The following is a 55,851-nucleotide window of genomic DNA, read 5'->3' on the forward strand; positions in this document are numbered from 1 at the left end:
CAAAAAACTCATTTTTTATGAAGAAATAATAAAACCCTTGGTCAACAAGGGTTTTTTAAATGGAGCATAGGGGGCTCGAACCCCTGACCTTCGCGCTGCCAGCACGACGCTCTCCCAACTGAGCTAATGCCCCGTTTTTCATTTGTCACAGACAATATTATAGCGTGATGATTTTTCCAATACAAGTATAAATTTATACAAATGACGAAATTTCATAAGAGGTTTTTCTCCTGTAAAAAAGTTGATGCGGTAACGCTCTTTTCAAAGATATATCAGAATTTACATGGACCAATTACTTATCAAAATCATACGATGGCTACAGAGGGGGGAACGATAAATGATTGCAATTCAAAATAGGCCTATTACAGCTAATGAATTAAAAGAATTTTTTTCAGATGCAAAAGATCGGGAAATTATTGATTGGATGGCAAACAGCCACAAAGTTTATCGCTATGAATCCTTAAATGAATTAAAGTTTGAAATTTTATTCAGGAGAAAAACGATCGAAGCTTCGCTCGACCTTTTAAAAAGCAAAGCGCAATTTGCGACATTTGAAAATTCATACTGTCATGATCGCTTCTGGCAGCTGAGCAGTAAAGGGGCGTTTTTGTTAAAAAAAGATGTGACTCCGGCAAAAGGAATAGAGGACATTTTTATAAATGGAAATAAATATGCATTTGAATGTGCAACAGCTATAGTCATTGTGTTCTATAAAGCTGCTCTTGATTCAATAGGAGAAAAAGCTTTTAATTATTTATTTGCAGATCTTGTTTTATATGACTGGCATTACGACAAAGACCTCGGAGTCCGAACGACCGTTACGACTGATTTTGTCCCAGGAGACTGCGTTTATTTCAACAACCCGGATTTTAACCCGGAAACACCACAGTGGCGGGGGGTAAATGCGATTCATCTCGGCAATAATCTGTATTACGGTCACGGAATCGGAATTCGTGATGCAAAAGGCGTCATCGAAACGTTAAATCGATATCGAAAAAGACAAGCGGTTGAATCGGCTTATTTAAAAGATCAAGTTACAAGACCGAATTACAAGTACCTATCAACTTATCAAAACTATATTCGTGAAAATAAAAATAAACGAATTTCGGCTAGAATCGGGCAAACTTTTTATACATTTTAACTAAAACCTATCCTTTTAAAATTTTTGCATAATATGTCCGTTTTCTAGGTCCGTCAAACTCGCAAAAATAAATGCCTTGCCATGTCCCAAGCAGCAAATTTCCTTCCAAGATGATAACGTGCTGGGATGCTCCGACAGTACTTGCTTTCATATGAGCAGCAGTATTCCCTTCAAAATGCCGGTCAAGCGGATTCTCCCATGGGTACAGCTCATCGAAACGGCGAATCATATCCCGCTTTACGTCAGGATCAGCATTTTCATTGATCGTAATGCCTGCTGTCGTGTGCGGACAGTATACCACAACTATCCCTTCTGAAACGGCTGATTCATGTACAAACTGTTGAATTGACATTGTAATGTCAATCATTTCATCACGCCGGCTCGTCTGTAATATAAATTTTTTTAACATGATAAACACCGCCTCTTAGCCTTGCGCTTTTTCTAAAATGACAAGGGGCCTATTATACGAATAAGCCCCTTTTCCAATTTTTATTCTTCTTGAGATTGGAAGAAAATCATCACGAATTTCAGAAGTTCAAATAGAGATATTAAAGCTGCCGCAACATACGTTAAAGCCGCTGCATTTAATACTTTATTGACTCCGTGCTCTTCTTCGTTTCGGATAAAGCCGTCGCTTACTAAAATAGCTTTTGCTCTAGAGCTCGCATTAAACTCAACAGGCAATGTGATCAACTGAAATGCAACTGCAGCGGAGAAAAAGATAATCCCAAGCCCTAACAAGTTTAAGCTTTGTAATAAAAACCCGGCAATAAGCAAAATCGGAGCAATTCCCGATGTAAGATTGACAACTGGAAACATTTTATGTCTTAACACAAGAGCACCATACCGTTCTTTATGTTGAATTGCGTGTCCGCACTCATGCGCCGCGACGGAGACGGCCGCAATCGAATTTCCGTAATAAACCGGCTCTGATAACCGCACAACCCGATGAATTGGATCGTAGTGGTCTGTCAGCTGCCCGTGAACAGGCTCGACTGGAACGTCATAAAGTCCGTTTTGATCCAAAATTCTCCGCGCAACTTCTGCCCCTGTTAAATGACTCGAAGCGATCACATCGGAATACTTAGCAAAATTCCCTTTCACACGGAATTGCGCCCAAATAGATATTCCGAAGGCAATGAACACCAGAATGTCCATCGGATGAAAAAGCATTTTGAAAAACCTCCCGTTCTATTTTTTATAGTTAACAATAATATAACAATTTTTGAAGGAATTTGTACAGAATTTTGTATCAACGTAAAAGAACTGACACATGTCTTTACTATTCTACGATGACATGAACCATTTCATTCAGCTTTACTGTAAAATCACCCCATAATTATGAATTCAGCTGTCCAACATATTCATACGCATTTGTATACGAAAAGTTTCATTTTCAAAAAAGAATTTGCACATACTAATACAGGGGTGTTGAGATGAAACTTAATAATGAAGAGAAAAAACAACTGAGTACCGCAATTGATAACATGAACGATGCGTTAGATGTTTTTATCGAGCTGTACAATGAATCAGAAGAAGATGTAAGCATTATAGAATTTGAAGATCAAACCATCAAGGCGATTAAACGCGCGGTCGATGCATACGGAAAAGAGGCCGTTTCCAAAAAAATCAATACAATTATTACAGAAATTTTCTCTTTTCTTGCCGAAACGAAAGGAAGTAAATCATGAAATCGACAAAGCTTTGGATTCAATATTTAAGGTGGCCGGTTTTTATCCGAATGTCTGTTATTGTGTTAATGATTTTAATTTTGTTTGGCACGATGATTTCTTACATAGAACCGAAGGAGTTTCCTACACCTTTTGAAGGCATATGGTGGGCTCTTGTAACAATGTCTACAACCGGTTATGGCGATTTCGTTCCAAAAACTTTTTTTGGGACGTACATTCGGAATGATACTAATTTTGACCGGAGTAGCATTTTTAACATCCTATTTTACGAATTTATCAGCTGCTGCTGTAAAAAGGCAAAATGCCTATATTGACGGGGAAATTCCTTTCAAAGGGAAAAACCATTTTTTATTAATTGGCTGGAATGAAAAAACAAAGGAGATTATTGAAACACTGCGTATTATAAAATTTTACTGCCCTATTGTTCTTATCGACCAAACATTATCTGAGGCACCTTATATTGATGAAAACATACACTTTATTAAAGGAAATCCTGCCGATGATCAAATTTTAAATAAAGCAAACATTAAAGAGGCAAAAGCTGTCTTCATCACAGCTGATCAACATAGAAACGAATTGGAAGCCGACATGCTCACGATTTTAGTATTAATTACGGTAAAAGCGTCAAATCCGTCCGTGTACACCATTTGCGAAATGATGACAAAAACACAAACATTGAATGCCAAACGGGCGGGAGCTGATGAGATTATTCAATCTTTCCAGGTGGTTGGTCAAGTCTTTTTAAACAGCTTCTTATTTCAGAATGGATTTTCGAATGTTATATTAGAGCTCGGGAAAGCATACGGCGCCCGCTTAACAATTGAATCTCCAACAGACCAGGACATCGGGAAAAATTTTCAGCAATTGCATAATGACCTGTTTTCCAATGGCATCATTCTTTTTGGCATCAAAAGAGGGGAAGAGATTTTTCTAAACCCTCCCCACAATTTTAAAGTCGTTCAACACGATTGTTTAATAGCTTTAAAAAACTAATTTAATCTTCTTTCAAGCTCTTGAATTAGTGTCTCTCCTAATTGAACATAAGGCTCTAAAACATCGGCATCTTTTTCCGCCGGTTCGGAAAACTGATTAAAGGAGGCTTGGAAATTTCCAATTGCCGCATGATCGTCAAGTCCCTCTTTATATTTGTGGGTTAAAATAAAAGGCCGGCCGAGTCTTACCGTTGCATTATGTGCATCCAATTGCCCGTCGACAGCACGAAACGGTATTCTTAAAAAGTGGTATCCGTCGTCATCATCCATCAGATAATCAAAATAACCGTGATCATAATCCCAATTCCCTCCAATTGTGTATCCTAACTGTTTTAATTCCAGTTCTAAATCGTATAAAGGATATTGTTTTCCTTCCAAAGATGAAGAAATTTCAATCATAACTTAAACACCTTCCTGCTCATTTTTTATTATGTTTACCCAATGGTGAAAAAGTAGTCATGAAAGATGCTCTTCAAGCTTTATGGAAAATGGCGATTTTTGCATCCGGCAAATATTCGAGCGAATTTTTCGTTTGATGGAAAGTCATTATTTTAAGTTAAAAAATTGGTTTTTTATTTCGAATTTTGCTCTAACTATGCGGATCCCTCTTCCCAATAATATTCTCTACGCTCTTACAGCGGACAGATAAAAGTTAAAGGGCTTCTGTTAATGGAAGGGATATAACGTGACAGTCAAAAATATTGCGATGAAGAGCAAATTGTGTATTTATTTTTCTAAATAAAGGAATAAAAGAGCAACATTGCATTCCAATTGTCGGAAGCGGGCAGCAGATAAACAAAAATAAAACAGCTGTAGCAAGAAATAGCTACAGCTGCTGCTTAATCAAATTCTGTCTGCTTGGCAAAGGAAAATTCAGCAACAAATTGCCGTTCTTTTTTACATGATTCCCTTTTATTTCAAGCGTTTTTCAAGCTCAGCTTTTTTCTCTTCAAAGCCCGGTTTGCCTAAAAGAGCGAACATGTTGATTTTGTATGCTTCTACGCCTGGCTGGTCAAACGGGTTAACGCCAAGTAAATAACCGCTCATTGCACAAGCTTTTTCAAAGAAATAAACGAGATATCCGAATGTATAAGCGTTTAATTCAGGAATGGAAACAATGAGGTTCGGTACGCCCCCGTCAGTATGAGCTAAGAGAGTCCCTTCAAATGCTTTTTTATTGACAAAATCAACAGATTTTCCGGCTAAATAATTTAATCCGTCTAGGTTGCTTTCATCTTCTTCAATCGTTATGTCATGCCGTACCTTCTCTACATGTAAGATCGTTTCAAATATGTCCCGGCGCCCTTCTTGCACATATTGTCCTAACGAATGCAGATCTGTCGAAAAGTTGGCTGAAGCAGGGAAAATACCTTTCAAATCTTTTCCTTCACTTTCCCCGAAAAGCTGCTTCCACCATTCCGCAAAATATTGAAGAGCCGGCTCATAATTGATGAGCATTTCAATTGTTTTCCCTTTATTATAAAGAATATTGCGCGCAACGGCATACTGGTAAGCTGGATTCTCCATTAGCTCGGAAGAAGAAAAATCTCTTCTTGCATCTTGAGCGCCCTTCATAATCTCTTCAATATCCACTCCGCTTACCGCAATCGGAAGAAGCCCGACAGCAGTTAGAACAGAATATCGTCCGCCGACATCATCCGGGATAATAAATGATTCATATCCTTCTTCATTTGCGAGTGTTTTGAGGGCTCCGCGCGCTTTATCTGTCGTAGCATAAATACGTTTTTTCGCTTCTTCTCTTCCATATTTATCCTCTAATAATTTACGGAAAATTCGGAACGCTATCGCTGGTTCTGTCGTTGTTCCAGATTTAGAAATGACATTAATGGAAAAATCTTTTTCTTTTATAAAATCAATAACATCTTGGATATATGTAGAACTTATATTGTTTCCGACAAAAATAATTTGCGGCGCTTTTCTTTGGCTTTTTGAAAGAGCATTAAAAAATGAATGGTTCAACATTTCAATTGCAGCTCGAGCACCTAAATAAGAACCTCCGATTCCGATGACAAGCAATACATCAGAATCCGAACGGATTTTTTCGGCACATTGTTGAATCCGTGCAAATTCCTCCTTGTCATAATCTTGCGGCAAATCAATCCAGCCTAAAAAATCACTTCCTTGACCTGATTTTTCATGCAAGGAATGATGGGCAACCTTTACAAAATCTTGATAATATGTAAATTCTTGCTCACTAAAAAAAGATAAAGCTTTAGAGTAATCAAAACGTACATGTGCCATAAGCCAATTCCTCCATCTCTAAAAATTTATCTGCCATGTCTTCCACTTTATCGAAAATATTTGTCGAAATCAAGAAAACAATAAACAGAACAGGCTCATTATTCCTGCTATCAGATGTATAAATTTTTCATTTTGATACAAGTTAATAAGGAAAAATTCAACTTAAAGGAGGTAGCAACATGAGCACTTTACAGCGGATTGCACTGCTTTTTACAATAATCGGAGCCCTGAACTGGGGTCTTATCGGATTTTTTCAATTTGATCTTGTGGCAGCTATTTTTGGCGGCCAAAATGCTGCTTTATCTAGAATCATTTATGGTATAGTCGGTATTGCCGGTCTCATTAATCTTGCTCTCTTATTTAAACCTGATGCAGAATTTGCCCGTAATGAGCCTAAGACGGAAACAAGATAAAGACAACAAGCATTTCAATGGGATCAAAATTCGGAGCTTAAAAAATCGACATAATTTTCTGTAAAAAAACCTTCTATAATTTTTTTCTAAAATCGACAGAATCGAAAAGTAGGGTTCAAATAAACCGGCATAATTGCCGGTTTTTTTCATTAGCGCAGCTTGAAGGATTGCCGTTTTCGAACTTCTATAACCGAAATGACATTCGATAAATCTTTAAAAGAATGTCCGGGCAAAGTTCGATAGCAGTCTTTGTAACACGAATAAGTATTATAAAACAAATTCGTGTTCTACAATAACGTTTCCGTAAAATTCCGCCATGACCGTGATGCGTATGTCTTTATTTTTTTATAATATTTTCGTGTTTTGATTGTTCAATCCATTCCTGCAGTTTTTCACGCAATGTGTTAAAGCCTCTTGACGCTTCGTTTTCTGTTTTTTGTTTAGCAATTGGTTTTGATTTTTCTTCCACTGCCTTAATGGATAAGCTGATCTTTCCCGATTCATGATCAACAGAAAGAATTTTTACATTTACTTCATCGCCGATCTTTAAGTAATCCCGGACATCTTTTACATATCCGTGGGCAATTTCCGAAATATGCACTAGACCTTGCGTTTCTTCATCCAATGCTACAAATGCACCGTACGGCTGGATTCCTGTCACTTTACCAACTAAAACAGCCCCGATAGGATATTGATTAGCCATTTAAACACTCCTAATTCATAATTTCTGCTTAAAACGAATATGCGGTGATCAATTATAACACAATGTACTCATTTGAGCAAAAATAAATAAAAAAACCTGGCCTCATATTAGGCCAGGCAATAAAAGCATTATAAAGATTGTACAAATCGTTTGATCCTTTTCATCGCTTCTTGAAGCTGCTCCATAGATGATGCGTATGAACAACGAATATATCCTTCGCCGCTTTGGCCAAAAACATTGCCGGGGACTACTGCTACTTTTTCTTCTAAAAGCAATCTCTCCGCAAATTCCTCGGAAGACAATCCGGTGCTTTTAATGCTTGGAAAAGCATAAAAGGCACCGCCCGGCATATGGCAAAATAAACCGGCTTCATTTAACGACTGAACAATGTAGTTTCTTCTTCTTTGATAGCTTTTCCGCATGTATAAAACATCTTCATCATTTTCCAATGCTTCTAATGCAGCGTATTGGGCCATTGTCGGCGCGCACATGATCGAATATTGATGAACCTTCAACATTGCACGCGCAAAAACTCGGTCAGCAGCTATATACCCAAGCCGCCATCCTGTCATGGCAAAGCCTTTAGAAAAGCCGGAAATAAGAATTGTCCGTTCCTTCATACCTTCAATACTCGGCATGCTTACATATTCATCTTCATAACAGAGCTCAGCATAAATCTCATCAGCCACTACCAGCAAGTCATATCGCTTAGCAATTTGTGCAACTGCTTCCAGCTCTTTCTTCGATAAAACCGTTCCTGTCGGGTTGTTTGGCGTACAAATCATAATGGCTTTTGTCTTACTTGTAATATATTTTTCCAAAATTTCCGGATTGACTTTAAATTCTTCTTCTCCAAAGGTAGATACGCTGACAGGCTTCCCTCCCGCGAGAGTGACCAGAGGCGCATATGAAACAAAGCAAGGTTCTATTATTAATACTTCATCCCCGCTATTAATAATAGACCGGAAAGCTATATCGATCGCTTGACTCGCACCAACTGTTACAATAATTTCTTCAGCCGGATCGTACTGTAAATCAAAACGTTTGAACAAATACTCGCTGATTTTTTCGCGAAGCTCATACAATCCAGCGTTTGCTGTATAAGACGTAAATCCTTGTTCCAAGGAAAGAATGCAGGCTTCGCGTACATTCCATGGAGTGACAAAATCAGGCTCTCCTACACCAAGTGAAATAACGCCTTCCATATTGGCAGCCAGGTCAAAAAACTTGCGGATGCCTGATGGCTTCATATTTATGACAGTTTCTGACAAATATGAATTTAACGTCTTCATTTTCATGGTGACACCACGATTCTTTTATCTTTATCTTCGTGATCAAAAATGATTCCGTCATGTTTATATTTTTTCAAAATAAAATGTGTTGTTGTAGATAAAACGGATTCAAGCGTTGACAGCTTCTCCGATACAAAACGGGCTATATCATTCATTGTTTTTCCTTCAATCACGACAGAAAGATCATAAGCGCCTGACATTAAATAAACCGATTTAACCTCGTTAAATCGATAAATGCGTTCAGCAATTTCATCAAACCCTACGCCTCTTTTTGGAGCCACCTTTACATCGATCATGGCTGTTACGCCTTCATGCCCGTCTACCTTTTTCCAATCAATGGTTGTCGCATAATTCACGATGATTTTTTTCTCTTCTAAACCTGAAATCAATTTCTTTGTCTCTTCCTCAGAAAGTCCAATCATTTTTGCAATTGTTTCAGGTGTTAAGCGGCTGTCTTCCTCCAAAATTTCTAAAATTTCTGTTTCCTTTTCAGTCAATTTCATTTTTGTAAATCCCCCTAAAATGGAATCTTCAGATAATTATATCACGTTCCAGAATTTTTACATCACTATGCCAGAAAATTTTTTAAATTGATGGATAAACTAACGGTACAAAATTACTGAAAGGAGAAATAAGCATTGCTAAAGGAAATCCATCACAAGATGAAAATATTAGGAACAAATATATATTACGAATATTATCATCATCCACAACAAACAGATACGATCGTGCTGATTCATGGATTTTTATCCTCCACCTTCAGCTACAGAAAATTAATCCCTTTATTAAAAAAGCACTTTTCCATTATAGCCATTGATCTTCCCCCATTTGGGAAATCCGAAAAAGCAACAAAGTTTTTCTATTCCTATCACAACATGGCAAAAGCGGTTATAGAGCTTTTAGAACGTCTGCAAATCAAACAGGCTGTAATTGTCGGCCATTCCATGGGCGGACAAATTTCTTTATATGCAGCTAAGCAAAAACCTGATTTGTTTAAAAAAATTGTGCTCATTTGCAGCTCTGGTTATATGCAAAAGATGCCTTCCTCTCTCATATTTTGTTCATATCTCCCGTATTTTTACCTTTACGTTAAAAGACAATTTATCAGGCAAGGCGTATGGAAAAGCTTATGCAGTGTCGTGCACGACCAATCGCTCATTAACGAAGACATGATATACGGATATAGCGAACCGTTTTATGACGATAAAATTTTCAGAGCATTGACCCGAATGATTCGTGAACGTGAAGGAGATCTTTCCTCACAAGACTTAAAAACGATTGAAATTCCATGCTTATTAGTATGGGGGGAAGAAGATAAAATCGTTCCAATCGAAGTCGGATACCAGCTTCAGAAAGATTTGCCCATCTCTCGTTTTGTCTCCTTCAAACAAACAGGCCATTTAGTGCCTGAAGAGCGGCCATATCATGTTAGTAATCACATTTTTGATTTTTGTTTCGGCTAAATAGGCAAGTGTTTTTACAATAATTGGCATGACACATTTTTTTTAATCGCCAATAGTTTTTTGGCGATTTTTTCACATTCCTTTAAAGGTATAACCTCTTCAAAAGAGAATTCGTAAATTGACTGAATCTTCCTAGCCAACTGTAAAGGGTGATCAATTGTATGAACGGCTTGAATGCAATCAACTATTTCCAGTTCGTAAGCATCATTGCCCAGTTGGAGCGGATCCCATTCACTTAACAGTTCAATCATAAATAAATTTGCCTCTTTTTGTTCCATATCGCTTCCCCCAAATTGGTACAAAATGTTTGCAATTGTATTTTAGCACATATACATTGGTATTGAGGTGAGAAGATGAGTGATTTTGATCAAGTAATAAAAAGAAAAGGAACACAATCTTACAAATGGGATTTCACAAAAGAATTGTTCGGACATGAAGATGTTTTGCCAATGTGGGTAGCTGATATGGATTTCAAATCTCCCGATGCGGTCATAGCGGCTTTGAAAGAACGAGTCGAACACGGTGTGTACGGCTATACTGGCGTCGCCTCCAAAACAAAAAAATCGGTTCAAAATTGGCTAAAAACAAGACATGGATGGGAAATTTCAGCCGATTCACTTGATTTTTGTTCAGGCGTAGTGGAAGCAATGAGCATAGCCATCCAAGCATTAACGGAAGAGGGGGATCGGATTGTGATTCAGCCCCCGGTATACAAGCCTTTTTTTGACATGGTGAAGTATAATAAACGCATTGTTGTGGAGAATGAATTAGTTTTAAAAGACGGGCGTTATTCTATCGATTTTGAAGATTTGGCGGAAAAGCTGGCAGATCCATCCGTCAAAATGCTGATTCTTTGCAACCCGCAAAACCCGAGCGGAAGAGTATGGACAAAAGAGGAGCTTGCAAAAATCGGCGAATTGTGCTTAGAAAACGGCGTGTTTGTTTTTTCAGATGAAATTCATTCAGATATTTTGCTGTTCGGCAATAAGCACACTCCTTTTGCTTCCATCAGTGAATCATTTGCTCAAAATTCCATTACAGCTATTGCGCCAAGCAAAACATTTAATCTTGCCGGCCTTCAAGCTTCAGCAGTGATCATTCCTGATAAGAAAATATTAGGTAAATTTAAACAAGTGAAAAGAAAGCAGGGGCATTTTTCTTTAAATATTTTTGGCATTACGGCAATGGAAGCAGCCTACAATAACGGACATGAATGGCTGGATTCACTTCTCCTTTACCTTGAAGAAAACGTAAAACTTGTCGAACAATATATTGGGGAGCATTTAAAAACTATAAACGTAATCCATCCTGATTCTACGTATTTAATTTGGCTTGATTGCCGTTCATTAAATATGACTGAACAACAATTAAAAAAACAGCTGCTTGAAAAAGGAAAATTAGCATTGGAACTGGGCAGTAAATACGGCAAGGCTGGAGAAGGTTTTGTGCGGATGAATATCGGCTGTCCGCGGCAGATGGTCCTAGATGGATTAAAGAGACTAAAAACGGCTCTTTCTTAACATTCGTTGGGAGGCATCGCCTCCCGGTTTCAGCTTCTTTTTTTCTCATTTTCTGAAAGCTTTTTCAGCAGCTCATTCGCTTTTTCTTCTTCCTTGCGGGATATTTTTTTAAAAAAAATGATCGCAACTACAGCTAAAATGATAAACGGAACCATTTGCAAAAAACCATATAAATATTCAATTTTATTTTCCGGAAAATATAGAATAAAATTTAGAAGCCATTCCATGATCATCACGACCTTTCAAATCCATTCTATCTTTCTACTATAGCAAAATTTTGCTTTATCATGCCATCTGCTCTGAAAATAAAAGTGTACAATAGGTGAAAACATTACAATTGCTGGAGGGGAAAACTTTGGACATAAAAGTCGGGGATATCGTTACAGGCATTTATAAAACCGGTAAATATATCGGGGAAGTTACCGAAATTCGGGAGAATCATTATTTAGTAAGAGTAAAAGCGGTTTTAAAACATCCGATGCAAGGGGATTTGCACCAGCCGAAACAAGCAGATGTTCCGTTCTTTCATGAACGCAAAGCACTTTCCTTCAATGAACAAGCAAATATTCCAAAAAAAATGGTTCACCATTATAACGGGGAAATTCCTGATTACGAAACTTCTCTGAAAGAAGCTTCCGCTGCTTTAAAGAAGGAGCTTGAGGAAGATGGAAGCGATTGGGCATTGCGTTCTCTTGAAAACTTGAATCGATTAGAGAGAGAATATTTTAAAGCATTATGAAAAGGCCACTACAAATTGCAGCTGGCCTTTTCATGTCGCTTGCTTTTGCCATAATTTTGTTAAATCTATTCGTTCACCAATTGTCAGCGGCTTTGGTTTCAAAAGATATTGCTTATCTTTTTCAATCAGCTTAAAAATATTAAAAGTTGTTAACGCATCGTCAAGTGCACGATGATGCTTGCCGATTCCTTTTTTGCCGTATTCCTCCACAGCTTTCCACAATCCTGTTTGATTGCGGTCGCCAAAAAATTTTTTATATTCCATTGATAAATCGATCTCCGTACCTGCTATTGGAAATGGCAGTCCATGCTCTTTGCAATTATGGCGAAGAACTTTCATGTCCATGTTGCCCCATGTCACGATCATTGTTTCTTCCCCAAAAGAAAGCTTGCGAAGAAGATGAACCAATTCGGAAAACGATAGACCGTTATCAACTTGTTCTTGGGTAATTTCCAAAAAACGCTTACATCGTTCTGTTAATTTTGGAAAAAATCTAGGTTTTACAAATGTGGAAAACGTCTCTTTAATTTTTCCCCTTTCTACCTTTACGACACCCGCTTCGATAATTTCCGGAAAAAAGCCTTCCGGATTCATTTTGTTCTCAGCCATTGTAAATTCAAAATCAATAAATAACTGCTTCTTGGCCTCCACGTTCATCCTCCCTCCTTATGCAATCACTGCTCCGAAAACACCGTTACTTCATTATATCATTTAACAAGAATAAATATCTTCCATTTCGGAAAATAAAAAATTTTTTATGAATTTTTTCACTAGTGTTGCATTAATTTAATTTTAATATTAAAAAGACTCACAATCTTCACTTATTTTATTTTGTGAAAAGAAAAAGTCCTTTATAATGGATAAGTCAGGTGGTAACCCGTCCAAATCCACTAAAAAGGACCAAACTCATGGACAAGATTACACGAAAAACTTCATTTGGACAATGGTTTTCGCCAATAAATCTTCAATTATTTGAAGAACAGGTGAAAACGATGAAATTAGATTACTATACGAAAAAATTAACGACAGAGTCATTTCTAAAATTACTGCTTTTTGCGCAATTGGAAGAAATCGAAAGTCTCCATGCGCTAAGCGATTGCCTTTTTGATGACCAACTTCAAAAAGGGGTCGACCTTAATTCTATTAGTATTTCACAGTTGTCACGGCGATTAAATGGTATAAACCCAGATCTATTTCAAAAGCTTTTTCTTGATTTAGTCGCAAAAATTCATGCCAAAACACAATACACAAAACGGGTCATGCCTTTAAAAATCATTGATTCAAGCACATTGCCACTTAATTTGACCAATCATAAATGGGCGAAGTTTCGCAAAACAAAGGCTGGTGTAAAGCTGCATTTGCGCCTTGTGTTTATGGAAAAGGGGATATCCTATCCTGAAAAAGCTTTGATGACAACGGCAAGAGAACATGACCGTGGACAGCTTGAAATCATGGTGGATGACAAGGAATGCATGTATGTGTTTGACCGTGGCTATCTAGACTATGAGCGCTTTGATCGTATGACGGATGACGGCTACTTCTTTCTTTCCAGACTACGGAAAAACGCTGTTATACGGGAAGTTTATGATTTTAAACTACCCGAAGATACGAGTGTTTTGTCGGATCAAATGGTATTGATTGGCACAACTCAAAACCGTGCTGAAAATTACTTTCGCCTTCTAAAAGTGATGGATTCAAAAGGAAATGAACTCCATTTAATCACAAATCGTTTTGATTTAAGCGCCGAAGAAATTTCCGAGATGTACAAATCACGATGGGCTATTGAACTGTTTTTTAAATGGGTCAAACAACATCTCAGCATCAAAAAATTCTATGGTCAAAGTGAATGGGCGATTCAAAATCAAGTATTTATCGCACTTATTGTTTTTTGCCTACATGTTCTGGCACAAATCGAAACAAATAGTACGCGAAAAACCTTACAAATTAGCCGTTATTTAAGGGCTGCATTGTGGAAACCAGCGCATATCTGGCTTCGAAAAATTGAAGGAAAAGCCATCCCTTAATAAGTAAATTGTCGTCGTCGCACAGGTCTAATTGTCAATAAATTTCCAAATGGATGGGGTCACCTTTAATTGGGTACTTACCTTTTTGGCTCTAAACAGGAAAAATAATAAAACTGAAAATTACGACAATATTTATGCAACACTAGTGGAATTTTTTATTATAAAATGGAAGAAAGGAGTGAATATCGATGAAGCCAAAAAAAATCATTCTTTTCGACGGCATGTGCAATTTTTGCGATTCGACCGTAAATTTCATCATTTCGCACGATCCAGATGAAATTTTTATATTCGCACCGCTGCAATCAAGCAAGGGAAAGGAATTATTACAGCAATTCGGCCTTTCGACTGAATCTTTTGATTCGCTCGTATTATTGGATGGGAATCGCTGTTATACAAAATCCACTGCTGCTTTACATATCGCCAAACACTTAAACGGGTTTTTGAAAATATTTTACGGATTCATCATCATCCCGAAACCAATTCGCGATTTTTTTTATCAGATCATTGCTAAAAACCGATATAAATGGTTCGGTCAAAAAAACAAATGCATCCTTCCTAGTGAAAACATAAAAAAACGTTTTTTACAATAATCCGAGGAAATTTTAAAACTTCCTGTTCATCTCATAAATTTTTCTTCCTGTAAATAAAGAAAAAAACTGGGCAATCGCCAATTTCCTTTAAAAAACTCGATTTTACTTGTATTTTCTTAAATATTTTTGGCATTTCATTCTAAGTAATTGATGACACGAATGTATTCTCTTGGTGCAAACGTTTCTCCCTTCATATTTTTGGAAAAAGTATTGATTGGCGTCCACTCATATGATGGATGTACATACGTCTGTTTCGTTTGTTCATGCAAATACCATGAAATGCTGAATAATAAGATAAAAATTAAAACGGCTGTCATTACCTTTTTTGCCATCATACCACCTCATTTTCAAGGTGGGAAATTTCACAAAAAAATATACATTTTATGATTTTTTTGATACGATATTTGTGGTCTTATGAACTTGAAATTTAAAATGCTATATATGCAAAAAATATTGAGAACAATAAAATACAGCTAGTCCAAAACATTGGATAAGGAGGGTTTACATGACATTTCTGCATTGGGCTATATTATTTCCATTTCTATTTGCTTTCATGGTACCATTCCTATATAAGACATTTCGGAAAATACATACTGGATGGTTTGTGCTTCCCCTTCCTATATGTTTATTCATATTTTTTCTTCAATTTTTGCCGGGAGTTAAGTATAAAGAAGGTATCGTACAAACTGTTAAATGGATTCCATCATTAGGAATTGATTTTGCTGTTTATGTGGACGGACTCAGCCTTCTGTTTGCTTTGCTCATTACCGGTATCGGATCTCTCGTTGTTCTTTATTCGATTTACTATTTGTCGAAGGAAAAAGAACAGCTGAATGCGTTTTACGTTTATTTGTTGATGTTTATGGGGTCAATGCTTGGAGTAGTCTTAACTGATAATACTATTGTTTTATATACTTTTTGGGAAATTACCAGCTTTTCTTCTTTTCTATTAATTGGCTATTGGCATTATCGGGAAAGATCACGTTACGGGGCGCTAAAATCGATGCTTATTACTGTTTTCGGCGGGTTTTCCATGCTTGGCGGATTTATATTGCTCTACATCATGACTGGAACATTCAGCATTCGTGAAACAATTGCCCAAAGCAGCAGTATCGCCGACAATGGATTATTTATCCCAGCCCTTATTCTGCTCTTATTGGGAGCATTTACAAAATCCGCCCAATTTCCTTTTTACATTTGGCTGCCTGATGCGATGGAAGCGCCAACGCCAGTCAGTGCGTATCTCCACTCAGCAACGATGGTGAAAGCAGGCATTTATTTAGTTGCTCGATTCACACCTGTATTTGCAGGAAGTGCCGAATGGTTTTGGATCGTTTCACTTTTCGGAATTTTCACCTTATTCTGGGGATCCTTCCATGCGGTGAAACAAACAGATTTAAAAGCGATGTTAGCCTTTTCAACTGTCAGCCAGCTCGGCATGATTATGTCCCTTTTAGGTGTCGGCTCCGCCGCCCTCTTGTTTGATCATTTTGAATTTTATTCAGTTGCGATTTTAGCAGCGATTTTCCATTTGATTAACCATGCGACATTTAAAGGCAGCCTATTTATGGTTGCAGGCATTGTTGATCATGAGACAGGTACTCGAGATATTAGAAAGCTTGGCGGACTCATGTCCCTTATGCCCATTACCTTTACGATCGGTTTAATCGGCGCGTTTTCTATGGCAGGTCTTCCACCATTTAATGGATTTTTAAGCAAGGAAATGTTTTTTACCGGTATGATTCGAGTATTGAACATGGATGTATTTCAAACAGAAACATGGGGGTTTTTACTTCCAGTGCTCGCATGGATCGGCAGTATTTTTACATTTATTTACAGCATGATGTTTGTTTTTAAAACATTTGCTGGAAAATTGCAGCTGGAAAATCTGCCTAAAAAACCCCACGAGGCGCCGATCGGAATGCTGATTCCGCCTATTGTGCTGGCATCCCTTGTTGTTATTTTTGGATTTTTTCCAAACTTGCTTGCTTACAGCTTAATCGAACCGGCAATGAAATCTGTCATGCCTAGCGTGTTGAAGGATGGAGAACATTTTCACATTCATATTTCACATTGGCACGGCTTTACTGCGGAATTTTGGATGACAGTTGGCGTAGTGATACTTGGAATATTCCTATACTTGACAGCGTCAAAATGGAAAAGAGTTTACGATCTGCAGCCGAAAAGGATGACGCTCAATCAATTATATGATCATTCTTTAAAAACGACAGGCAAAACTTCCAACCGGCTGACAAGCTTTTATATGACTGGATTTATTCGCGACTATCTCGTCTATATTTTTGCATTTATGATCATGGCAGTTGGAGCGACAATGATCATCAAGCAATCAATCTCTTTTGCTGCGGATGATGCTGCACCTGTCGGAATTTATGAATTGATCCTGTCGATTGTTATGATAGCCGGTTCAATCACAGCTGTTTTGGCAAGATCCAGATTGACAGCCATTATTGCACTTAGCTCCGTCGGGTATTCACTCGCACTGTTTTTCGTTTTATTTAGAGCGCCGGATTTAGCCTTAACGCAGCTAGTTATTGAAACGGTATCAACTGCCTTGTTTTTGCTTGCTTTTTATTTCTTACCTGAGCTGCAGAAAAAAGATAAAACTCGAAGATTCCGCCTAGTGAATTTTATAATTTCAGCAGGCGTCGGGGGGATTGTAACGCTGCTGGCCATTTCCGCAAGCAGCGAACGCACTGGAAAAACGATCGCGGAATACTTTCTGGAAACGAGCTATAGCTTGGGCGGCGGATACAATGTCGTCAACGTTATACTAGTCGATTTCCGCGGCTTTGACACGCTGTTTGAAATAACTGTTTTGGCAATCGCAGCGCTTGCTGTCTACAGTATGATTCGCCTTCGCACAGGAGGGAAAGACGTTGAAGAAAACGGGTTTAAAAACGAATGATCTTATTTTGCAAACAATTACAAAAATCGTACTTTTTATCGTGATCATTTTTTCGTTCCATTTATTTTTCGCTGGCCATAATGCCCCTGGAGGCGGGTTTATCGGCGGGCTCATCACATCAGGAGCAATCGTTTTATTATTGATCGCTTTTGATGTCAAAACCGTGAAAGCGATTTTGCCCATTAATTATGTTAAAGTGGCGGCGTTCGGATTATTGATTGCGATTTTATCGGGGATCGGCTCCTTTCTTTTCGGAGTTCCGTTCCTTTCCCATACACATGGCCACGTTCACATACCGGTTTTAGGCGATACGCATCTTGCGACTGCTGTCATTTTTGATCTCGGTGTATATTTTGTTGTTGTTGGTGTGACAATGACGATTATTCAAACGATTGGAGAGACGGAATAATGGAGATTGTAACTTCCATTGTTGCAGGAATTTTGTTTATGACAGCTACATATTTAATGCTTTCAAAAAGTTTATTGCGGATCATTATTGGAACAGGTCTTTTGAGTCACGGAGCTCATCTCCTCATTTTAACGATGGGGGGACTGAAAAAAGGAACTGTTCCGCTGCTAGATGAACACGCAGCTTCTTATGTAGACCCTTTGCCGCAAGCACTTATATTAACTGCAATTGTCATTAGCTTTGGAGTAACAGCCTTCTTTTTAGTGTTAGCCTACAGATCTTATCAAGAACTTGGAACAGACGATATGGATCAATTGAGGGGAAATGATCAGAAATGAATAACAATATCATTATTTTACCGATTATTATTCCTATGATAACTGCAGTATTGCTTATTTTTTTCAATAAACAAGAAAAAGTGCAAAAATATTTAAGCGCTGTTTCTTCCGTTATAAATATCGGCATTTCCGTTTTCCTTGTTCACTATGTTCATACAAACGGAATCATTTCCCTTGAAGTCGGAGATTGGAAAGCGCCGTTTGGGATTGTTCTTGTAGCCGATATGTACGCGATTCTGCTTGTTTTAACGGCAAACATTATTGTTTTTGCCTGTTTGCTATTTTCCTACAAAATAGTAGATTATAATCGAAGCAAATTTTTCTACTATTCCGGCGTCATGTTTTTATTGACCGGAGTGTCCGGTGCTTTTCTGACAGGAGATCTTTTCAATCTGTTTGTGTTCTATGAAGTTATGCTCATGTCTTCTTATTTTTTAATTGTTCACGGAAATTCAAAGCCGCAATTAAGAGAAACTATTAAATACATTTTAGTAAATGTTATTTCATCGGCTTTATTTGTCATATCCGTTGCATTTCTATATGCTGTAACAGGTACATTAAACATGGCTGACTTGAGCCTGCGAGTCGCAGAATTAGGCTCATCCGGCATCATCGCGGCCATCTCCATCATGTATTTAATTGTATTCGGATTGAAAGGAGCCATTTTCCCGCTTTTTTTCTGGATGCCCGGCTCCTATCAGGCTCCGCCAGCAGCTGTTACGGCTCTATTTGGTGCTCTTTTGACAAAAGTTGGCGTCTATTCGATCACAAGAGTGTTTACGCTTATTTTTTTGCAGGACATTGCATTTACTCATACGTTTATCGCATGGCTAGCGGTGCTTACGATCATATTTGGCGTTATTGGCGCCATTAGCTTCTCGGATATTAAACAGATCGTGATATACAACATTTTGACAGGCGTTGGTGTCATTTTATTCGGAGTGTCCACAATGACCGAATCAGGTTTAGAAGGATCTGTTTATTACATGATCCACGATATGATTATTAAAGGGTTGCTGTTCCTTTTGGTCGGAATCGTCTTTTCGATCACTGGAACAACAAACCTTGATAAATTCAGTGGACTAATAAAAAAATACCCAACACTTGGGTGGATGTTTTTTATCGCCGCATTAGCTTTAGCCGGCATTCCACCATTAAGCGGTTTTATCGGGAAACTGAAAATAGTCCAAGGGGGATTTGAGCAAGGTGAATTTGTATTAGCTTTCGCAGTCTTGCTTTCAAGCCTTTTAGTCCTATATTCTGTGATGAAAATATTTATTAACGGTTTTTGGGGAGAGGAAAAAATTCCGCAAGTTCGGGAAACCAGTCAAGTAAAAAGTCTTTACGTTCCGGCTGCTTTCTTGCTTGCTCTCTCATTATTTTACGGGCTTGGCACAGAATTTATCTCTTCATACATCAAACAGGCAGAACAGGTTCTTCTTTCTCCAGATCTTTATATTGAAGCCGTATTAAAGGAGTAGATCACATGGCCTTTCAAATACTGTTAAATTTTATGATTGCCATTACATGGATGCTTTTGCAGGATGACTACTCATTCATCACATTTTTTATCGGATATCTTTTAGGTATTATCATTCTTTTCGCGCTGCGCCGTTTTTTTCCAAGACGATTTTATCTGTACAATATTGCCGCTGTCATAAAGCTCATATTCATCTTTTTGAAGGAGCTTGTCCTTGCAAATATTGCTGTTTTAAAAATCGTTTTGTCGCCAAAATTGAAAATGGAGCCTGGAATTTTTGCCTTTGAAACAGAATTGGAAAAAGATTGGGAAATTACGATTCTATCCAATCTCATTACTTTAACACCAGGAACATTTGTTATTGATATTTCCGATGATAATAAAACGCTTTATATCCATTCTGTGGATATAGCGAATGTCGAACAAGCAAGAAAAGATATAAAAAGCAGTTTTGAGAAAGCTATTAAGGAGGTGAGCCGTTAATGTTTGAATTTATTATTTGGATTTCTTTGGCTCTTATCGCTGCTTCCTCTCTCTTATTGATGATTCGGCTCATCAAAGGCCCATCCGTTCCAGACCGCGCCATATCATTAGATGCGATCGGCATTAACTTAGTCGGGATCACAGCGATCATGTCGATTGTTTTAGATACAAGCGCTTTTTTGGACATTATTTTATTAATTGGAATTTTAGCTTTTATCGGCACAGTATCGATTGCTAAATTCTTGGAGAAAGGAGAAATTATCGAAAATGATCGAAACAATCAGTAAGTTTGTGATCGGATATCTCATTCTCCAAGGAGCCTTTTTCAGCCTAATTTCCGCCATTGGTGTGTTGAGGCTACCAGATGTATATACGAGAAACCATGCGGCTTCCAAAAGCGCGACATTAGGTGTGCTCTCTATTTTACTAGGGGTGTTCTTATATTTTTGGGTACTTGAAGACCATATGAATGGAAGAGTTTTGCTGGGAATTCTGTTTATATTTTTAACATCGCCTGTAGCAGGACATTTAATCAGCCGCGCAGCTTACCATACAAAAGTGAAACTATGGGAAAACAGCAAAATTGATGAGTTAAAAGAAAAAAAGAAAGCAAAGGATAAGGTTCATTCATGAGCCTTATCTTTTTTAGCAATCAAATTGGACGGGACTCCTTATTTAAAGAATGCCTTCTGACTTCGCAATTAATACGGCTTCTGTCCGAGAGCTGACGTGCAGCTTATTAAAAATGGAAGTCAGACTATATTCAATCGATCTTTTGCTTAAATGCAGCTTATCTGCTATTTCTTGATTTGTTAACCCTCTTTCGACTTCCATTAAAATCATTTTTTCCCTATCTGTTAAAGGCTCATTTGCTTCTTTCATAGATGGCGACTTTAATGTCTGTCGTTCAATCAATTTTTTTACGTAATCAAATGATAGAATAATCTCACCAAGCAACGCATGGCGAATGTGAGATAATATTTTCTCTTTTGACTCCGTCTTGCTGATTACTCCATGAATGCCTAAGGAAATCGCTTCTTCCATATAATCATTGACATCATATCCAGTATAAAGAAGGACTTTGCATTGGTGTTCTTGGGATGTTATTTGCTTTGCCAGTTCAATCCCGTTGACGTCACCTAAATTCATATCCATAAGAACTGCATCATATTGCAAAAAATCGATTTTCTTCATAAGTTCAGCCGTATAAGGAGGCTCCAGACAATCCACTTCAACTTCAGAATCCGTCTCCAATATCGCTTTTGTCCCTTCTCTCACAGCAGGATGATCGTCAATCACTAAAATACGAATCATGTTTTCCACCTCTTTAGACAAAATCTACAGTAAAATGGGGCTGTCCGATAAGTCCCTAAAATGAAGCAAGTGGAGAAAAACAATTCGTTTCTCTCCACTTGCTTTTATATTTTTTCGATTTTTATCTGAAAGTAGCTGGCGGATGCCGGCTACTTTCAGTATGTTGTGGGCTAATGCCACAATCCCAAACTCAACATGTACCTTGTCGAGGCCCCGCAAAGAAAATCTGCGGAACGACCGATTGCCCTTGATGTGACCGAACACACTTTCTGCCTCGACTTTGCGTCGAGCGTAGATTGCGGCTTTCTCTTCACATTCAAGGGCTGTTTTGGCCTTTGCTTTCATTTCTTCGAAGATGGGATTCCAGTGAACTTGACGATTTCCCTTCGCTTTTGTGCATTTCGCTTTCAATGGGCAATCGGTACAATCTTCACATTCGTATATTTTGAAGCTTTGTTCATAGCCAGATGGATTCTTTTTGTTTTGGTATTTTTTAAACGTTACTCTCCTTCCATTCGGGCAAATAAAACAATCATCCTCTTCACAATAGGTCCAGTTTTTGGCATTTTTAATGTCTTTTTTGTATGTACGTGTTTGTTCTTTTACATAGCTCCCATAAGGAATTAGAAACTCAAAACGGGGCTCTTTCTCATCACCAACTGCATATACATAGTTTTCTTCACTACCATAGCCTGCATCCGCAATGACCGTTTTGGGCATCGGTAATGAACTGGAGGCTAGCTTCTCCATATGTGGGATAAAGCAACGTGTATCGGTCGGTCGTTGATGAATGGTATAAAACAAGATAAACTGATTCTCTGTCCCCATTTGCACGTTGTATCCGGGCTTGAGCTGACCGTTTTTCATATGGTCTTCTTTCATGCGCATGAAGGTTGCGTCTTTGTCTGTTTTCGAGTAGCTGTTACGGTCACCGAACATTTCCTTTTGTTCCTTGTATCTTGCCATTCGGGGCAGGAAATCTTCACGAATTTGTTTCACCGATTTCTTTAATTGACTGCGTTTTTTTCGCTTCTCTTTCCGAATGGATGTATCGGTCTCCTTTTCGATTTCTTCCGTTAGCGTTTCAACTTTTTCTTCTATTTCTTTTGCGATTTCCTCCATGTTTTGTTCGGTGATCTCTGTATGTTGATCGCTTTCCTTTTGCCCTGTTCCGGCTTCTAATTGGGTTAATTCATGAATGTGCTTTAGTGTTTCTTGGATTTTTTCTTTTAATTTCTCTTCGAATTTCAAAGTGGATTTTTTCCACACAAAAGAATACTTATTGGCATTGGCTTCGATCTTAGTGCCATCCAAAAAGTAGTTTTCCATCGTGATGTAATGTTCTTTTATCAATTTGAGAATCATGACTTCAAAGAGCTCATCCATGAAAGCTTTCATCCGTTCCCCTCGGAACTCATTAATGGTGCGAAAATCTGGTTGTTGCATCGCTGAAAGCCACATGGCAGGAATATTTTCTTTAACGAGTTTTTCGATTCCTCGGCAGGAATAAACCTTTTGAGAATAAGCATACAGAATGATTTTCAGCATCATTTTGGGATGATAGGAACTTCTGCCGCCGCCTTTATAATGAGAAAACAATTGTTTATCTGGTATCGCCTCCACCATTTCGTCCACGACACGTGCCACGTGATGTTCGGGTATAAGAGATTCAATATCATAAATCATTTGAACTTGACGGTTGTCATATGGTTTGAAAGTAGGGGCTAAATTTCTTTTGGCAGGAGTTTTTTCTTCTTTTCCATCTAGAGGAAGTGTCATTTGTGTGTTATAATTTTCACGAGTAATCATTTGATTGCTCATAAAAAATCGTCCTTTCTGTAATGTTGTGTGGTAACTTCATTTTACTAGAAAGGACGATTTTTTTGTGCATTTTTTTTAAAAAGTGAAAAAATGAGGGGCTCCAAAAAGTCAGTTACCCTGACTTTTTGGACAGCCCCAAGAATGTGATTAAATTTCAATTAAGACCCGAAATCCATTTCCCGGAGAAGTCTCAATCTTCATTTCACCATCCAAAGCTTTTACCCTCTCTCTAATTCCGGACAATCCCATGCTTTCTGTTTTCGCATACAACAGTTCTTCATCGATGCCTACGCCATCATCTTCATAGTGCAATACAATTTTTTCTCTTATATTGACGAGCATAATTAATATTTGCTTCGCGTTCGAATGCTTGCGCGCATTTGATAAAAGCTCCTGAATGATCCGGTACAAATTAAGCTGCATGTTTATATCAAGCTGCTTGTTAAAATTCCCCGTATTAAAGCGGATTTGAAAATTACACTGTTCTTCGTATTGCGCTACTAGCTTTGATACCGCCTTGACGAGTCCCAAGTCATATAAAATTTGCGGACGCAGCTCTTGACACGTTTCCCTCGTCATATGAATGATATCAAGAATGTTTTGATTCATGCTCTGAATTTTTTCGATCGTAGCAGCAGGATATTGTCCAGATTCCTCCAGAACCAATTCGCATTGCCTTTTTAACGAAATCAAATCTTGCAGCACAGAATCATGCAAATCTTTCGCCAAATTGGAGCGCTGCTTTTCTTCAATTGCAAACAGCAGTTTTTTGAGCCATGCAGGATTGCTGTTTCCCTCTTCCGCTTTTTCAAGCCTTTCCATCAATTCTTCTATTTTCAAAAAGTTTTCTACAGTTACATTCGTATAAAAAGCAAGGGAATTCAGCCAAGAAATTTCATCACGAGTCAGTTTAGGCGTTTTAATGACAGAAAGGCAAATAATAACATATTTCCTTCTATTCGTTTCACCGACAGTTAACACAAACCCTTTATCAAATTCTACAATTTTCCCTATTTCTGTTACAGCATTTAAAATATCTTTTTCGTATGGGGCAATTTCTAAAAGAACGCCATCCCCATCATCATCAACCATTTCGATCCGTCCACTCTCATGAACAACAAGGCAGTATGCACGGCTGACCTTCAAAACCTCTAAAATAGTCGATTTTAACTCAGCCATCATCTGTTTTAAACTGCCTGCTTTCCGGATCCTTGACGTATACTTCAAAATGCTGTCCTGATAATTATATTTTTCCGAAAACCGCTTAAACCGGAAGCGGAAGTCAACAATTTCTTTAAAATAAAAAACACATATCATTAATATATATATAATAATTGAAAGTTGAATAGGGTAAATTTTGGGATTATGTTCTTTTAGCAGTATGATAAAAGCCACTAAAAAGATAGTCGGCAAAATGGAAAGGAGAGCATAATATTTGACTCTGCCTAGAATAAACTCAATATCATATATCTTTGATGATAGAAACTGATACACAAGGGAAAAAGGTACTAATAACAAAAATGACGCTAAAAGGGCAGGCGAAAAAATTGCTTGTTCCAAAAACAAATAAGGGATGACATATAGAACAATAAACGGTGAAAAAGCAATAACGTTTGTAACGATTAGTACTTTGACCGGATATTCAATTTCAGAAAATTTAACTTTACTTAAACCAACAATTTTGGTAACAAAGCTTATAAAAAAGACAACTAAAAAAGAAAATAAACTAAAAAATTTTGTGAATAAACTTAAATGATTATAAAAATCTTCAATGATTCTCGCAACTATATTGAGGAAAACGATAATATACCCTGCATATATCAGTTTTTTGTTGAACAATACGTTTCCAAATTCAAGAAAATAATAATATAAAAAATGTAAATAAATGACTGGAACACTAATAAAAAATAAGAGTACTAAGTATTGTGAAACATGATCACCACGTGCCGAAGCACTGCCGCTTAAATAAGCTAAAGAAATAAACAGTAAAAAAATGTTTAAAAAATATGGAGAAATACTATTTATTTTTTCATTTGATTTATATATAAAATAGCTGCAAAACAAACAAAGAAAATAAATAATTAATGGAATAATGAGCATGTACAAGGAATGCTCAGAAAAAATTAAATTTTCTACTTTTAATACTTTAATTCCATCTTGAGATTTAATCTTCAAAATACTGTCTTGTTGAAGTTGAATATTTATACCTTGAATTCTTTCTCCATTAAGTTCTAATAATATATCCCCCTTTTTTATCCCCGCTTTGCTCGCCCAAGCAGCAGGATCTAAATCAACGATTTCAACTTGACCTTTCTCATTTAATTTAAGATTAGCTCCAATATATGGAGCTTTAAAAAATACATATAATGAATGAGAAACAATGAAAACGCTAATGATGACTAATGATTTATAAAATCGATCCATTATTTTAAACTTTTCAATCAACACTACCCACCGCTTAACGTTTTAAAATTATGATAACCAATAGCTGTAATTTGCAGAAAGCGTATCTACAAACCCATCAATTATACCCAATAATTCTTCCAATTCAACTCCAATCAAACTAGCTTGTCCATTCACGACTTTCTCCAAAACATCAGGGTTTTCGATTAAGAAATTTACGATTTCTTGCATATTGATCTCTCCTTTTTTATTTTTTGATTAAATTTGTTAATAGTTCATCCAATTTCTCAGCAGACAGCGGAAGTTTTTTTATATAAGTTTCAGCCTTCTTAAGCGCGATGTGTTTCATCACATTTAAATATTGGGTGACTCCCGCTTCCAACAGCTTTTCTTTAAAAGCTACAATGCTTCCAAAGTATTCGTCGAAGTCTTTTCCGCTGTGCACATATTGTAAAATATCCACGCTTGTTTGATTAAATTTCCTTTGCAAATAAAGTAATGCCAGTGACGGCTTCAAAAACTTCCTGTCCTGTTTATGCGGAGTAAACAATCCTTTATAATCATTCTCAATCTGGCCGGCAATCCCTACTTGGTGCCCGTATTCCTTAACTTCCTCGTATCTTTTCCCGCATGCAAACATGACACCCGCTTCAGCTGCAAGAGCTGTAAGGGAACCTGATTTCCATCTCATCATTTGCAAACATTCTTTTTCTGTCTTCACGGCATTTGCCAAATCAATATGCTGGCCTTTCATAGCCTGCAAAGCATATTCAAGAAACAGACCAAGGATCTCAGAACGATAAGGTGATGACAGCGAATGGATATGCGATAAACTTAACGTATAAAGAAAGGATGAGCTGTTAATCGCTTCCCCTCTATCAATATCCATCCACGGTTCTGTAAAGTTGTCCAGATCCTCCAAATCATCAAACATATCAAAAGCTAGGACGAGCAATTCAGCAGCTGCCATAAGCTTGTACAATTCTTCTTCATCATTTTCGCTGTTGAATACGTTCGCATGCAAATAACAAAGCTCTGCAAAAGGAAATGTTTGTTTAGATTCGATAAAACGATGCAAAAGATTCCGCAAATAAAGCCAGTCTACAGACCTTTCGACCGCATCCTTCATAAACATTGCCACTTGAACTTTGTTTAATAATAACTCACTTTTTAATGCCATCCCCTCCTTTTGATCTGATTTATATTCAGCTTGAAATCTATGGATGTTTTGCAATTATTATACTATAAATTATATATTATCATAAAAAAGGCGACCAAATTTGGTCGTCGCCTCATTATACAATTTTCGTATATTGATATTTATCGTATTTGTCAATGCTCTTATTGATATTATCAAGCGCCTTTTTCGTTTCGTCTAACTCCCTTTCAAGCATTAAGAAGATCTTGTTGATTTTTTCGATTTCTTGATGATTCAAAGTATCACACTCCCTTGAAAAGATCCTTTTTTCGATCTTTCATATTTATTTTATAGAATTTTCGATCATTTTTCACCGAAAAACTAATTTGAAGTTTTATGCGTGATACCGAAAAACACGCAATGTGATTGTATGTGTCTTTTTGCGATGTATGGCAAACTTGTTATAAAGATTGCATGATCATGATTTTTATAACAGAAGGACTCCTTCTTCCCCCCATTTGTTAAATTCATATAAAAAAGAAGGAAAATTTTGATAAAAGAGGGTTGAATGAACGAAAGAACATTGATAGAATATTTTCTAAATCCCGAGAAGATATGACAAATAAGGGTGAACATAGTGGAAAAAAAAGAATATGTTATACATATTAAATTGGACAATTTATTGAAACAAAAAAGAATGACCAAACGAGAACTTGCCCGTCAAGCTGATATTCGCCATACGCTTGTATGGGAAATGTGCCACAACAAAACGAAGCGCCTTCCTCTAGATAAGCTTGCAAAAATTTGCTCCGTATTACAAGTCGACATACATGATGTCATAGAATTAGTAGAGAGAAAAGAAAGCAATCTAATGTAACCTCCGTCTGACAGCAGAGGTTACATGTTTCTCAAATCCTCTTGAAAATTTACATTTCCTGTATCCATTGAGTAATTTTCGAAGAAAGTGAAATGGCAATGTTCTCATTCGATCTTTTTGCAATAGAATTTTGTAAATGTTCTCTTGTTTTGTCATTGATTTCTTCATATTTAATGATCTTGGACCATTCAAGCTGCGGTACAGCAACTAATATATACTCCTCTTTTTTGTTTTCATAAATATAGACGTTTCTGATCTCTTCACCGTTATGTATTATATTTGCCTTTCGTACTTTCATTGTTTCACTCCTTTTTTCCCTCTATATAAAAAAATACCTGAGTTGAAAGAAAAATCAATCTCAGGTTTTGCAAAATATTTTACCTATTCCCTATTATCGGTTGATCAAAGAAACTTTTCGAATGTTCATTCGTTTTGCTACGAACGTCAAATGTTTTTACATAGTCTCCAACATTTAAAGCTCCTGAACCAAGCGCAGATTTTAAACTCGCCTTAGGAGAAATAGAAAAGCTGTCACCCACTTTTATGATTCCTGAGTCGACTTCATTAATCTCAATTGGACCTACAAAAGAAGGCAAACGAAACCACCACTTCCATTGTTTGTTTATAGTATTGTATGATCAAACGCCTAAATTGTTCACTTATACAATGGATTTTAACTGAGAATAGTACTTTTCAACTTTTTTATCTAGAGTCCTAATTTTCTTTAAAGCCAGCTTTTCGTCAATTTGACGGTAATGATGCATTCCGCCTGGTTCTTCATCCAATTCATCAGCAAGCCGAACTATACGCTGAAGAGGATTTTGCTTTAAATTACCATCAGGCAAATACGAATCCGTATGAAGGAGAATAGCTAAAGCAATTTGCTTGGCTGCTTCAGGCTTTTCCCCAAGCCTTATCAGCAGTTTATGCGCTCTGTTCGCTCCTTTTATTGCATGAATATCATTTTTTCGATATTTTTCATAATCCCATTTACCGTCCGTGTACCATTCATAATGGCCAATATCATGCAACAGCGCCGCCTTTGTCGCAAGATCGGGATTTACATTGAATGCTATCGCAAGACGAAAAGCGTGATCAGCCGTTTTAATCGCGTGAGCGATGCCAGATCGTTTTAAATATTTTTGTGTAATTGGATGAGTGAAGACTTCCATTAAAGTGACCCTTTTCACAGCTCATCCCTCCTAAATATTTCTGTATAAGATACCATATGTTCGAAATTTTCGCAACGGAAGTGGATTTTATAAATTTATGCAAATATACTGGCGGTTTCGCTGAAAGCTGCAGACAAACATACACGGATTTGCATATGATATAAAAACAAAAAATTCAATGAATGATTGCCAGCAGGAAAAGAAACAATAAAATGGACAGGTACATGAAAATTCCGACTCATTGTTGGTACATATGGAATATTAAAACGAAATTATACTATACAGGAGGGATTGCAATGATAATTGGTGTACCGCGGGAAATTAAAAATAACGAAAATCGTGTAGCCATTACACCAGCTGGAGTTGTTTCATTAGTCAAGGCAGGTCACCGTGTACTCGTAGAAGAAAGTGCAGGTCTTGGAAGCGGAATTCATGATGAAGAATATATTCAAGCAGGCGCCGAAATTCTTCATGATACAAGCAAGGTTTGGGAAGCAGATATGGTGTTGAAGGTCAAGGAGCCGCTTCAAGAAGAATATAAATATTTCCATGATGGTCTTATTCTGTTTACTTACCTGCACCTTGCAGCTAATCCTGAGCTGACAAAAGAGTTGAAGGAATCCGGTGTGATTGCGGTCGCTTACGAAACAGTTTCTGACGGTCATTCGTTACCCCTGTTAACACCGATGAGCGAAGTGGCCGGTCGTATGGCAACACTGGTTGGAACGCAATTTTTACAAAAACCGTACGGCGGAAAAGGTATTCTATTATCCGGTGTTCCAGGCGTTGAACGCGGCAAGGTCGTCATCATCGGCGGCGGGGTAGTCGGTACAAATGCTGCAAAAATGGCTATCGGTTTAGGAGCTCATGTAACGATCCTTGACGTAAGTCCTAAGCGTCTTCGGGAATTAGATGATCTTTTTGGCAACGACATTCAAACGCTCATGTCTAACTCCTATAATATTTTCGAAGCAGTAAAAGAAGCGGATTTAGTCATCGGTGCTGTCTTAATCCCCGGTGCAAAAGCGCCAAAGCTTGTGACTGAAGAAATGGTAAAATCGATGAAACCTGGATCAGTCATCGTTGATGTTGCCATTGACCAGGGCGGGATTTTTGAAACGAGCGATCATGTCACCACTCATGACAATCCGACATATGTAAAGCACGGAGTCCTTCATTACGCAGTTGCGAATATGCCGGGAGCAGTTCCGAGAACATCTACGTTCGCCCTTACTAATTCGACCATTCCATATGCATTGCAAATAGCCAACAAAGGGTTAGTAGAAGTAATCGCCAAAAACGAAGCGATCAAATTAGGTGTCAACGTTGCCAACAAAGAAATAACGTATGAGGCAGTCGCCCGCGATCTTGGGTACAATTATGTTCCTGTAGAAAAAGTTTTTGAAAAAGAGTTCGCAAATATGAATTCTGCCACATAATACACATATATTTTCGACTTACCTTAAAAGAAGGAAAACAGTTCTTGCCGAATCTATTATCAAAAATGCAAAAAAAGCCTTCGCTCTCTTTTAAAAAGCATTAAAAAATGCGCACTTATAAACATGTTAAGTACTGAGCTAATCGTTCACAATACAGACCAAATCAGGATAAATGTGCAGCAATTTGTTAAGTCAGAATGTGCCGACACATTATCCTAATTTGGTGTTGCTTCCGACAACATACATGTCAGAAAGAAATCAATCCACGATTTTCAAGCATACTGAATGGCGCTCATCTATTTTACAAAATAAGGAGAATAGATTCCGTCTCTTCTCCTTTATATTGAATTGTGGCTCCTGCCGAAAAACTGAAACAGCAATAACATTTCTGACATAAAGCCTAATCTGCAATAGTTCAACCGAATGATGGATGATCCCATCATGATTTAATCGGCACGAATTTTTCCACAAAGGCCGCCAATGTTCGAGACATTACACCAGTTGCTCCTTCAGGTCCTAGAGGGCCTTTCTTAGCAGTAGTGGATGTCCCGGCAATGTCTAAATGAACCCACGGCGTATCTTGAGCAAATTCTGCTAAAAAAGCACCGCCCATTATCGCATGTCCTTCCCGGCCAGGGGAATTATTCAAATCCGCCATTTTACTGTTTTTTACCCGCTCGCGGTCATCTTCAAAAATTGGCAATCTCCATATTCTTTCATTACATTCAACAGACGCTTTCAAAAGCTGATCATACAGTTTTTCGTTGTTCGTCATCGCACCTGTTGTGTGCTTTCCGAGAGCAACAATAACTCCACCGGTTAAAGTGGCAACATCGATAATGTATTTCGCTCCATGCTGCTTTGCATAAGTGATGCCATCTGCAAGAGCTAAACGCCCTTCAGCATCTGTATTTAAAATTTCAATTGTTTTTCCGCTTAATGACACGATGACATCATCCGGTTTCATCGCTCCGCTGCCAATCATGTTGTCAGTAGCCGGAATAACGGCTACAACATTTTGTTTCGGTTTTATTTCACCGATAATTTCCATCGCTCCTAAAACGGCTGCTGCTCCTGCCATATCAGTCTTCATGTTTACTAACCCATCTCTAGGTTTTAACGAGTAGCCCCCAGTATCGTAAGTAATTCCCTTGCCGACTAAACCAATCGCATCGTCCCAAATCTTTTTTCCTTGGTATTTTAACACAATCATTTTAGGGGGTTCACTGGAGCCTTTATTTACCGCCAATATCCCCCCCATGCCCATTTCCTCCATATCCTTTTTTTCAAGGATTTCGATCTCAAAAGAATATTTTTTGGCCAGTTCGATGGAATAATTCGCGAGTTCTGTCGCAGTTAATAAATTTGAAGGCATGTTCACAAGAGTTCTTGCCGAATTTGTTCCTCTTCCATAAACATAACCGGCAGTTAAGGCTGCGTTTATTTTCGCTTTATCTGCATCTGTCAAAACATGAACAGCTTCAATGCTTGATTCGCTGCTGCTTGATCGTTGTTTATAGTTTTTTATTTTGTATGTAGAAAGGGCAAACGCTTCCGCTAGTGCATGAGCTGCATCTATCTCTTCCACATCTCCTCCAATAAAGGTAGAAAGCTGTACGCTTACGATCTTCTTTTGATCTTGTTGAACAGCTTGAAACGCATGCCCAAAAGCTTCCATTGCCTTTTGGAACGTGAATTCTTTTTCTTTCCCAAGCCCGACAAAATAAATTCGTTTTACGTTTTCAGCATCGAATGTATATAGTTTTGCGACACTGTTTTTCGCAGAAGAAATTTCACCTGATTTTATAAGCTTGGTGAGTTGATTGTTCAATTTTTTATCCAGCTCCTGCAAAGCTTTTGACAAATTTCCGTTTTGCTTAAAAAGGCCAACAATTAAACTTTCCCCTTCTAAACCGTCTAGTACTTTAAACATTTTTCCACCTCCTTCAATTATTATACGAGGTCGAATAGAACTTTGCTTTATTTTCAAACCAAAAAATAAAGCCCATCCCTGTGGGATAAGCTACCGTTGTCTAAAAACTTCCATCGTTTTATTTTCGTTTAATTTTTTTAATTCCTCTTCTGTTAACGTTCCGTTTCCTTTTTTAACTAAATAAACATCCACTTTTTTCTTTCCCCACTGATTGTAAACATCTTCTACTGTTTCATAATACAAATCAAGCCGATTGCCTTTAATCGCAGCACCTTTATCTGCAACAACTCCGTAGCCATATCCGGGTACATAAAGTATCGTTCCGATCGGAAAAACGTTTAAATCTGCTGCTATAGTGGAAAAATGATCCCTTTTTACTTTAACACCTGAATAAGTAATTCCATATTCAGGGTGGCCAGGATGTTTTCCTGTCGACTCATATCCGGCTGTATATCCGGTAGCCACAACTGTTTTTTTTGGATACTTTGATAAATCAATGGATTTTTCCATCGTCTGTCCTTGATTTGCATGATTAATATTTTTTGCAACGGCTTGTTGGGAATTTTCACTTTGATTATATTGTTTGATCACCCATTTTGTCAGTTCATCTGCTTTCACACCTGAAATGGTTTCAAAAGTTGTTAAAAACGCCCCAATAAACAACAGACTCATCATAATTCTTCTAGTCCACATTTTTATACTCTTCATTTTTTCTAATTTCACTCCTCTCACCGTCTATTTGTTTCCAAATCGCAAACAAAATATACGTTGGAGGAGCTTTTGAAAGGAGCGTATTTTTCAATACGTTCCGACATGTATAAATTTTCCGATAAATTAAAAATAAAATGTAGGCACTCAAATAACATTGTTAAAAAAAAAAGCCTTCCGATTATACGGAAAAGCTTAAAACATTTGATATCCTCTTGCTCGAAGCATTCGAATGACAATCCCTGATAGAATCGCACCTACCATCCCGCTTCCTAAAATGAGAATGTCTGCTACGGCAAGAGAGGCGATTTTTTCACCCAACAGAGAAAATGAGCGGCTAGGTGATTTGAAATAATCAAAAAAATTCACTTCATCAATTAAAAAAATACATACTAACGGATAAAGTATCGCCATTATCCATGACATTCTTAAAAGCATATTTAATAAAAAACCGATTCCAAAAAATAAAACTAAGAACAGCAGCATGGAAATCAACAGCACCGGTATGTTCATCATCGTGACCTCACCCTCAGAAAACTGTCGTATTATTATTAAAAGTTCTTATGTGGTTTAATAAGGATAAAACTTGACCAGCCTTTGTTAATTTGCCAGATCCTCTTACATGTGCCAAACCTTTAAAGCAGCAAATCGATAAATTGTTACCTTAATTATTAACCTATTTATTCCAATATATCAAGTACAAGATTTAATTTAATCGGCATAAATCAGCAAAGCAAGTTTGACATGCACACAAAAAGGTTCTCAGTAGGCTCTCCAACCTTTGAGCAGTTCAAAATTTATACAAAAAAACTGGAAGTTTCCCCAAACGTTTCAAAATGCCAAAAATCACCTTTAAGAAAGATTGTCCTAATGTACAGTGCTTTGTCTGTTTTTTACTCATGTGAGATGCTTTTGTGCTAGTACCATAAAGAGGGATTTGGCTTCAACATTTAAGAGAGAACTTTCATTCCTTCAAGCACAAAAAAGACGGTGTAAACAAACAAAAGAAGCACAAGAACTTGAGAATAAAACGAAGAACTTTGAAGGAAATATCGGGTATAGCTGTCCGACAGACCAAATACATCAGGCTACTATATAATTGCAGATCTGCATGGCGATTTTATGCTGAATCGAACCCTCTAATCGCAATCAGCATAGCGAGCTCTTTAATTTAATTTGTTTAAAAGCTTATTACTACGAAAATTCAATAAATACAGAGCGGCTCCTTCTCCAAACATTTTACTTTCCTGCTTTAAAAGAAATTACAAAAGCTGTTCATGTTTATAAAACATTATTTTAAAAGAGCAAAAGCCCTTAAGCCTTTGCTCTTTTCTTCAGCTTAAAAAAATTTGAATTTTCCTTTTTTCAACACGAGACCTGCTCCGCCAACCATATATAACGCGCGGTTATCAATCATTTTCTTCATGAAGGATGCTTTTGTACCGACCATTTTTTTGCCTAACGCAATACCTACTGCATCATCTTCTCCTAGAGAAGCAACAGTTCCTTTAATATCTGGCTTAAATGGTTCGAGTTCTTTTTTACCGCGAATTAATGCAGCTAAATTTCTCGCGCAAACTTCTCCCTGCTGCATTGCAATTTGCGCTGTCGGCGGATATGGACGATTGATTTCTTCATTAATAATTAATGAACAGTCTCCAATAATAAACACATCATCATGTCCTGGTGCGCGCAAGTCTTTCTCTACTTTTACGCGGCCCCGCATTGCCTCAAAACCAGATTCTTCAATTACACTGTTTCCGCGCACACCAGCCGCCCAAATAACAGTGCCTGCTTTTATTTCTTCCGTTTGATCGTCTTTCCCAACAATAATTCCTTGTTCAGTACATTCTTTTATCGCTGTGCCGATTCTAAACTCAACACCTTTGCGCTGCAGTTGATTAACTGCGTACTCCACAAGTTCAGGATCGAAACCTGGAAGTGCTGTCGGTGCTGCTTCCACACAAATAATACGGACTTTTTTAGGGTCAATATCATACTCTCGGCAAAGCTCAGGAACACGGTTGGCAAGTTCGCCTAAAAACTCAATTCCAGTGAATCCTGCACCTCCGACTACAATGGTTAGACGTGTATCATCTTTTTCTTCTTCTGTATTGTATGTAGCAAATTGATATTCAATATGCTCTCTAATTTGTCTAGCAGAATTAATGTTGGAAATTGTGAAAGCGTATTCTTTTAACCCTTGGATTCCAAACGTTTCCGGATGAGCCCCAAGAGCGACTACTAAGTAATCATAGTTAAGCTCGCCATTTTCAAGAATGACTTTTTTCTCATCTGTTTTAATTAATTTTACAGAATCTTGCACAAAGTTTACTTTGTTTGTGTCAATTACATCTTTAATTGGATAGCGGCATCGGTCATGATGAAGGGTGCCTGCAGATGCTTCATGCAGCCATGTTGTTTCATAATGATAATCATGCTTATTGACAAGTGTAATATCAGCCTCGTTCACACTCACCATTTTTTGTAGACGTGTTACGGTCATTAATCCTCCATAACCGGCACCTAAAATAACAACTTTAGGATTTCTCACAAGACACACCAACCTTTTCCGTAATTTTTAAAGCGGTCAATTCTAGACTCACTTTTCACATAATTTGTGAAAATATTCACGTTCTTGGACAAAAAATTATAAGGGCAAAATTGTCAATAAAATTTAACATCTTTTTACCTATAGTCATGATATCCGTTTGTGTCCAACTTTTCAAGTTTATTTTTAAGCTAAATGATCAACTTTATAAATCTTTAAATGACAGAATTTTTGTATTTTTACAATCTTTTTTTTATGATATGATTAATAAAGATTAACAAGAGGGGGAATCGTCTGTGAAAGAGGACAGCAAAGTCTACGATATAACGATTATTGGCGGGGGACCTGTCGGGATGTTCACAGCTTTTTACGGAGGAATGAGGCAGGCTTCCGTTAAAATTATTGAAAGCCTTCCACAATTAGGAGGGCAATTGACAGCGCTTTATCCTGAAAAATACATATATGATGTAGCGGGGTTTCCAAAAATTAGAGCTCAAGAATTAGTCAATAATTTAAAAGAACAAATTGCCTTATTCAATCCAACCGTCTGCCTTGAACAGGAAGTTCAGGAAGTTGAAAAACAAAGTGACGGGACATTTAAGTTAACGACAAATTCAGAAATACATTATTCAAAAACGATTATCATCACTGCCGGAAACGGCGCATTTCAACCACGTAAACTTCAGCTGGAAAATGCTGAGCAATTTGAAGGGAAAAACCTGCACTATTTTGTAGAAGATTTAAACTATTTTGCAGGCAAAAAGGTCGTCCTGTTTGGAGGCGGCGACTCAGCTGTTGACTGGGCGTTAATGCTTGAGCCTATTGCAGAAAAAGTAACGGTTGTCCATCGAAGAGATAAATTTCGCGCGCACGAGCATAGCGTAAATCAATTAAAAAATTCTAAAGCAAATATATTAACACCTTTTGTTCCTGTTGAGCTTATCGGCAAGGATCGAATTGAACAAGTCGTAGTCGAAGAAGCAAAAGGAGATCGGAAAGAGATTATTGATGTAGATGAAGTAATTGTCAATTTTGGCTTCGTTTCCTCTTTAGGCCCTATCAAAAACTGGGGGCTGGAAATTGAGAAAAATTCGATTGTTGTTAACTCAAAAATGGAAACAAATATTCCGGGAATTTATGCTGCCGGAGACATCTGTACTTATGAAGGAAAAATAAAATTAATTGCGACTGGGTTTGGCGAAGGTCCAACAGCTGTAAACAATGCCAAAGCTTATATTGACCCAAGCGCAAAAGTTCAGCCAATGCACAGCACAAGTATGTTTAATTGATGAAAAAGATGTGGGTGTCTAATAAGTCGTTTTTTCGGCTTTTTGACACCCTCTTTCATGTTTTAGAAACGTTGAAATACCAGGACTTATGATTTTTTGTTTTTCAATGGGGATCTGCCTTTCTGAACAGCCCCCTTACAGCGGGAATAATAAGCAAAAGTAAATTTTATTGGAAAGAATAAAGGCTGTCTCGTAAAAGGTCATTTTTTATGACCTTTTGAGACAGCCTTTTTGTCAAGTACTTTTCTAAAGAAACCATACTGCATCAAGAAGAAGGGGCTTATCGGACAGACTATTTTTCCTTTGTTTACATCCTTCAGAAGTTTTATGAAGGACTTTTCTTATGCTCTCTTTCTGAATTAGTCTTCAAAAGTTTTATGACGGACATTCAGCACATACAATTGCTTCTTGTTGGACTTCATTGCCTCTATGAAGGACATTTACAAACTCCTTCAAAGTAGCTCCAAAATCCTTCATTTTAGAAACTCATCGGACAGCCCTATCTTTTTTCAACTTTCATGGTAATTCATATAGTCTTTCGCACAGTCTTCCATGATGAAAATCTGTGATCTGTAAATATCCTCATTTAATTCTCTATCACTTTTAATAAGTTGCATTTAGCCGTTTTTCCCATAAAAATATCCTAATAAAGCAGACTTTTTTTTGGATTCCACTTTATTAGGATATATTTTATTGTGAGTATAGAAAAAGTTAAGGAATAAAGCGATCATTATGCTTGGCTTCAGGAAAGAATCTTTTTTAGCACTCTTCCGGTGTTCCAGCGTGTGTTGCAGTTCTAAAGGAGGCGCCGCAACCGCAAGACGCAATCGCATTAGGGTTGTCTATTGTGAATCCTCCACCAAGCATCGATTGTTTATAATCAATCTTTGTTCCCTTTAATATAGGGGCGCTGTCTTTATCCACTAAAATTCGAATGCCGAATTGTTCAAATTCGTGATCATCTTCTTGTTTTTCTTGTTCAAACCCGATGCCATATGAAAGTCCAGTGCAGCCGCCGCCTTTCACACCAATACGCAAATAGGCGCCTTCTTCCTCATTTTCTCTCATCATATCTTTTATTTGAAAAGCTGCCGCTTCGGTAAGCATAACAATTTCAGACATGACCCATCCTCCTTTTCATTAATTTTTGAGTCACTTTTAGTATACCTTTTCAGAAAAAAACTCTCAAATTTCTGAACCGGCTTCATAATAATAGGTCCCCGTGCAAACCGTTTCAGCAGGTCCTTTCATCAAAATTTTCCCCTCGTCAGTCCATTTAATAAATAAATCGCCGCCGGCAAGATGGACAACTGTTTCTTTGCCTCTTGTTGTTTGCTCGTTTAATACGGATGCGACCACTGCCGCACATGCTCCGGTGCCGCAAGCTTGTGTGACACCTGAACCTCTTTCCCATACTCGAAAATGAAGCTCATGGTCATTGACGATTTCGACAAATTCTACATTTACCCCTTCTGGAAATCTTGCATCTTTTTCGACAACCGGCCCCAATGTTGTTAATGGAGCTTTCTCAATATCGTCCACAAAAAAGATGATGTGTGGATTTCCCATCGAAACCGCTGTGACTTCATATTTCGAGCCGTTAAATTCCATGATTTCACCAATAGCTGTTTCATCTCCGTTTCCGGCCATCGGTATTTCCTTTTTTAACAGCTTAGGGTGACCCATATCAATTGTGACGCATGATACTCGTCCATTTTCTTTATGGACTTCGGCTTCAACCAAGCCAGAAAGTGTTTCGATCAAAAACTTTTTCTCTTTTACTATGTTATGCTCATAAACATATTTTGCGACACAGCGCAAACCGTTTCCGCAGTTTTTTCCTTCTGAACCGTCACTGTTGAAAATTCTCATTTTCACATTCGCACGTTCAGATGGAAGAATTAATATTAGCCCATCTGAACCGATGCCGGTATGAACGTTCGCAACTTTTCGCGCAATATCTGGCAGGAGATGCTCCGGAAGCGTTTCTTCGAATCCATTTACATAAATATAACTGTTTCCTAATCCATGCATTTTTGTAAATTGAAAAGTTTCCATCTTTTCCTCCAAAACAACAAAAAATTTGTTTTTATAAGTATAAAACGTTCAAAATTTGTTGACAATAAAAATATCCCCCGTTTTCATATATAAATAAAAGCTCCTCGGGAAATATAAGAGGGGCTTTTATTTTTTATATCATCAGCCTGCCGCTTCAAACATCTTGCTCATACGTAAAAAAAAGACTCATCCGCAAAGGCAAGCGTCGTACTGAGAAACAATATTGAGATTCATACTTACATTTTATAATATGCTCTCATACCTCGAATGAAATATTTAGAAACAGGATCAAAATCAGGAGAATCAAAAGCTTGTCTCCCTTTTAATTTTATCATTCACTTTTATTTTCTATTAAAACATTGGATTTTCTTCTAAAAATTGATAAATATTTTTCACTAGCTCTTCTGCCGTTTCCCCTTCTACCGCTTCTCCGTTTACGAGGGCAAAAAGCGATTCGTAGCATTGGCCGCAATACCCTAGGCAGCTGTATTCAACTATATCTAAATTAGGATCTTTTTCTAATTGTTCTAATGCTTTTTGTGAACCGTTTGCTAAGTTGCTGACACAAAACTCTATAATTGGTTTCACGTGAATTGTCCTCCTTCTATACTCAGTAGCCTATCATAATGCTTTTTTTCTTCATTGTCAAAGCATTGAACTTCAAGGCTCATTTAACATTTTGCCATAACAATTGTGCTATTTTTCCTTAAGTATGTTGTGATTTATACATAAATTCGTTATACTTTTAGTGGCATTTGTTACGATTGTCACAGTTTTGGGGTAAACATTTGCAGGGAAAAGGGGAATCGCGATGAGAAAGTTACTGCTCCTCGGAGGCGGCTATGGCGGCATGAGAATTCTTCACAAGCTGCTTCCCAATAACTTGCCGGATGGTGTCGAAATAACATTAGTGGATAAAAACCCTTATCATTGTTTAAAAACGGAATACTATGCGCTGGCTGCGGGAACGATTTCAGATCAGCACGTGCGCGTGGCCTTTCCAGAACACCCGAAATTGAACATTCATTACGGTGAAGTCACGGACATTGACCTTGAACAAAAGCTTGTACATTTAAAAGATCAATCTCCAATCACGTATGATGATCTTATCATCGGATTAGGATGCGAAGACAAGTATCATAATGTTCCGGGTGCTGACAAATACACTTGCAGCATTCAAACAATCGATCAATCACGTGAAACGTATCAAAAGCTGAACAATTTAGGAGCAGGTGCAACAGTCTGCATAGTTGGAGCCGGATTGAGCGGCGTTGAATTGGCAAGCGAACTGCGTGAAAGCAGATCCGATTTAAAAATCAAGCTGTTTGACCGCGGAAAAGTGATCTTATCAAACTTCCCGGAACGATTAAGCAAATATGTCCAAACATGGTTTGAAGAGCACGGGGTTGAAGTAATCAACAGCGCCAATATTACAAAAGTTGAGCCAAATATGGTTTATAACCATGATGAACCGATTCCTTGTGATGTTGTCGTTTGGACCGCAGGAATTCAACCGAATTATGTCGTAAGGAAATTGAATGTTGAAAAAGACCGGCAAGGACGGGTTATTTTAACAAAATACCATCATCTTCCTCAAGATGAACATGTGTATGTTGTTGGAGACTGTGCAAGCCTTCCTTACGCACCAAGTGCTCAACTTGCCGAAGCGCAGGCTGAACAAATTGTACAAGTATTGCTCAAAAAATGGAACAACGAACCTCTTCCAGAGGAACTGCCGCCGTTCAAATTAAAAGGCGTTCTCGGTTCTCTCGGAAAAAAATCAGGTTTTGGGATGGTAGGAGATCGCGCACTCACTGGACGTGTGCCACGTCTTTTAAAATCAGGAATTCTTTGGATTTATAAATATCATAGTGGAGCATGAGAAAACCGGGCGTTCATTTGTACGTCCGGCTTCTCTTTTTCCGGAACTCTTTCACTGGAAAATATAAATCAAGAGAAATACAGTTGTCTATTATTTTGCATGCAAAAAAACGAAGCAGCGTTTTTTTAGCGGATCTGTTCTTTTGGCTTGAAGAAATCGACAATGCACTTTTTCTTTCACAGTTCTGGATGACGAGTAAACTCTTTCTTACACAGGTTGGTAACCATGTTTTTCCATCTCTTGAAAAATCCTTTTTATCTTTGGATTTCCTTCTCCTACTACCACTCCATTTATGACAACAAGGGGATAAAAATATTCTTCCTTCACGATTTGATCGGCTATTTTCTTTTTCTCTTCATCTTCCGGAGGACAATATATATCAATATATGTGATGTCAAATGGCTGATCTGGATATTTTCTAGTCAGTGCTGCTTCCAGCCATTCAAATGTATCTTTTGCTGAAGGCGAATTTACACAGCTTGGACATAAGTTTTCTGCACCATAAACGCAAATTTCTACCGGTTTTCTCATGTTTGTTCTCTCCTATTTAATAAAATGATGATCTCCTAGATTATCCATATTAGATTTAAAAAAAATGTGATACAATGAATTTGAAACTTACAAATAGATTTTATCGCTCATTTTGAATATAATGATGGATAAGAAAGGAGTCGATAGTATGTCAGATGTTCAAATAAAAGAACAAGTACAGGAAGTTTTAGATAAGCTGCGCCCGTTTTTGCTTCGTGACGGCGGAGACTGCGAATTAGTTGATGTTGAAGAGGGCATTGTGAAATTGCGCCTTTTAGGTGCGTGCGGGAGCTGCCCAAGTTCTACCATTACTTTGAAAGCAGGTATTGAGCGGGCTCTGCTGGAAGAAGTTCCAGGCATCGTAGAAGTAGAACAAGTATTTTAATGAAACAAACCGGCGAAAAGCCGGTTTGTTTCTTTATATCAAGCTTTCAATATGAGTAAACCAAGACTTTGTCCCTTCATAATCAATTTCTAGCTGTGTTACTTCACAATGAGGAAAAGCCTCTTTTAGTTTAGGACGCAATGAGTGTCTCATGCCTTTTGGAGCAAAACACAATATCGTTGGACCTGCACCGCTCAATACAGTCCCGTACACACCGTGCTCTTTTCCTATCTTTCGAACAGCTGACAGTTCAGGAACTAGACTTTCCCTATACGGTTGATGGAATATGTCCATTTCCATCATTTGGCCTGCCAATTCCCAATTATTATTCATGATGCTCCCAACAAGCACATTGCTGATCGCACTGGCTTTCACCGACTGCTGAAATTTAAATGTCTTCGGCAAAACGCCTCTAGAATCCTTCGTATATAAATAATATGGCGGAATAACCGCGATAATATCCACATCCAGATTATCCACTTTTACAAAATATGTGTGGTCATCTGTTAAATAGCCGACCACTAGACCGCCTACTATAGAAGCTCCGGCATTATCCGGATGTCCCTCAAACTTGCTGGCAAAATGAATTTTTTCTTCATCGCTCAAATTCAGTTTACAAACACGATCGCAAAGCTCAATCCCTGCTGCAATGGCGGCCGCGCTGCTTCCGAGTCCTCTTGTCATCGGAATATCACTTGAAATTTCCACATAACATGCAGGAAGATTAACACTATGTTTTTCTGCTAGCTTGGAAGCGACTTTATAAATTAAATTCTCTTTCCCTTCCGGTACGTTTGCTACTTCTTCACTTACCGGCTTAAATGTCCAATTTTCCGCAAATGTAACGGCTAGTGTTAAATAGCGGTTTAAAGCGAGCCCTACAGAATCAAAACCGGGGCCAAGATTGGCTGTACTTCCGGGAACTTGAATTTTTAACATGTCTCCTTCTTTCATACATGCCCATCTCCCTTGAGATGGTCCATCACAGCTTTCTTTTCATTAGGCAGCACGATCGGCTGGATGGATGACACATCGATCGCAGTATTCGGATCTTTTAATCCGTTGCCGGTCAATACTGCTACAACTGTGCTTCCTTTCGGGATTTTCCCCGAATTTACATCTTTCATCACTCCTGCAATAGATGCACTTGAAGCAGGTTCAGCAAAAACGCCTTCCGTTCTTGCAATTAATTGATAAGCATCCAAAATTTCTTCATCTGTTACCATATCGATCTTTCCGCCTGATTCATTGGCAGCATTGACAGCAAATTCCCAGCTTGCTGGGTTTCCAATTCGAATGGCAGTTGCCACTGTTTCCGGATTTTCAATCACTTGATTTTTTACAATGGCTGCGGCGCCTTCCGCTTCAAAACCGTGCATTTTTGGAAGCCCTGTTTGGTGCCGCTCATTAAACTCTTTAAATCCTTTCCAATATGCTGTAATGTTTCCAGCATTTCCAACCGGAATCGCCAAATAATCCGGAGCTTTTCCCAGCTGTTCACAAATTTCAAACGCCGCTGTTTTTTGCCCTTCAATTCGGTAAGGATTTACAGAATTGACAAGAGTAATTGGCAGCTCTTCACAAATTTCACGAACCATTTTTAAGGCATCATCGAAGTTTCCTTCAATTGCAAAAATTTCTGCGCCGTACATAACTGCTTGGGCAAGCTTTCCAAAAGCGATTTTTCCGTTCGGTATAACAACAATGGAACGCAATCCTGCACGTGCCGCATAGGCGGAAGCAGCTGCAGACGTATTTCCAGTTGAAGCGCACATTATAGTTGTGCTTCCTTCTTCCACCGCTTTTGCAACTGCCATCACCATACCGCGGTCTTTAAATGAACCGGTAGGATTCGCTCCTTCTGTTTTCACATACAGCTCAACGCCTAATTTTTCAGATAATTTTTCTAAATGAATGAGAGGAGTATTACCTTCGTTCAATGTCAGCATCGGTGTTTTGTCCGTTACTGGCAAAAATTCTTTATATTTTGCAATTAGTCCATTCCATTTCATAATAAGCCGTTCCCTTCTACTCGATACGTACTTTTAACTTCCTTAACAACCTGCAAATCTCGGAGCTCCATTAAAATTTCCTCAAAATCTTTTTTCGATGCTTTATGGGTAACGATGACAATTTCCGCTAAATCTTTATTTTTCAGAGGTAATTGGAGAATTTTCTCAAAGCTTACACCTCTGTCTGAAAAGAGGGATGTAATTTTTGAAAAAGCTCCAACTTGATCTTCTACGTGAATTCGTAAAAAGTATTGGGCAAAAATTTCTTCAGGTGCCTTCAATTGTTTCTGATATTGCGGGGCTACGGCGCTTCTTCCATTTACACCTAGACGCATGTTTTTCAATACGCCTACTAAATCCGAAACAACAGCGGTTGCAGTTGGCAAGCTTCCTGCGCCGGGACCGTAAAACATTGTTTCCCCTACTGCTTCGCCGTACACATAAACCGCATTATATTCATCTTGGACGGAAGCTAACGGATGATGATCGGGCAGCAGTGCAGGCTGTACACTAACTTCAATTTTATCACCGCTTCGATGGGCGATGCCGATTAATTTCATCGTATAGCCGAGCCGTTTACTGTAATCAATATCCTCTTGTGTAATATCCGTTATCCCTTTTACTTCCACATCTTCTAAATCTACTTCCATAGAAAATCCAAGTCTTGCCAAAATCGCCATCTTTCTCGCTGCATCCAAGCCTTCTACATCAGAAGTCGGATCAGCTTCTGCATATCCTAATCTTTGCGCTTCCTTCAGCACTTCTTCATAAGGGGTTCCGTATTTTGACATTTTCGTTAAAATAAAGTTTGTCGTTCCGTTAACAATCCCCATCATTTTTGTAATCCGGTCTGACGCCAATCCATCTACCAATGTACGCAGAATCGGGATGCCGCCTGCGACACTTGCTTCATAAAAAAGATCGCAGCCGTTATCCGTCGCTTTTTTGAGCAACTCAGTTCCGTACACTGCCATCAAATCTTTATTTGCCGTCACAACATGCTTCTTCCGATTTAATGCTTCAAGCAAATATTCCCGCGTTTGCTCAATTCCCCCCATGACCTCAATAATGACGTCAATATCCGGATCTTCTATTACCTCATGAACATTTGTCGTTAATTGGGAAGGTTCTACATGAACGTCTCTTTTTTTATTTGTATTTTGAACAAGAATTTTTTTTACTTTCACGGGGCACCCGATTAAATGAATGAGCTTATCCTGGTGGTCTTCAATGATTTTTACTACTCCGCTACCAACGGTGCCTAAACCGAGCAGTCCTACTGAGATTGATTCCAACCAATTCATCTCCCTTATGTTTATTTATAATAGACAATTGTCTGCCGTAAAAAGACATTAACTGTTTTATAAGACATTATAAATTTCAATGACTGATTTTACAAGAGAAATTTTCATCATCCGCATATGTAAACGCTTTTTGGGCGTTTAAACAACGGCTGTTTTCGGTTTCTCGCCCGTTAACACACGTTGAATATTTTCGACGCAAAGTTCGATCATTTTTATGCGGGTTTCCCGACTCGCGCTGCCGATATGCGGAAGTGCTACAACTTGTTTCAATGATAAAAGCGGATGATTGGAATCAATCGGTTCTTCTTTAAACACATCCAATCCACAACCAGCGATTTCACCAGTTTTTAGAGCATTATACAAAGCGTTTTCATCAACAGATGCTCCTCTGCCAGCATTAACAAATATTGCACTTGTTTTCATTTTTTTAAAGGCTTCCTCGTCAAACAAGTTTTTCGTTTCATTTGTTAATGGTGTTAAATTAACGACAAAATCGGCTTTCTCTAGCAATTCATCAAATGTGCAGTATTTCGCTCCAAGCTCTTTTTCCACTTCCGGTTTCTTTGAACGATTATGATACAAAATTTCCATATCAAATCCTTTTGCCCGTCTCGCAACAGCTTCTCCAATTTTCCCCATCCCAACGATCCCAATCGTTTTATGATGGATATCGTTTCCTGCCAACAAAAATGGAGACCACCCTGTCCATTTTCCTTCTTTTACATAATCCGCAGCTTCAACCAATCTTCTTGCCGCTGCCATTAACAAAGCAAAGGTTAAATCGGCAGTCGTATCTGTTAGTACATCCGGTGTATTAGATACAGTCACGCCGTACTTTTTCGACGCTTCGAGATCGATATTGTCATACCCGACTGCTAAATTAGCAACGATTTTTAATTTTTTGGCTTTTTGAAGCAGTTCTTCATCCACCCGGTCTGACAGCATTGTAAGCAGAGCATCAGCTTTTTTTGCCTTTTCCAATAATACAGACCTCGGACATGGAGAATCCTGCTCCCACATGTCGACAACTCCGATGGAACGAAGAGGATCCAATAGGTTTTCTGGCAGTTTTCTTGTTACAAAAATATATTGGGTCACTGATTCATCTTCTCCTTCTTCTAATAAATAGCTATTGTTTTGAATTGATATGACAAAATCAATGCTTTGTTCGAAACAGCTGCAAGATTTTAGCTGCTTTCTTTTTTATGATACCACAACAAAATGCGACTGAACCTTTTATAACCATGTCAAAGCCGGCAATACAATTTGCTTTTTCCTCAAATATATCATAGATGAAAACGAAGATAAAAATTGCTCATATTGCGAAGATGTTTGCAAAATTTTTTCCATTTGAAATTGCAGAGAATCCCTTTCTTCTTCCTCTGCAAGATAATAGTTTTCAACACATTCAAAATAATGAACAGGAAACAAAAGCCTGCTAAAAACTAACCGCCAAAAAAAAGAGGATAACGGAGACGTTCGGTCGTATTCTGCCAAAAAAAGCTCATCAATTGTTTGCCTTCCTGTCAGAAAATCATACCTTAAACATTCAGCAATATCTCTTCCTCCATGATCAAAAACGAAATCAACAGGCAATGAAAATGCGTTTTCCCATGTTTCTCTCGTAAAACGTTGATGACATATGGTGCCGGAATCAACCGGCAATGGTCGATCATCAAGCTCAGTATCCGCTAAATATTGGATGGCATTTTCGCCTAAGCCTAAATAATATGGAAAGGATTCAATAAATAGCTTGTCAAAGGCGTGATGAGGCTTTGAAGCAATTTGAATACTCCAAAATTGCTCCATTTGATCGATCCGCCTTGCCCATAAATTTCTCCATTGCCCAATTCGATTCGAATGAACGGGAGTAAAAGGCAGCCTTCTGCCAACTTCGTGAAAAAATGACAGCTCTTTTCCTAGAGAAGTTATATTAAGCCGCTTTGTTTGTTGAGGTATTTGAAACACAGCGTAGCGCGTTCCATTATGTTCTGCCGTAAGATCCCCATTTACAGTTAATAAAAACGAAGCAGCTTTTCTCTCGCTAGTCATAAGGAGATAACGACTCATTTCATACAGTTCATAAAGCTCCTTATGGTCAATATGTGAAACAGCAGCAATAAAACCGATATTTCTTTTTGTTTTAAACCCCTGCCATTGACCAATTGAAAAAAAGTCGAGTACATCTATTCCATAATGCTTTTTTAAAAGCTCTTTCATTCCTAGTTCCCCCTATAAATCCATTTTTCAAAAAAACACCCCAATATAAATAATGAAAAAATGCCATAAACTATAACATGTAGAAAAGCTTTTGTGTATACAATATAAAAAAGATGTTGATGCTTTTTGAAAATTTAAGCAAGAATTTATTGAAATCGGCGTCACAGCCGATTTCAGCACTTTCATATACTTGTAAAAGATAGGGTGAACGACATGGATAAAATAGAGCAAACTGCAAGAAAATGGCTGAAAGATAGAGGAGTTACACCGGATGACATCGCAGAGCTCGTCTATTTTTTACAGCAGCAATATTATCCGAACTTAACAAAAGAAGACTGTTTGCAAAACGTGGAAAGAGTTCTTTCGAAAAGAGAGGTTCAAAATGCCATTTTAACCGGAATTCAATTAGATGTTCTAGCAGAAAAGGGGGGTTTACGGGAGCCTCTTCAATCGATCATCCAATCGGATGAAGGATTATATGGAATTGATGAAATTCTTGCGTTTTCCATTGTGAATATTTACGGATCAATCGGGTTTACGAACTATGGCTATATCGATAAACAAAAGCCTGGTATACTTGCTCATTTAAACGATAAAAGCACAGGTAAGTGTCATACTTTTCTAGATGATATTGTCGGAGCCATTGCAGCGGCAGCTTCAAGCCGTCTCGCCCATCGATCCACTGATTCACAGTAGGGGCAGCGGAGCACCTATTGTGAAATCAGCTGGAAAAGAAAAAGGCTTCATCATAGCACATGCCATTCCGAAAGGTTATTCACTGTATAAGTCGGTTGTATTTCTTTGTGTTTTAAGTGTTCTTTCGTTGTTACGCCTGTATGCACAAGAAGGGTGTCCATCCCTGATTGGATACCTGCCTTAATATCCGTCTCGTAATTATCTCCGACAAGAAGCGTTTCTTCTTTTTTCGTTTTCAGCATTTTCAGCCCTTGCTCTACAATAATTTTTTCAGGTTTTCCGATAAAAATCGGCTGAACATTTGTAGATACTGAAATGACCGATGTAATGGCGCCATTGCCTGGAAGCAGTCCTCGCTCAGTCGGCAGAGCAGTATCCCCGTTTGTTGAAATAAATGTTGCACCTGCGCGAACCGCTAAACAGGCCTTGGCAAGCTTTTCATAATTGATGTTTCGATCAATACCCACAACGACAAAATCCGGATTTTCATCGACGAAGCGAAAACCTTTTTCCTCCAAGGCCTTTCGCAGCCCCTCTTCACCGATTACATATATAGAAGCATTTTGTTTTCTTTCCCAAATAAAATTGGCTGTGGCAATGCTTGAAGTTAAAATTTGATGCTCTTCCGCCGGAATGCCGAGACTGATTAGTTTTTCAGCTACTTGCTTCGGAGTTTTAGAAGAATTGTTTGTCATAAATAAGTACGAAATTCCTTTTTCCTTCAGTTTTTTAACAAATTCTTCAGCTTCTTCAATTTTTTCTGTACCCCGATACATGGTGCCGTCTAAATCGATGAAATATCCTTTATATTTCTTCAATTTTTTTTCACTCCTTCAATCAATCCATTACGGCTTAAAAGCTGTAACTGGTCCAAGTTCATCTTCCAAGTAGGTTCGAACACGATGGCAAAAATTTCTCAAAACTTGTAAATGGGTTGATATTGAATCATACAGTTCTTCATGCCGTATGTTTAAATAATCTTGAACGAGCATTTTTCTGTAGGAAATTAATTTTTTTAATCCTTCCGCATCCCTGCTGTCAACGACAGATTCATCTTCTAAAATGTCAATAATATCTTCATAGCTTCCCGGGTCCCGCATAATAAAACCGTCAATAATTCCGTTTCCGATATCTAAAATCGCCTCAATCAACAATTGGGCAATCCGCTCCAACGCTTTTTTTTCAACATCAGACTCCCACTGTTGATGTCCTTCAAACATGGATACAAGATCTTCTACAAATTTTACAGTATCTTCAATCTTTTTTCTGTCCACAAAATACATATAATTTCTTTCCTTTCTTAAGGTTTTTGTATCCGTTTTTTATTTTACCATACTCGACCATTTGAACTACCTACTACTTTACACACTTTTGAGTTTTTTAAAGCAGAGCACTAAAATCCTCTCGTTAGACGGATCGATTTTGGCAAACAGAGCTGATGTTTCTAAAATTTGGATTTCGTGATTGAGCAGGCGTAAGCTTTCCGCGGTTTGATACATCTTGCATGCCGGGTAGGATCCGCTTAGATTTTTTCAATTTAATAAAGAAATTCCTAAACGCGCACAAAAAATTGCTTTTACAGATGACGATTTTTCATGACAAGCAGAGGAGGATTTTGAATATGACTTTCGTGCCGATTCATGATATGTTTCTCCAATTAACTTCCCATTCGATACAGAAATCATGGCTGATTGGCAGCAGATGTGCGGGCTGATAAAAAAATTGTGTTATTTTGCTTCTATTTCAACAGAAAAATCGCTTGCGAATCGAAACAGAGGTAAGTTTTCTCACAAATTTGCGATAAATCGTTGTGAATGCATCATCTTATGCTACAATGCAATTATAAGAAACGGAGGTAATGAACCATGGCCGAACGCTTTTTTTTGTATGATGAAACCGTCGAGACAAAAACAAGATTTGTTAGCTTTATGGGAGAAAATCAACGCTTTGATTTAGCCATTATTCAATCGGACCGCTATTACGGAAAATATCTTGTACTAAATTTGCAAAGCAACCGGTTTGCGATCATTGGGGAAGATGATCTTAAAGAACCGGGGTATTTAGAAGATGTTTATCAATTAAATGATGAAGACGCAAAAGAGCTTCGGGAGTTTTTATATGAGATCGTCTAATGTATAAATTACCTTCCATGAGGAACGATAATGGTAAAATCATGGACAGGTGAACAAAATGGACAAACATAATGAATATACTGATTTTTCAGTAGTGGAAACAATGCGAAACTATATTATCCCGGAGGATATGCCGGAAGGCGCCTACGGAGCTCCGCGGGGAAAGGATGAACCTGTGGAGAATAAAAGCACACCTTGGGAAGAAGGTCAGCGTCCATATAGCAGTTTTAACTATGAATTCAAATCCTTGCATCAGAATTTGCCGAGACAATTTCCGGGCAGTCATCCTCCTCATGATGAACCTGATAAAAATGAAGAAGACCCGTATGAAATAAAGTAATCAGGACGGCTGTATGCCGTCCTGATTACTTTTTCACACCCAGATGTTTTTGCATCTGGCGTTTATTTTTTTATTTTCTTTAATACAAAATAAGCACAGCCGAAATTGCAATATTCATACAAATATTCATCTAATGAGCTGATTTTCGTATCATGTGTTGCTTTTTGGTTTTGATCATCAAAAAATCCTCTCAGCCGCAATTGGCTATATCCCCAATCGCCGACAATATAATCATATTTGTTTAAAATTTCACTGTACCTTGCTTTAAAAGCCTCTTCATTAAAACCATTTTTAAAATCTTTTATAAGCTCGTATGTTTGATTAAAAATTGTGATCATTTACAAATTCACCCTCTTCCATATGTTTATCATAAACAAATGATTTCCCTCCATCAATTGCCTGACAACAATTTTTTAAAAGCGGCAATCCTAAAATTATAAGGAGGTGCTGAAATGAAAAAAAGGCTTTTTACTCCTTTTATCATAGCTGCGCTTGCAGCCAGCGGGTGCCAATATGATCAAGAAGGAAAAGGTCTATATAATGAAAACGGGAATACGGTAAACGTGGCAGAAAGAAATGATAATTATAACAGCAATAAAGATTCAGACAGCTTTGGATATGTCCGGCATCAAAAAAGTCCAACAGCCGGAATAGAGAAAGCCACAGTAAAAACTCCTGTCATCAATCGGGAACAATTAGCAGACGTAATCGGAAGGCTTGCCGTCCAGCTTCCAAATGTTCATGATGCTGCTACGCTCGTAACAGATGAAGAAGTTCTTATAGCGTATAAAACCGATTCAAACAACAAATTTGAAACAGCTGACCAAGTGAAAAAGACAGCTGCATCCATTGTTCCGCGTTATTTTCATATTTATGTAACCGATAATCCTAATCTGTTTAAAGAAATCGAATCATACAGCACTCTTGATGGAGAGTCTCCAAATATTAACCGCAATTTAAACCAGACCATTCAGCGCATGTTAAAGTCTCCCCAAGGAAGAAAATTGAATGCTGGTGAAAATGCAAATGGCGAAGGATTCGGAGAAATGAACGAAAGTATTGATCACGACATAAAAGATCAATGAAATAAACGTTGATGCATAGGTGAATTTTTTAGAGGTTATTTACCTATTTTTATTAAAACGGGCCGTCAAGAAGTTCTTGACGGCTCTGTGGCTTTAAGCTTTTGCCTGCCGCTGTTTGGCTGCCTCATTTACTTGTTCATCAGCATGATAAGACGAACGGACTAACGGACCTGCCTCGCAATGGCTGAATCCTTTTGACAAAGCAATTTCTTTTAATTCTGCAAATTCATCTGGATGGTAAAATTTTTGAACTTTTAAATGTTTTTTCGTAGGCTGCAAATATTGTCCGATTGTGATGATGTCAACATGATTTGCACGAAGGTCGTCCATCGCTTCGATAATTTCTTCTTTCGTTTCCCCAAGCCCGATCATAATGCTTGATTTTGTCGGAATATCCGGATTGATTTCTTTTGCTCTCCGCAAAAACTCCAAAGAACGTTCATAGGTTGCACGAGCGCGAACCCTTGGGGTTAAGCGCCGAACAGTTTCAATATTATGGTTTAAAATATCAGGTTTAGCATCCATTAATGTTTTTAAATTTTCGTACACTCCGCCCATGTCAGATGGAAGAACTTCTATTGTAGTAAATGGATTTTTTTTGCGCACAGCACGAACCGTTTCAGCAAAAACGGCTGCTCCGCCATCTTTCAAATCATCACGGGCAACTGCAGTGATGACAACATGCTTTAAGTTCATAATGCGGACGGAATCCGCTACACGCTCCGGCTCTTGCCAATCAAGCTCGGTTGGCAGTCCTGTTTTCACTGCACAGAAGCGGCATGCGCGTGTACAAACGCTTCCTAAAATCATAAATGTTGCCGTTCTTCTCACTGCCCAGCATTCATGAATATTGGGGCATTTCGCTTCTTCACAAACCGTATGAAGCTTTTGCTCGCGCATCAATTTTTTTAACCCTGTGTAATTCTCGTTTGTATTTAATTTTATTTTAAGCCATTCAGGTTTTCGTAAACTTTCTTCTTTTTGAGCCATTTTTCATCATCTCCAATATGTAATCATTAAAAAAATAAAGATGATACACTATAGTCAATTTAACATAAGGAAAGATATTGGACAAGAAAAAGGAATTTTATATTCCTTCAATTTCCAGCCATTGAAACTTTACTTTTTTCTTACACTAAGACATGACATGATGGAAAGGAGTTTATCAATTGTGGTTCTCAGAAAAATGTTATTATTGGCTGCACTTTTATCTTTATTTTCCAGCCATGCCAATGCGTCCAGTCAATTAACTGAACAACAAATAAATCATTTGCGAATGAGCCTGTATAAAAAGGTGGAAGCCATCACCCAGATTCCTTGGTATGTATTGGCTGCGTGCGACCAATACGAACGAAACGTCAGAAAAATAAAAAATGATATCCCAAAACAAAAAGGAGTTATTGGCATTTACATTCCTCCTGATAAATGGGCTGGGACAGCCAATCCGAATTTGAACGACCAAAATCCGGTTAGCATTCAGCTATTTGGGGGAATCGGAATGGATGGAAACGGCGACGGCAAAGCGCAAATGGATCATGATGAAGATGTCTTATATAGTTTTGCACATTTTTTATCAAAATATGGTAATGATATAGAAAATTTAAAAATTGGTTTATGGTCTTATTATCACCGTGATAAAACGGTCGGAATTATTTTAGGTCATATGAAATTGTTCAAACATTTCGGGCATCTGCAATTAAACGAGCATGCTTTTCCTCTTCCCGTCAGAACTGATTACAGCTACCGTGACACATGGGGAGATGCGCGCGGATGGGGCGGCCGGAGAATTCATGAAGGCACAGATATATTTGCACATTATGGCGTACCGGTTCGTTCCACTTGCTACGGAATTGTCGAAATGAAAGGCTGGAATCGCTATGGGGGCTGGAGAATCGGTATTCGGGACATTCAGAATACGTACCATTATTTTGCACATTTAAACGGCTTTGCCAAAGACATTCACGTTGGACAAATCGTAAAACCGGGGCAAATCATCGGTTCTGTCGGAAGCAGCGGCTACGGCCCTCCAGGAACATCTGGCAAATTCCCGCCGCACTTGCATTACGGGATGTATAAAGACAACGGTAAAACCGAGTGGTCTTTTGACCCTTATCCGCATTTAAAACTATGGGAACGGCTTGAATGGCAAAAAGAAAAAAAATAAAGAGCCCGCACCAACTCAGGAACGGGCTCTTTATGAATCAATTTTATGTTTTTTACTCGACTGAATGGCAATTACTTGCGACTATATCGCTGATCAAATGATAGAAAATACTTTTTCATGTCTGTTGAAAAATCCATTAAGGAATACATCTTATTTAAATTCATAGATGGTACGTTTTGGAAACTTCTTTCATCTGTACACTATAGATGAGCAATAATCATTCTTTTATAAAAAGATAATGGTTGTTTTTTATTTTTCTACCATTTTCAATAGTGCTTCTTTGCCTGTCATCCCTGCCTTAATGCCAATTGCCTCCGCTTCTGTTGTGACTGATTCCAATGGGGCTTCAAGAAGCTGCTCAATTGTCCTCACTCCGACAGCGCGGCCGGCAATAATTTTTCTCTCTTTTAATTTTTCATTCAATAAGGCTACATCAAGCGCACCGCACATAATATAACCTTTTTCGGCTGTAACAGCCATGAAATTCGTTTTTGGCAGCTGAATGGTAATGGCGGTAAATTGATGATCACCAATTTTAACCGGCGATACAGATACCATAAAATACCCTCCTTCCCTACTTCACTTTATGAAAGGAAAGGAGATGTTGACAAAAATTTATTGATGGATTTGCAGGAACTGTTTCGATAATTTCCAAGCAAGTACATCTCTTAGCAATTCAGGCATGAAGTATATTTTATTCTTTACACGGCTTAATTGCGGATATAATGGACCTAATGTAAACATATCAATAGTTGCCACTGCATACACATGATTTTGATCAAGATGTTTTCCATTTACAAAGATCTTTTTCACATGTTCCTTGCCATCTTCCAACGTTTCCATGACCGTTTCAATGCCGTCAAAAACCATACGCCCCATTACTTTGCCTCTGAAGCCTAATCCTTTAAGCTTCAATTGCTCCATTTCTTTTGTCCGTGCTTGTAAAATAACTTCTTTTAATTGATCGCCTTGAACCATGATTTTACAAGGATTAATCGGATGAGGACAAATCCGGTGCAAATCGCCTTTTGTGACGAGTCCTTTCGGAAGCGATTCAAGCAATACTCCGGCATTCACCATGGAAACTTCCCCATCGCACCATTCTTTTAAAGCGGAAGCCAACAGCTTTGCAAATGGTGAATCTGAAAACCAATCAATCCGTAATTCTTCTTTTAATTCCACAACAGCTTCGTTAAGTTTTTGAGCACTTTCAGCTTTTTTTTGATCAAGCCACTTTATGGTAAAAACATCTTCTTTTTCAATCGTTTTCGTTTCAATAATCTCCGCTTTTTTATTTACCAGCTTCTTTTGAGCAGAGTCGATCTTAAGTTCAATATGTCCAAGCCACTGTCCAAACTTTCCTGCTCCCGCCAAAAGCGTATTGCCTACAAGCTTTCCACGATCAAGCACATGATGTGTATGGGCTCCTAATATAACATCGATATCAGGAAATTGTTGAGCAATCCATTCATCATCGGATATTCCAAGGTGTGATAAAAGAATGATAACATCTGCTTTGCCCCGGATTTCCTCCAATGTTTCTTTTATATTTGCCATCGGTTCTGTTATCATCCACCCTAACTGACGGTAAAATTGCTCAAAGCAAACCGTTACGCCTAAAATACCGATTCGGACTCCATTTTGTAAATGTTTAATCACATAAGGCTTTGCCCATTTTGGTCTAGTACCGTCTAAGTAAAATAAATTAGACACAATGACCGGGAATTGTGCATGATTATACAGCCGATCCAATGCTTCAAAAGGAAGAGTAATTCCTTCATTATTTCCAATCGTTATTGCATCTGGTGTTAAATGATTCAGCAGCTCAACATTTGCGACTCCCCCGGTCGCTTCAGTAATTGGGTGAAAGCGATCGACGTGATCGCCGATATCGAATAAAAAAACAGTTTCGTTTTTACTTTTATGAATAT

Annotated in this window: 66 protein-coding genes and 1 tRNA gene (1 of these 67 only partly in view); 27 read left to right on the top strand and 40 right to left on the bottom strand. The window is 38.0% G+C overall.

All coding sequences use genetic code 11. The features are described 5' to 3' along the window. Positions 1 to 60: 60 nt before the first annotated feature. A tRNA-Ala gene (locus tag ACVIJU_RS16660) sits at positions 61 to 133 on the bottom strand. 204 nt (positions 134 to 337) lie between these two features. Between ACVIJU_RS16660 and ACVIJU_RS16665 the strand changes: the two genes are divergently transcribed. Continuing rightward, entirely contained in the window at positions 338 to 1,141 is an 804-nt protein-coding gene (locus ACVIJU_RS16665; RefSeq protein WP_063387042.1) for a protein-glutamine gamma-glutamyltransferase, read from the top strand. 7 nt (positions 1,142 to 1,148) lie between these two features. Here ACVIJU_RS16665 and ACVIJU_RS16670 read toward each other — a convergent pair whose 3' ends face one another. Beyond that, positions 1,149 to 1,550 (bottom strand): secondary thiamine-phosphate synthase enzyme YjbQ, encoded by a 402-nt coding sequence (locus ACVIJU_RS16670; protein WP_063387043.1) that lies wholly within the window; start codon positions 1,548 to 1,550, stop codon positions 1,149 to 1,151. A gap of 80 nt (positions 1,551 to 1,630) precedes the next feature. Continuing rightward, positions 1,631 to 2,314 carry a zinc metallopeptidase gene (locus ACVIJU_RS16675; RefSeq protein ID WP_063387044.1) on the bottom strand — a complete coding sequence of 228 codons (684 nt, stop codon included), beginning with the start codon at positions 2,312 to 2,314 and terminating at the stop codon, positions 1,631 to 1,633. Positions 2,315 to 2,577: 263 nt separating this feature from the next. On the opposite strand from ACVIJU_RS16675, the gene ACVIJU_RS16680 reads away from it, so the two are divergent. From ACVIJU_RS16680 to ACVIJU_RS16690, 3 genes are all read left to right on the top strand, one after another. Then, positions 2,578 to 2,832 (top strand): hypothetical protein, encoded by a 255-nt coding sequence (locus tag ACVIJU_RS16680; RefSeq protein WP_063387045.1) that lies wholly within the window; start codon positions 2,578 to 2,580, stop codon positions 2,830 to 2,832. Positions 2,833 to 2,900: 68 nt separating this feature from the next. After that, the gene (locus ACVIJU_RS16685) at positions 2,901 to 3,146 is read left to right on the top strand and encodes an ion channel (RefSeq protein WP_456687952.1); all 246 of its coding nucleotides are present in this window, start codon (positions 2,901 to 2,903) and stop codon (positions 3,144 to 3,146) included. Then, positions 3,055 to 3,825: a potassium channel family protein gene (locus tag ACVIJU_RS16690; RefSeq protein WP_456687785.1), complete on the top strand. Its 771-nt coding sequence runs from the start codon at positions 3,055 to 3,057 to the stop codon at positions 3,823 to 3,825. The genes ACVIJU_RS16685 and ACVIJU_RS16690 overlap by 92 nt, the downstream gene beginning before the upstream one ends. Here the strand turns inward: ACVIJU_RS16690 and ACVIJU_RS16695 are convergent. Then, positions 3,822 to 4,223: a YugN-like family protein gene (locus tag ACVIJU_RS16695; protein WP_063387047.1), complete on the bottom strand. Its 402-nt coding sequence runs from the start codon at positions 4,221 to 4,223 to the stop codon at positions 3,822 to 3,824. The two genes, ACVIJU_RS16690 and ACVIJU_RS16695, sit on opposite strands and share 4 nt — an antisense overlap. A 513-nt stretch (positions 4,224 to 4,736) precedes the next feature. Next, positions 4,737 to 6,086 (bottom strand): glucose-6-phosphate isomerase, encoded by a 1,350-nt coding sequence (locus tag ACVIJU_RS16700; protein ID WP_063387048.1) that lies wholly within the window; start codon positions 6,084 to 6,086, stop codon positions 4,737 to 4,739. A gap of 179 nt (positions 6,087 to 6,265) precedes the next feature. Here ACVIJU_RS16700 and ACVIJU_RS16705 point away from each other — a divergent pair, with 179 nt between their 5' ends. Then, positions 6,266 to 6,499, top strand: a complete 234-nt coding sequence (locus tag ACVIJU_RS16705; RefSeq protein ID WP_063387049.1) for a DUF378 domain-containing protein — start codon at positions 6,266 to 6,268, stop codon at positions 6,497 to 6,499. A 337-nt stretch (positions 6,500 to 6,836) separates the two neighbouring features. Here ACVIJU_RS16705 and yugI read toward each other — a convergent pair whose 3' ends face one another. The 3 genes from yugI to ACVIJU_RS16720 all read right to left on the bottom strand — a co-directional run bounded on the left by yugI (position 6,837) and on the right by ACVIJU_RS16720 (position 8,997). Continuing rightward, complete coding sequence (yugI, locus tag ACVIJU_RS16710; protein ID WP_063387050.1) at positions 6,837 to 7,202, bottom strand: S1 domain-containing post-transcriptional regulator GSP13; 366 nt, start codon at positions 7,200 to 7,202, stop codon at positions 6,837 to 6,839. Positions 7,203 to 7,330: 128 nt separating this feature from the next. Next, the gene (locus ACVIJU_RS16715) at positions 7,331 to 8,500 is read right to left on the bottom strand and encodes an aminotransferase (RefSeq protein ID WP_186439307.1); all 1,170 of its coding nucleotides are present in this window, start codon (positions 8,498 to 8,500) and stop codon (positions 7,331 to 7,333) included. Further along, entirely contained in the window at positions 8,497 to 8,997 is a 501-nt protein-coding gene (locus ACVIJU_RS16720) for an Lrp/AsnC family transcriptional regulator (protein WP_063387051.1), read from the bottom strand. Before ACVIJU_RS16720 ends, ACVIJU_RS16715 begins: the two co-directional genes overlap by 4 nt. A 159-nt stretch (positions 8,998 to 9,156) precedes the next feature. Here ACVIJU_RS16720 and ACVIJU_RS16725 point away from each other — a divergent pair, with 159 nt between their 5' ends. Continuing rightward, a complete protein-coding gene (locus tag ACVIJU_RS16725; RefSeq protein ID WP_063387100.1) occupies positions 9,157 to 9,957 on the top strand; it encodes an alpha/beta fold hydrolase in 801 nt (266 codons plus the stop codon). Positions 9,958 to 9,971: 14 nt separating this feature from the next. Here the strand turns inward: ACVIJU_RS16725 and ACVIJU_RS16730 are convergent, their stop codons facing one another. Continuing rightward, complete coding sequence (locus ACVIJU_RS16730; RefSeq protein ID WP_066249268.1) at positions 9,972 to 10,235, bottom strand: DUF1871 family protein; 264 nt, start codon at positions 10,233 to 10,235, stop codon at positions 9,972 to 9,974. A gap of 75 nt (positions 10,236 to 10,310) precedes the next feature. On the opposite strand from ACVIJU_RS16730, the gene ACVIJU_RS16735 reads away from it, so the two are divergent. After that, positions 10,311 to 11,477, top strand: a complete 1,167-nt coding sequence (locus ACVIJU_RS16735) for a MalY/PatB family protein (RefSeq protein ID WP_456687786.1) — start codon at positions 10,311 to 10,313, stop codon at positions 11,475 to 11,477. Positions 11,478 to 11,506: 29 nt separating this feature from the next. Here the strand turns inward: ACVIJU_RS16735 and ACVIJU_RS16740 are convergent, their stop codons facing one another. Next, positions 11,507 to 11,704 carry a hypothetical protein gene (locus ACVIJU_RS16740; RefSeq protein WP_063387054.1) on the bottom strand — a complete coding sequence of 66 codons (198 nt, stop codon included), beginning with the start codon at positions 11,702 to 11,704 and terminating at the stop codon, positions 11,507 to 11,509. A gap of 128 nt (positions 11,705 to 11,832) precedes the next feature. Here ACVIJU_RS16740 and ACVIJU_RS16745 point away from each other — a divergent pair, with 128 nt between their 5' ends. Continuing rightward, on the top strand, positions 11,833 to 12,216 hold the full coding sequence (locus tag ACVIJU_RS16745; RefSeq protein WP_063387055.1) for a kinase-associated lipoprotein B: 384 nt from the start codon (positions 11,833 to 11,835) through the stop codon (positions 12,214 to 12,216). A gap of 30 nt (positions 12,217 to 12,246) precedes the next feature. Here ACVIJU_RS16745 and kapD read toward each other — a convergent pair whose 3' ends face one another. Further along, positions 12,247 to 12,867 carry a 3'-5' exonuclease KapD gene (gene kapD / locus ACVIJU_RS16750; protein ID WP_063387101.1) on the bottom strand — a complete coding sequence of 207 codons (621 nt, stop codon included), beginning with the start codon at positions 12,865 to 12,867 and terminating at the stop codon, positions 12,247 to 12,249. A gap of 257 nt (positions 12,868 to 13,124) precedes the next feature. Between kapD and ACVIJU_RS16755 the strand changes: the two genes are divergently transcribed. Together ACVIJU_RS16755 and ACVIJU_RS16760 are read left to right on the top strand one after the other, a co-directional pair. Continuing rightward, positions 13,125 to 14,240 carry an IS4 family transposase gene (locus tag ACVIJU_RS16755; protein ID WP_456687346.1) on the top strand — a complete coding sequence of 372 codons (1,116 nt, stop codon included), beginning with the start codon at positions 13,125 to 13,127 and terminating at the stop codon, positions 14,238 to 14,240. Between the two features lie 188 nt (positions 14,241 to 14,428). Continuing rightward, positions 14,429 to 14,830 (top strand): thiol-disulfide oxidoreductase DCC family protein, encoded by a 402-nt coding sequence (locus tag ACVIJU_RS16760; RefSeq protein WP_429646509.1) that lies wholly within the window; start codon positions 14,429 to 14,431, stop codon positions 14,828 to 14,830. Between the two features lie 134 nt (positions 14,831 to 14,964). Here ACVIJU_RS16760 and ACVIJU_RS16765 read toward each other — a convergent pair whose 3' ends face one another. Continuing rightward, on the bottom strand, positions 14,965 to 15,162 hold the full coding sequence (locus tag ACVIJU_RS16765; protein WP_429646510.1) for a hypothetical protein: 198 nt from the start codon (positions 15,160 to 15,162) through the stop codon (positions 14,965 to 14,967). Positions 15,163 to 15,335: 173 nt separating this feature from the next. Between ACVIJU_RS16765 and ACVIJU_RS16770 the strand changes: the two genes are divergently transcribed. From ACVIJU_RS16770 to mnhG, 7 genes are read left to right on the top strand one after another with little or no spacing between them, the layout of a single operon-like run. Further along, on the top strand, positions 15,336 to 17,756 hold the full coding sequence (locus ACVIJU_RS16770; protein ID WP_429646512.1) for a Na+/H+ antiporter subunit A: 2,421 nt from the start codon (positions 15,336 to 15,338) through the stop codon (positions 17,754 to 17,756). Then, complete coding sequence (locus tag ACVIJU_RS16775; RefSeq protein ID WP_130157063.1) at positions 17,728 to 18,165, top strand: Na(+)/H(+) antiporter subunit B; 438 nt, start codon at positions 17,728 to 17,730, stop codon at positions 18,163 to 18,165. Before ACVIJU_RS16770 ends, ACVIJU_RS16775 begins: the two co-directional genes overlap by 29 nt. After that, on the top strand, positions 18,165 to 18,503 hold the full coding sequence (locus ACVIJU_RS16780; protein WP_066249252.1) for a Na(+)/H(+) antiporter subunit C: 339 nt from the start codon (positions 18,165 to 18,167) through the stop codon (positions 18,501 to 18,503). Before ACVIJU_RS16775 ends, ACVIJU_RS16780 begins: the two co-directional genes overlap by 1 nt. Then, the gene (locus ACVIJU_RS16785) at positions 18,500 to 19,984 is read left to right on the top strand and encodes a Na+/H+ antiporter subunit D (protein WP_066249250.1); all 1,485 of its coding nucleotides are present in this window, start codon (positions 18,500 to 18,502) and stop codon (positions 19,982 to 19,984) included. Before ACVIJU_RS16780 ends, ACVIJU_RS16785 begins: the two co-directional genes overlap by 4 nt. 5 nt (positions 19,985 to 19,989) lie before the next feature. Further along, positions 19,990 to 20,466, top strand: coding sequence for a Na+/H+ antiporter subunit E (locus tag ACVIJU_RS16790; protein WP_130157059.1), 477 nt, complete (start codon positions 19,990 to 19,992; stop codon positions 20,464 to 20,466). Further along, complete coding sequence (locus ACVIJU_RS16795; protein WP_066249245.1) at positions 20,466 to 20,753, top strand: Na(+)/H(+) antiporter subunit F1; 288 nt, start codon at positions 20,466 to 20,468, stop codon at positions 20,751 to 20,753. The genes ACVIJU_RS16790 and ACVIJU_RS16795 overlap by 1 nt, the downstream gene beginning before the upstream one ends. Beyond that, positions 20,734 to 21,099, top strand: coding sequence for a monovalent cation/H(+) antiporter subunit G (gene mnhG / locus ACVIJU_RS16800; protein WP_063387064.1), 366 nt, complete (start codon positions 20,734 to 20,736; stop codon positions 21,097 to 21,099). The genes ACVIJU_RS16795 and mnhG overlap by 20 nt, the downstream gene beginning before the upstream one ends. 42 nt (positions 21,100 to 21,141) lie before the next feature. Here the strand turns inward: mnhG and ACVIJU_RS16805 are convergent, their stop codons facing one another. The 6 genes from ACVIJU_RS16805 to ACVIJU_RS16830 form a co-directional block, all read right to left on the bottom strand. Further along, entirely contained in the window at positions 21,142 to 21,780 is a 639-nt protein-coding gene (locus ACVIJU_RS16805; RefSeq protein WP_066249242.1) for a response regulator transcription factor, read from the bottom strand. Between the two features lie 24 nt (positions 21,781 to 21,804). After that, complete coding sequence (locus tag ACVIJU_RS16810; RefSeq protein ID WP_456687787.1) at positions 21,805 to 23,601, bottom strand: IS1182 family transposase; 1,797 nt, start codon at positions 23,599 to 23,601, stop codon at positions 21,805 to 21,807. 147 nt (positions 23,602 to 23,748) lie between these two features. Continuing rightward, positions 23,749 to 26,046 carry an ATP-binding protein gene (locus ACVIJU_RS16815; RefSeq protein WP_456687788.1) on the bottom strand — a complete coding sequence of 766 codons (2,298 nt, stop codon included), beginning with the start codon at positions 26,044 to 26,046 and terminating at the stop codon, positions 23,749 to 23,751. 27 nt (positions 26,047 to 26,073) lie between these two features. Next, positions 26,074 to 26,235 (bottom strand): competence pheromone ComX, encoded by a 162-nt coding sequence (gene comX / locus ACVIJU_RS16820; protein ID WP_082830253.1) that lies wholly within the window; start codon positions 26,233 to 26,235, stop codon positions 26,074 to 26,076. Positions 26,236 to 26,251: 16 nt separating this feature from the next. Continuing rightward, the gene (locus tag ACVIJU_RS16825; RefSeq protein ID WP_327863947.1) at positions 26,252 to 27,184 is read right to left on the bottom strand and encodes a polyprenyl synthetase family protein; all 933 of its coding nucleotides are present in this window, start codon (positions 27,182 to 27,184) and stop codon (positions 26,252 to 26,254) included. Positions 27,185 to 27,299: 115 nt separating this feature from the next. Then, positions 27,300 to 27,440, bottom strand: coding sequence for a DegQ family regulator (locus ACVIJU_RS16830; protein ID WP_063387066.1), 141 nt, complete (start codon positions 27,438 to 27,440; stop codon positions 27,300 to 27,302). 339 nt (positions 27,441 to 27,779) lie between these two features. Here ACVIJU_RS16830 and ACVIJU_RS16835 point away from each other — a divergent pair, with 339 nt between their 5' ends. Continuing rightward, positions 27,780 to 28,019 carry a helix-turn-helix domain-containing protein gene (locus ACVIJU_RS16835; protein ID WP_232515690.1) on the top strand — a complete coding sequence of 80 codons (240 nt, stop codon included), beginning with the start codon at positions 27,780 to 27,782 and terminating at the stop codon, positions 28,017 to 28,019. 49 nt (positions 28,020 to 28,068) lie between these two features. Here the strand turns inward: ACVIJU_RS16835 and ACVIJU_RS16840 are convergent, their stop codons facing one another. The 3 genes from ACVIJU_RS16840 to ACVIJU_RS16850 form a co-directional block, all read right to left on the bottom strand. Beyond that, on the bottom strand, positions 28,069 to 28,317 hold the full coding sequence (locus ACVIJU_RS16840; protein ID WP_066249236.1) for a YueH family protein: 249 nt from the start codon (positions 28,315 to 28,317) through the stop codon (positions 28,069 to 28,071). Positions 28,318 to 28,396: 79 nt separating this feature from the next. Next, positions 28,397 to 28,615 carry a spore germination protein gene (locus ACVIJU_RS16845; protein ID WP_063387068.1) on the bottom strand — a complete coding sequence of 73 codons (219 nt, stop codon included), beginning with the start codon at positions 28,613 to 28,615 and terminating at the stop codon, positions 28,397 to 28,399. A gap of 63 nt (positions 28,616 to 28,678) precedes the next feature. Beyond that, positions 28,679 to 29,209 carry an HD domain-containing protein gene (locus ACVIJU_RS16850; protein WP_063387069.1) on the bottom strand — a complete coding sequence of 177 codons (531 nt, stop codon included), beginning with the start codon at positions 29,207 to 29,209 and terminating at the stop codon, positions 28,679 to 28,681. Between the two features lie 278 nt (positions 29,210 to 29,487). On the opposite strand from ACVIJU_RS16850, the gene ald reads away from it, so the two are divergent. Continuing rightward, positions 29,488 to 30,630 (top strand): alanine dehydrogenase, encoded by a 1,143-nt coding sequence (gene ald, locus ACVIJU_RS16855; RefSeq protein WP_456687789.1) that lies wholly within the window; start codon positions 29,488 to 29,490, stop codon positions 30,628 to 30,630. Positions 30,631 to 31,069: 439 nt separating this feature from the next. On the opposite strand, the gene ACVIJU_RS16860 is transcribed toward ald, so the two are convergent. From ACVIJU_RS16860 to ACVIJU_RS16875, 4 genes are all read right to left on the bottom strand, one after another. Beyond that, entirely contained in the window at positions 31,070 to 32,563 is a 1,494-nt protein-coding gene (locus ACVIJU_RS16860) for a leucyl aminopeptidase (protein ID WP_456687790.1), read from the bottom strand. Between the two features lie 90 nt (positions 32,564 to 32,653). Continuing rightward, a complete protein-coding gene (locus ACVIJU_RS16865; RefSeq protein ID WP_456687791.1) occupies positions 32,654 to 33,271 on the bottom strand; it encodes a 3D domain-containing protein in 618 nt (205 codons plus the stop codon). A 195-nt stretch (positions 33,272 to 33,466) separates the two neighbouring features. Then, on the bottom strand, positions 33,467 to 33,784 hold the full coding sequence (locus ACVIJU_RS16870) for a YuiB family protein (RefSeq protein WP_063387105.1): 318 nt from the start codon (positions 33,782 to 33,784) through the stop codon (positions 33,467 to 33,469). A gap of 826 nt (positions 33,785 to 34,610) precedes the next feature. Further along, positions 34,611 to 35,834, bottom strand: coding sequence for an NAD(P)/FAD-dependent oxidoreductase (locus tag ACVIJU_RS16875; protein WP_186439306.1), 1,224 nt, complete (start codon positions 35,832 to 35,834; stop codon positions 34,611 to 34,613). A 284-nt stretch (positions 35,835 to 36,118) separates the two neighbouring features. Between ACVIJU_RS16875 and ACVIJU_RS16880 the strand changes: the two genes are divergently transcribed. Beyond that, positions 36,119 to 37,111 carry an NAD(P)/FAD-dependent oxidoreductase gene (locus ACVIJU_RS16880; RefSeq protein WP_063387074.1) on the top strand — a complete coding sequence of 331 codons (993 nt, stop codon included), beginning with the start codon at positions 36,119 to 36,121 and terminating at the stop codon, positions 37,109 to 37,111. Positions 37,112 to 37,870: 759 nt separating this feature from the next. Here the strand turns inward: ACVIJU_RS16880 and ACVIJU_RS16885 are convergent. The 3 genes from ACVIJU_RS16885 to ACVIJU_RS16895 all read right to left on the bottom strand — a co-directional run bounded on the left by ACVIJU_RS16885 (position 37,871) and on the right by ACVIJU_RS16895 (position 39,757). Continuing rightward, positions 37,871 to 38,233, bottom strand: coding sequence for a HesB/IscA family protein (locus ACVIJU_RS16885; protein WP_063387075.1), 363 nt, complete (start codon positions 38,231 to 38,233; stop codon positions 37,871 to 37,873). Between the two features lie 63 nt (positions 38,234 to 38,296). After that, the gene (gene dapF, locus ACVIJU_RS16890; protein ID WP_456687792.1) at positions 38,297 to 39,169 is read right to left on the bottom strand and encodes a diaminopimelate epimerase; all 873 of its coding nucleotides are present in this window, start codon (positions 39,167 to 39,169) and stop codon (positions 38,297 to 38,299) included. A gap of 351 nt (positions 39,170 to 39,520) precedes the next feature. Then, complete coding sequence (locus tag ACVIJU_RS16895; RefSeq protein ID WP_094245256.1) at positions 39,521 to 39,757, bottom strand: YuzB family protein; 237 nt, start codon at positions 39,755 to 39,757, stop codon at positions 39,521 to 39,523. A 223-nt stretch (positions 39,758 to 39,980) separates the two neighbouring features. Here ACVIJU_RS16895 and ACVIJU_RS16900 point away from each other — a divergent pair, with 223 nt between their 5' ends. After that, positions 39,981 to 41,051, top strand: a complete 1,071-nt coding sequence (locus ACVIJU_RS16900; protein WP_339194500.1) for an NAD(P)/FAD-dependent oxidoreductase — start codon at positions 39,981 to 39,983, stop codon at positions 41,049 to 41,051. 207 nt (positions 41,052 to 41,258) lie between these two features. Here ACVIJU_RS16900 and ACVIJU_RS16905 read toward each other — a convergent pair whose 3' ends face one another. Next, complete coding sequence (locus tag ACVIJU_RS16905) at positions 41,259 to 41,582, bottom strand: YuzD family protein (protein WP_066249224.1); 324 nt, start codon at positions 41,580 to 41,582, stop codon at positions 41,259 to 41,261. A gap of 121 nt (positions 41,583 to 41,703) precedes the next feature. Between ACVIJU_RS16905 and ACVIJU_RS16910 the strand changes: the two genes are divergently transcribed. After that, positions 41,704 to 41,967, top strand: coding sequence for a NifU family protein (locus tag ACVIJU_RS16910; protein WP_375338782.1), 264 nt, complete (start codon positions 41,704 to 41,706; stop codon positions 41,965 to 41,967). A gap of 33 nt (positions 41,968 to 42,000) precedes the next feature. Here the strand turns inward: ACVIJU_RS16910 and thrB are convergent, their stop codons facing one another. The 5 genes from thrB to yutH form a co-directional block, all read right to left on the bottom strand. Then, positions 42,001 to 42,921: a homoserine kinase gene (thrB, locus tag ACVIJU_RS16915; RefSeq protein ID WP_063387081.1), complete on the bottom strand. Its 921-nt coding sequence runs from the start codon at positions 42,919 to 42,921 to the stop codon at positions 42,001 to 42,003. Beyond that, complete coding sequence (thrC, locus tag ACVIJU_RS16920) at positions 42,918 to 43,979, bottom strand: threonine synthase (RefSeq protein WP_063387082.1); 1,062 nt, start codon at positions 43,977 to 43,979, stop codon at positions 42,918 to 42,920. The genes thrB and thrC overlap by 4 nt, the downstream gene beginning before the upstream one ends. Next, positions 43,976 to 45,274, bottom strand: coding sequence for a homoserine dehydrogenase (locus tag ACVIJU_RS16925; protein WP_186439305.1), 1,299 nt, complete (start codon positions 45,272 to 45,274; stop codon positions 43,976 to 43,978). The genes thrC and ACVIJU_RS16925 overlap by 4 nt, the downstream gene beginning before the upstream one ends. 147 nt (positions 45,275 to 45,421) lie before the next feature. Beyond that, complete coding sequence (locus ACVIJU_RS16930; RefSeq protein ID WP_456687793.1) at positions 45,422 to 46,381, bottom strand: 2-hydroxyacid dehydrogenase; 960 nt, start codon at positions 46,379 to 46,381, stop codon at positions 45,422 to 45,424. 138 nt (positions 46,382 to 46,519) lie between these two features. Next, complete coding sequence (yutH, locus tag ACVIJU_RS16935) at positions 46,520 to 47,503, bottom strand: spore coat putative kinase YutH (RefSeq protein WP_117016976.1); 984 nt, start codon at positions 47,501 to 47,503, stop codon at positions 46,520 to 46,522. Positions 47,504 to 47,716: 213 nt separating this feature from the next. Here yutH and ACVIJU_RS16940 point away from each other — a divergent pair, with 213 nt between their 5' ends. After that, positions 47,717 to 48,199 (top strand): phosphatidylglycerophosphatase A family protein, encoded by a 483-nt coding sequence (locus tag ACVIJU_RS16940; protein WP_456687794.1) that lies wholly within the window; start codon positions 47,717 to 47,719, stop codon positions 48,197 to 48,199. Positions 48,200 to 48,249: 50 nt separating this feature from the next. On the opposite strand, the gene ACVIJU_RS16945 is transcribed toward ACVIJU_RS16940, so the two are convergent. After that, positions 48,250 to 49,017, bottom strand: coding sequence for a TIGR01457 family HAD-type hydrolase (locus ACVIJU_RS16945; protein ID WP_063387087.1), 768 nt, complete (start codon positions 49,015 to 49,017; stop codon positions 48,250 to 48,252). A 27-nt stretch (positions 49,018 to 49,044) separates the two neighbouring features. Further along, complete coding sequence (hepT, locus tag ACVIJU_RS16950; RefSeq protein ID WP_094245252.1) at positions 49,045 to 49,482, bottom strand: type VII toxin-antitoxin system HepT family RNase toxin; 438 nt, start codon at positions 49,480 to 49,482, stop codon at positions 49,045 to 49,047. A 582-nt stretch (positions 49,483 to 50,064) separates the two neighbouring features. Between hepT and ACVIJU_RS16955 the strand changes: the two genes are divergently transcribed. Then, entirely contained in the window at positions 50,065 to 50,331 is a 267-nt protein-coding gene (locus tag ACVIJU_RS16955; protein WP_063387089.1) for a DUF3055 domain-containing protein, read from the top strand. A 58-nt stretch (positions 50,332 to 50,389) separates the two neighbouring features. Beyond that, entirely contained in the window at positions 50,390 to 50,671 is a 282-nt protein-coding gene (locus tag ACVIJU_RS16960) for a cytosolic protein (RefSeq protein WP_456687795.1), read from the top strand. Positions 50,672 to 50,733: 62 nt separating this feature from the next. On the opposite strand, the gene ACVIJU_RS16965 is transcribed toward ACVIJU_RS16960, so the two are convergent. After that, a complete protein-coding gene (locus ACVIJU_RS16965; RefSeq protein ID WP_063387091.1) occupies positions 50,734 to 51,009 on the bottom strand; it encodes a YutD family protein in 276 nt (91 codons plus the stop codon). A 114-nt stretch (positions 51,010 to 51,123) separates the two neighbouring features. Here ACVIJU_RS16965 and ACVIJU_RS16970 point away from each other — a divergent pair, with 114 nt between their 5' ends. After that, complete coding sequence (locus tag ACVIJU_RS16970) at positions 51,124 to 51,756, top strand: YhcN/YlaJ family sporulation lipoprotein (protein ID WP_094245251.1); 633 nt, start codon at positions 51,124 to 51,126, stop codon at positions 51,754 to 51,756. Between the two features lie 93 nt (positions 51,757 to 51,849). On the opposite strand, the gene lipA is transcribed toward ACVIJU_RS16970, so the two are convergent. After that, positions 51,850 to 52,746: a lipoyl synthase gene (lipA, locus tag ACVIJU_RS16975; RefSeq protein WP_063387093.1), complete on the bottom strand. Its 897-nt coding sequence runs from the start codon at positions 52,744 to 52,746 to the stop codon at positions 51,850 to 51,852. 196 nt (positions 52,747 to 52,942) lie between these two features. On the opposite strand from lipA, the gene ACVIJU_RS16980 reads away from it, so the two are divergent. Further along, complete coding sequence (locus tag ACVIJU_RS16980) at positions 52,943 to 53,920, top strand: M23 family metallopeptidase (RefSeq protein ID WP_130157080.1); 978 nt, start codon at positions 52,943 to 52,945, stop codon at positions 53,918 to 53,920. A 249-nt stretch (positions 53,921 to 54,169) separates the two neighbouring features. Here the strand turns inward: ACVIJU_RS16980 and ACVIJU_RS16985 are convergent, their stop codons facing one another. Together ACVIJU_RS16985 and ACVIJU_RS16990 are read right to left on the bottom strand one after the other, a co-directional pair. Further along, positions 54,170 to 54,478 carry a YunC family protein gene (locus ACVIJU_RS16985; RefSeq protein WP_063387095.1) on the bottom strand — a complete coding sequence of 103 codons (309 nt, stop codon included), beginning with the start codon at positions 54,476 to 54,478 and terminating at the stop codon, positions 54,170 to 54,172. A 57-nt stretch (positions 54,479 to 54,535) separates the two neighbouring features. After that, positions 54,536 to 55,851 carry the 3' portion of a bifunctional metallophosphatase/5'-nucleotidase gene (locus ACVIJU_RS16990; RefSeq protein ID WP_066249209.1) on the bottom strand. The gene runs 94 nt beyond the window's last position, so the window shows 1,316 of its 1,410 coding nt (coding positions 95–1,410); its start codon lies beyond the right edge, outside the window — the gene reads right to left on this strand; the stop codon is at positions 54,536 to 54,538.

It is taken from the genome of Aeribacillus sp. SP014 (genome assembly GCF_054055575.1).

Coding starts and splice junctions, on each gene's coding strand:
- ACVIJU_RS16860 (WP_456687790.1), bottom strand. CDS start 32,563: ATGTTTAAAGTACTAGACGGTTTAGAAGGGGAAAGTTTAATTGTTGGC.
- ACVIJU_RS16795 (WP_066249245.1), top strand. CDS start 20,466: ATGTTTGAATTTATTATTTGGATTTCTTTGGCTCTTATCGCTGCTTCC.
- ACVIJU_RS16720 (WP_063387051.1), bottom strand. CDS start 8,997: ATGAAATTGACTGAAAAGGAAACAGAAATTTTAGAAATTTTGGAGGAA.
- ACVIJU_RS16960 (WP_456687795.1), top strand. CDS start 50,390: ATGGACAAACATAATGAATATACTGATTTTTCAGTAGTGGAAACAATG.
- ACVIJU_RS16970 (WP_094245251.1), top strand. CDS start 51,124: ATGAAAAAAAGGCTTTTTACTCCTTTTATCATAGCTGCGCTTGCAGCC.
- ACVIJU_RS16675 (WP_063387044.1), bottom strand. CDS start 2,314: ATGCTTTTTCATCCGATGGACATTCTGGTGTTCATTGCCTTCGGAATA.
- ACVIJU_RS16685 (WP_456687952.1), top strand. CDS start 2,901: ATGATTTTAATTTTGTTTGGCACGATGATTTCTTACATAGAACCGAAG.
- ACVIJU_RS16730 (WP_066249268.1), bottom strand. CDS start 10,235: ATGGAACAAAAAGAGGCAAATTTATTTATGATTGAACTGTTAAGTGAA.
- ACVIJU_RS16840 (WP_066249236.1), bottom strand. CDS start 28,317: ATGAAAGTACGAAAGGCAAATATAATACATAACGGTGAAGAGATCAGA.
- mnhG (WP_063387064.1), top strand. CDS start 20,734: ATGATCGAAACAATCAGTAAGTTTGTGATCGGATATCTCATTCTCCAA.
- ACVIJU_RS16765 (WP_429646510.1), bottom strand. CDS start 15,162: ATGGCAAAAAAGGTAATGACAGCCGTTTTAATTTTTATCTTATTATTC.
- thrC (WP_063387082.1), bottom strand. CDS start 43,979: ATGAAATGGAATGGACTAATTGCAAAATATAAAGAATTTTTGCCAGTA.
- ACVIJU_RS16790 (WP_130157059.1), top strand. CDS start 19,990: ATGGCCTTTCAAATACTGTTAAATTTTATGATTGCCATTACATGGATG.
- ACVIJU_RS16670 (WP_063387043.1), bottom strand. CDS start 1,550: ATGTTAAAAAAATTTATATTACAGACGAGCCGGCGTGATGAAATGATT.
- ACVIJU_RS16785 (WP_066249250.1), top strand. CDS start 18,500: ATGAATAACAATATCATTATTTTACCGATTATTATTCCTATGATAACT.
- ACVIJU_RS16985 (WP_063387095.1), bottom strand. CDS start 54,478: ATGGTATCTGTATCGCCGGTTAAAATTGGTGATCATCAATTTACCGCC.
- ACVIJU_RS16755 (WP_456687346.1), top strand. CDS start 13,125: ATGGACAAGATTACACGAAAAACTTCATTTGGACAATGGTTTTCGCCA.
- ald (WP_456687789.1), top strand. CDS start 29,488: ATGATAATTGGTGTACCGCGGGAAATTAAAAATAACGAAAATCGTGTA.
- comX (WP_082830253.1), bottom strand. CDS start 26,235: ATGCAAGAAATCGTAAATTTCTTAATCGAAAACCCTGATGTTTTGGAG.
- ACVIJU_RS16725 (WP_063387100.1), top strand. CDS start 9,157: ATGAAAATATTAGGAACAAATATATATTACGAATATTATCATCATCCA.
- dapF (WP_456687792.1), bottom strand. CDS start 39,169: ATGGAAACTTTTCAATTTACAAAAATGCATGGATTAGGAAACAGTTAT.
- ACVIJU_RS16825 (WP_327863947.1), bottom strand. CDS start 27,184: ATGGCATTAAAAAGTGAGTTATTATTAAACAAAGTTCAAGTGGCAATG.
- ACVIJU_RS16770 (WP_429646512.1), top strand. CDS start 15,336: ATGACATTTCTGCATTGGGCTATATTATTTCCATTTCTATTTGCTTTC.
- ACVIJU_RS16705 (WP_063387049.1), top strand. CDS start 6,266: ATGAGCACTTTACAGCGGATTGCACTGCTTTTTACAATAATCGGAGCC.
- ACVIJU_RS16810 (WP_456687787.1), bottom strand. CDS start 23,601: ATGAGCAATCAAATGATTACTCGTGAAAATTATAACACACAAATGACA.
- ACVIJU_RS16905 (WP_066249224.1), bottom strand. CDS start 41,582: ATGAGAAAACCGGTAGAAATTTGCGTTTATGGTGCAGAAAACTTATGT.
- ACVIJU_RS16965 (WP_063387091.1), bottom strand. CDS start 51,009: ATGATCACAATTTTTAATCAAACATACGAGCTTATAAAAGATTTTAAA.
- lipA (WP_063387093.1), bottom strand. CDS start 52,746: ATGGCTCAAAAAGAAGAAAGTTTACGAAAACCTGAATGGCTTAAAATA.
- ACVIJU_RS16910 (WP_375338782.1), top strand. CDS start 41,704: ATGATGGATAAGAAAGGAGTCGATAGTATGTCAGATGTTCAAATAAAA.
- ACVIJU_RS16940 (WP_456687794.1), top strand. CDS start 47,717: ATGGATAAAATAGAGCAAACTGCAAGAAAATGGCTGAAAGATAGAGGA.
- ACVIJU_RS16700 (WP_063387048.1), bottom strand. CDS start 6,086: ATGGCACATGTACGTTTTGATTACTCTAAAGCTTTATCTTTTTTTAGT.
- ACVIJU_RS16885 (WP_063387075.1), bottom strand. CDS start 38,233: ATGTCTGAAATTGTTATGCTTACCGAAGCGGCAGCTTTTCAAATAAAA.
- hepT (WP_094245252.1), bottom strand. CDS start 49,482: ATGTATTTTGTGGACAGAAAAAAGATTGAAGATACTGTAAAATTTGTA.
- ACVIJU_RS16865 (WP_456687791.1), bottom strand. CDS start 33,271: ATGAAGAGTATAAAAATGTGGACTAGAAGAATTATGATGAGTCTGTTG.
- ACVIJU_RS16680 (WP_063387045.1), top strand. CDS start 2,578: ATGAAACTTAATAATGAAGAGAAAAAACAACTGAGTACCGCAATTGAT.
- yutH (WP_117016976.1), bottom strand. CDS start 47,503: ATGAAAGAGCTTTTAAAAAAGCATTATGGAATAGATGTACTCGACTTT.
- ACVIJU_RS16760 (WP_429646509.1), top strand. CDS start 14,429: ATGAAGCCAAAAAAAATCATTCTTTTCGACGGCATGTGCAATTTTTGC.
- ACVIJU_RS16715 (WP_186439307.1), bottom strand. CDS start 8,500: ATGAAAATGAAGACGTTAAATTCATATTTGTCAGAAACTGTCATAAAT.
- ACVIJU_RS16690 (WP_456687785.1), top strand. CDS start 3,055: ATGATACTAATTTTGACCGGAGTAGCATTTTTAACATCCTATTTTACG.
- ACVIJU_RS16955 (WP_063387089.1), top strand. CDS start 50,065: ATGGCCGAACGCTTTTTTTTGTATGATGAAACCGTCGAGACAAAAACA.
- ACVIJU_RS16735 (WP_456687786.1), top strand. CDS start 10,311: ATGAGTGATTTTGATCAAGTAATAAAAAGAAAAGGAACACAATCTTAC.
- ACVIJU_RS16900 (WP_339194500.1), top strand. CDS start 39,981: ATGAGAAAGTTACTGCTCCTCGGAGGCGGCTATGGCGGCATGAGAATT.
- yugI (WP_063387050.1), bottom strand. CDS start 7,202: ATGGCTAATCAATATCCTATCGGGGCTGTTTTAGTTGGTAAAGTGACA.
- ACVIJU_RS16870 (WP_063387105.1), bottom strand. CDS start 33,784: ATGAACATACCGGTGCTGTTGATTTCCATGCTGCTGTTCTTAGTTTTA.
- ACVIJU_RS16780 (WP_066249252.1), top strand. CDS start 18,165: ATGGAGATTGTAACTTCCATTGTTGCAGGAATTTTGTTTATGACAGCT.
- ACVIJU_RS16980 (WP_130157080.1), top strand. CDS start 52,943: ATGTTATTATTGGCTGCACTTTTATCTTTATTTTCCAGCCATGCCAAT.
- thrB (WP_063387081.1), bottom strand. CDS start 42,921: ATGAAAGAAGGAGACATGTTAAAAATTCAAGTTCCCGGAAGTACAGCC.
- ACVIJU_RS16665 (WP_063387042.1), top strand. CDS start 338: ATGATTGCAATTCAAAATAGGCCTATTACAGCTAATGAATTAAAAGAA.
- ACVIJU_RS16740 (WP_063387054.1), bottom strand. CDS start 11,704: ATGGAATGGCTTCTAAATTTTATTCTATATTTTCCGGAAAATAAAATT.
- ACVIJU_RS16805 (WP_066249242.1), bottom strand. CDS start 21,780: ATGATTCGTATTTTAGTGATTGACGATCATCCTGCTGTGAGAGAAGGG.
- ACVIJU_RS16695 (WP_063387047.1), bottom strand. CDS start 4,223: ATGATTGAAATTTCTTCATCTTTGGAAGGAAAACAATATCCTTTATAC.